The following is a 57,671-nucleotide window of genomic DNA, read 5'->3' on the forward strand; positions in this document are numbered from 1 at the left end:
AAACTATATTTTGCCATGAAAAAACCGACCTCCCAATAGTTAGATTTTTGGTCTAACTTTTGGGGGTCGGTTCATTTTAACCTCTTTTGGTGTTATTCTTATCGACATCGTAATCTTTTAAAAGTTCGATGAAATCTATCAACATTTTACGTTGCTCAACGGAAAGTGAAGAAACAAGCGGTAAAAGTTGGTTTGAAAAGAAGTAGTCGTTTCCGGATGCACGATCAGATGAGTTGTCAATAAGCATATCAACAGTGACACCCAACGCTTGAGCGACACTGTAGTATTTATCTAAACTTCCTGCTGATCTGCCGTTTTCAAGAGCGGACAAATGATTGGCACTGATGTCTGCAAGTTCGGCTAATTCTTCTTGTGTTTTGTTGATTGAAAGTCTGTAATGTTTTATTCTGCCGCCAACAGTTTTATAGTCGAAAGTCAAACAAAACACCACCTTTAAAATATTATTATATATTTTATCATATTTTTTTACCTATTTTAACAAAGGATACTTGTGATTTTTACAAGTATAGTGTGAGAAATATACAAGAGATTATACATATAGGAGGAATTTATTATGGGGTATTGGACTATATTAATATTTTGCAGTGTAGTATTGGCAGTGCTGATAACTATAACTTGGTATTCGGTTAAGAAACAAAATGACAGAAGTGAACTTGGTTGTGAGATAGGTGTAATAGTTGCAATTTCTTTTACGGTGTTTGCGTTGGTGCTTGACATACCGAGCGCGATTATGGGCGGTAAGAAAATTTATGTTGATGAATTTCCTCCGACTGTTACTCTGCAATATTTTCAATTTGTTAAAACAGAAAGTGAATATCTTATTTCTTTTAAAAATTTTAACTCTGATAAGTATGAAAAAAATGCGAAATATTGCATTTCATACACAGCACTTACGAAGAATGTGCTTAATATAGAAAAGGTGGACAAATAAAAAGCGTAGCATTTTTCAGCTACGCTTAATTTTTTGTTAGATTTCTTCAATAATAGGCAATATCATAGGACTGCGTTTTGTCTGTTCGTAAATATATTTTGCGACAGACGCTTTCATTGAACTCTTTAGAGTTGACCAATCCATATTACGTTTGCCAAGACAATCCGAAATGCTTTCGCCGGCAACGTGTTTAACGCCCTCGATAAGCGATTCGGCCTCGCGTACATACACGAAACCTCTTGAAATAACATCAGGTTTTGAAACGATTTCTTTACTGTCGTGTGATATTGTAACAACGACGATAATAAGACCGTCCTGTGAAAGATGTTTTCTGTCACGAAGTACGATATTTCCGACATCGCCGACTCCAAGACCGTCGACAAGTATTTTACCTGCCGGAACAGTGCCTGCGATTTTTGCGGTTTTTGAGTCAAGTTCAAGCACCTGACCGTTTGAAAGTACAAAACTGTTCTTTTCCGGTATACCTACTTTTTGCGCAAGTTCCTTGTGAAGAACAAGATGGCGGTGTTCGCCGTGTACAGGAATAAAGAATTTCGGCTTTGTAAGTGCAAGAATAAGTTTTAATTCCTCTTGACAAGCGTGTCCCGAAACGTGTACTTCCGCAAGTGATTTATAAATTACTTCCGCACCTATTTTAAACAATTCGTTTACGACATTTGAAACCGACTTTTCATTACCCGGAATAGGTGTTGCACTGATTATAATAAGGTCGTCCTTTGTGACCTCGACTTTTCTGTGGTCAGAAAAAGCCATTCTTGTCAGGGCACTCATCGGCTCGCCCTGTGAGCCTGTTGTAATAATAACTACTTGGTTCGGTCTGTATTTTTTTATGTTGTCAATATTGATAAGTACGCCTTCTGGTACTTTCATATATCCGAGAAGAATTGATATTTCAACGATATTTTCCATACTTCTTCCCGAAACTGCTACTTTACGTCCGTTTTTAGCGGCAGCGTCGATAATTTGCTGCACTCTGTGCACGTTTGACGCGAAAGTAGCGACTATAATACGTTTATTACAGCCTTTGAAAATCTGTTCAAATTTTTCACCGACACTTCTTTCACTCATTGCATATCCCGGTCGTTCAACATTTGTACTGTCAGAAAGAACGGCAAGAACTCCTTCTTTTCCGAGTTCACCGAGTCTTGCAAGGTCAATCATATCTCCGACGATTGGAGTAGTATCAATTTTAAAGTCACCCATATGAATAACCGTTCCGACAGGTGTTTTGATTGCAAGAGCAGCAGAGTCTGCAATAGAATGGTTGGTGCGGACAAACTCAACAGAGAAGTTTTGTCCCGCATTAATTACGTTTCCGTACTTTGCACGAACAAGCTTTACGCTTGATAAAAGATTGTGTTCCTTTAATTTATGTTCGACAAGACCGATTGTAAGTCTTGTACCGTAAACAGGAACGTTGATAGCCTTTAGGAAATAAGGCAATCCGCCGATATGGTCCTCGTGACCGTGAGTAAGAAAAATTCCCTTGATTTTTGACCAGTTCTTTTCAAGATAGGTAATATCGTTTATTACCATATCTACACCTGGCATATCATCATCAGGGAAAGCCATACCGCAATCTACCATTATAATTTCGTTTCCGTACTCAAGGGCGGTTAAATTTTTTCCGATTTCATCAAGTCCGCCTAATGGTATGATTTTCAGTTTTTTAGCTTTTGCCACAATTTTACCTCCGTTATTTAATTTTTTCCGACCATTATTACAACAATATTATTATACCACATTTGTCTGACGATAGTCAACATAAATATGGCTACTTGATAAATTAAAGTGTTATAATATAATATGAGAGTATAAATACTGAGTATGTCGACAAAATGTCGACAGCTTAAAAAATTACATCTGTGATGTAATTTATGATTTTTAATGTGGTTAGTACCTCAAACTTTCAAGAACAAAACAGATAAAAACATTCATAAACAATCATTAGAATGTACAATATAACTAAAAGTCAGCGAAATATGTGCAACATATACAATTATTTTGTATATAATTTGTGAATGAATTTGATTGACAATGAGCGAACTTGATTGTATAATACAAATAGAAACAGTCAAAAACGTTCAAACGATAAAAGGAGGCGAGAGAATGTTACTTGAAGAAAGACTTGATGAGATAGTAAAGATAGTAAACGAAAGAGGAAGTATATCTAATCAAGAATTGGTCAAGATGTTTGGTGCATCTGAATCGACAATCAGACGAGATATAACAACTCTTGCCAATGATAACAGAGTTATACGAGTACATGGCGGTGCAATGTCGGTTGTATCGGGCGGAGGAATGGAAGATTCGGAAGTCAGTGCAAGACGTATTCAAAACAGTGATGAAAAAATTAAAATCGCAAAATATGCGGCGTCACTGATAAATGAAGGCGACCTTGTATATATTGACGCAGGAACTACCACTGAATATATGATTGAGTATATAACCGCCAAGGACGCAACTTTTGTTACAAACGCTTTATCTCACGCAGTCGGTCTTGCGAGAAAAGGCTTTAAAGTATATATAATCGGCGGACTTATCAAATCGGTGACAGAGGCGATTATAGATTCCGAGGCGATTATATCACTCTCAAAATACAATTTCACAAAAGGCTTTTTCGGAACTAACGGACTGAGCAGTGACAGAGGGTTCACAACTCCCGATGTCAGAGAGGCGGATATTAAAAATTTTGCGATGAGAAGATGTGCAAAGAAATTTGTACTTTGCGATTCGTCAAAATTCAATAAAATATCAAAAGCAACTTTTGCGGCTGGCAGTGACATAACCGTAATAACGGATAAGATAACGGAAAATATTAAAGGATATAATATAAAGGAGGCTGCTCAATTATGATTTATACCATAACATTCAATCCCGCATTGGATTATATAATGGTTGTTCCGTCTTGCAGAAGCGGTGAAGTAAACCGGACGGAATCCGAAAAGATTATGGCAGGCGGAAAAGGTATTAATGTTTCAATTGTGCTGAACAATATGGGTGTCGAAAATACGGCACTTGGCTTTATATCCGGTTTTACGGGCGGTGCGATTGAAAATATACTTGCCGATATGAATTGTAAAACCGATTTTATAAAGCTTGACAACGGTTTTTCGAGGATTAACGTGAAAATAAAATCAGACGCCGAAACAGAAATAAACGGTCAGGGTCCTGATATTTCAGACGGTGCGGTAAAGAAACTTTACGAAAAACTTGACAGTTTGAATGACGGCGATACGTTGGTACTTGCCGGAAGTATTCCGTCATCGCTTTCCGATTCGATTTACTGCGAAATTATGGACTACCTTAAAGATAAAAAATTAAATATAGTCGTTGACGCAACAAAGGACTTGCTTGTGAATGTTCTTAAGTATAAACCGTTTTTGGTAAAACCTAATAATCACGAAATAGGTGAAATATTCGGTGTTGAACTTAAGACGAGAAGTGAAGTTGTTCCGTATGCAAAGAAAATGCAGGAAATGGGTGCGAAGAATGTACTTGTTTCAATGGCAGGCGAGGGTGCGGTGTTCGTTGGTGAAAACGGAGAAGTGTACGAAAGTGAGGCACCTAAAGGTAAATTAGTGAACTCAACGGGAGCAGGCGATTCAATGGTTGCCGGTTTCCTTGCGGGATATATGGAAAAGCAGGATTTTATGTATGCACTTAAAATGGGATTATCGGCAGGCAGTGCAAGTGCATTTTCGGAAAATCTTGCGACCAAAGAAGAAATTTTAAATGTATTTAAAACAATATGAGGAGGTAAAAATTATGCGTATCACAGACTTACTTTCAAAAGAGAGTATCAGACTTGACGGAGTTTCAAGCACAAAAAAAGAAACCATTCGTGCAATGGCAGACCTTATGGAAAAGAGCGGAAAAATATCAGATAAGAATGCTTATGTAGAAGGTTTGATAAAAAGAGAGGAAGAAAGTACGACGGCAGTCGGCGAGGGTATCGCAATTCCTCATTATAAAGGCAGTGCGGTGACAAAACCCGGACTTGCGGCAATGGTAATCAAAAACGGTACTGATTTTGATTCGATAGATGGTGAGCCGGTAAAGCTTATATTTGCAATCGCCGCACCTGATACAAAAGAAAATGTACACCTTGACGTATTGAGTAAACTTTCCGTTTTGCTTATGGACGAAGATTTTTCAAAAAAACTTATTAATGCAAAATCGGTAGAGGAATTTATTTCAATTATAGATGACGCGGAAACTGCAAAAGATAATGCTGAATCAGAACAGGTTACTACATCTGATAAGAAAATACTTGCAGTAACTGGATGTCCGACAGGTATAGCTCATACTTATATGGCTGCTGAGGGACTTCAAAAAGCGGCAGAAAAAGCAGGTTGTGCGATTAAAGTTGAAACAAGAGGTTCGGGCGGTGCAAAGAATGTTCTTACCGAATCTGAAATCGCAGAGGCTGATTGCATAATCGTTGCGGCAGATACAAAAGTTCCTATGGAACGTTTTAACGGTAAAAAGGTAATCGTTACACAGGTAAGTGACGGTATTTCAAAGGCTGATGAACTTATCGCAAAGGCACTTGGCGGAAATGTTCCGATATTTACCTCAAATGAAAGTGATGAGGGTGATTCGGCTAAGTCGGATAATAAAGAGGGCATCGGTCACAGAATTTATAAGCACCTTATGAGCGGTGTTTCGCATATGTTGCCGTTCGTTATAGGCGGCGGTATTCTAATTGCTATCGCATTCTTGCTTGACGACTTTACTATTGATCCGTCAAACTTCGGTATGAATACACCGATTGCGGCATTCTTTAAAACAGTCGGCGGTGTCGCATTCGGTTTGATGTTGCCTGTTCTTGCAGGATTTATCGCATACTCTATTGCGGACAGACCAGGTCTTGCAGTCGGTTTTGTAGGCGGTATGCTTGCCTCAACGGGTAACAGTATATTAGAATTTACAAACAGCTACTCAGGCGGAATTAACGGCTATCTTGCAAACACAGTATTCAATTCATCAGGTACAACTGTTTCGGGATTTTTGGGAGCACTTGTTGCCGGTTTTGTTGCAGGATATATTGTACTGTTGCTGAAAAAGATATTCTCAAAACTTCCTGAAAGTCTTGAGGGAATTAAACCGACATTGTTGTATCCTGTACTTGGCGTATTTATTATGGGTGCATTGATGTTGTTCGTATTCAATCCGATTATCGGTGTTATAAACGACGCACTTGCAAACCTACTAAACAGTATGGGTTCAGTATCAAAAGTTATTCTTGGTATTGTTCTCGGAGGTATGATGGCTATTGATATGGGCGGTCCTATAAATAAGGCGGCATATGTATTCGGTACAATGTCAATCGCAAACGGCAACTATGATATAATGGCGGCTGTTATGGTTGGCGGTATGGTACCACCTATCGGTATTGCACTTGCAACAACATTCTTTAAAAATCGTTTTTCAAAATCGGAACGTCAGTCGGGTATTACAAACTATGTTATGGGCTTGGCATTCATCACAGAGGGTGCAATTCCGTTTGCGGCAGCAGATCCACTGCACGTAATACCGGCAACAGCAGTCGGTGCGGCAGTAGCAGGTGCATTGTCAATGGTATTCGGATGTACATTGATGGCTCCTCACGGCGGTATATTCGTATTCCCTGTTGTAGGTAACTGGCCTATGTACTTGGTAGCATTAGCGGCAGGTTCGGTTATTACAATGTTTATGCTTGCACTTTTAAAGAAACCTGTATACAAAGAAAATTAATATATAAAGGAGATAAGTATTATGAAAGAATTTAACTACACAATCACAGATCCACAAGGTATTCACGCTCGTCCTGCAGGTGTGCTTGTAAAAGAGGCGGCAAAATATCAGTCAACAATCACTCTTGAAAAAGACGGTAAGACAGGTGACGCAAAGAGAATATTTGCTGTAATGGGTTTGGCGGCAAAGTGCGGTAATACACTTAACGTAAAAGTTGAAGGCCCGGACGAGGACGAAGCTGCAAAGGCTTTGGAAGAATTTTTTAAGGCAAATCTATAATATTAAAAATGGTGTTGCGAAAGCAACACCATTTTTTTGTCTATATGTGAAATTTTTTTGATAATGTCAAAACAAGTTCTTTGCCGTCATATAACACAAGAGTTATAAAAGAAATTATGCTCAGTGCAATACATATAACCGACGGAATAAGAATTTTTGTGACACCTGTTATGCACAATATAAACGGTGCAAGTCCGAAAAATATACATATCACAAATGAGAACACATAATCGGGCATTTTAATTTTTAAAATCTTTGTTGCCACGAACAATCCGAGCATTGCCCATGAAAATATTATCGGTATAACGTAATCGACCGACCAGCCGTGCCAACCTGTAAATTTGTCCCATATTACGCACAATATTGATATTATAACAGCCTCTGCGGCAATATTCTGCGATAAGACTTGGCGTTTTTTAATACATATATTTGTCGTAAGCCAGAAGCATATTACACCGAAAAGTACAAACAACGACCAATGACCGCTTTGGGGAAGAAGTATGTTTACGGCAATGCTTATTATCGAAAGTGACGAAGTGACAAGAATTGCAAATTTAAAAATCTTTTCATATTTTTCGTAAAATGATTGTACTTTCGGAAATTCGTAAGGTGTACTTTCGCCTGTCAGCTTGTTTTGGCACAGCGGACAACGCTCAAATTCACCACGCACATCAATTTTACATTTATCACAATGTTTCATTTAATCATTCCTTTCATCGTCGTGTATGTTGGAAGTCAGTTCAACGTTAATACCCCTTGAAGTCAATTCACGAAAAAACCTCATTTCGATATCCGAACTGATGAATTGAGAAGTAAATCCCAAAGTCAGCTTACCGTCAAACGAGCAAGAACATAATTGAAGTTTGTCGGTGCTGATATACACGTTAAAGCATTTTATAAACTTATTCATATTTTCGGGCATTTTAACTATTCCTATATTTGAAAAAGTTGCCGTGACGGATCTGCCCGACATTCTGTATGCTATTCTCAAAAAGAAATCTTTCACGACAAGCGGTACAATTCTTGTTATGACATTGTGTTCAACAGCTGAATATGTGTCGATAGTGCCGAGAAGTTTTTCGGCTTTCAGCTTGCTTTTTAATTGAGTGTTTATAACGTCAACCATTGTTTCAAAATCCTCACCGTGCTTTTTTATGTCATACTGAATATATGTCAGACAGAAAAAGTTTCTTGCCGAAACGGATGGGAAGAAGTTGCGAAGATTTACCGGTATCAGTATTGTAATCGGTTTCTTGCCTTTTGAACGTACAGGCATTTCGTCTATGATTGATTTTATAAGTACCGCAGACAAAAACGCAGTTAAAGTTGCATTGTATTTGTGAGATTCTTCAAGTACTTTCTTTACGTCAACCATACCGTTTATGACTTTTAATTTGTCGTCGGGATATTTTCGTCCTACAATTTTGTATGCAACAGGGTTATTTTCTTGCTTTGAAGAAATTTTGCCGGAATAGTATTTTGAAAAACTGTCATCACTTTTTTGTGTGCTTGATGCGTCATAATCAACTCCGCTGTCTTCAACATTTTCCGCAAGTGTAAGGTAGTTTGATACAAGTGTTTTAAGAAAATTCATCGCACCTGTGCCGTCTGTCAAAACGTGAAAAACTTCGAGATTTATTCTGTTTCTGTAGTAAGTCACTTCAAATAAAAGCTTGTGATTGTTCCTCTGGTATATAAGCGAACATGGGATTTTATATTCTTCGCGTACAATCGGTTTTATATCCGATTCCTCAAGGTAATACCAAAAAAGTCCACGCCTTAATATACTTTTGAAAATATCAAATTCCTCCAATGTATCTTCAGTGGCTTTTTGCAAAAGGCCTTTGTTTACTGTTTTGTATAATTCGCAGGAAAATCTGAATACCTGCGTATCTTTTTTGGACTGCGCCGCCGGAAATATCTTGGCGGCATTGTCAAGTTTATTCCATTCACTTTTCATAAATGTAACCTCATTTCTTATGTCTGTTTTATTATATCACAGTTCAAAAATAATAAAAAGTGTTTTCGACAAAGGTTATCAAAATTTAACAAAGGAAATTTATTACAAATAATAGAAATATAAAAAGATAACATTTATATACAGGAGGAAGAAAATATGGAGTTAATGTTAATGGGCAGGTACAGATTGCTGATTATAAAAATTTTCGGCGAACTTGACCAGCATAAAGCGTCGTCAGTAAGAGAAAATGCGGACAGGGAACTTGGCAGAACGGGGGCGGTTAATGTCGCGTTTAATTTTGAAAATGTGACTTTTATGGACTCGTCTGGTATCGGCGTTATTATGGGACGATACAAGACGGTTACGGCACTCGGCGGAAAGGTTATCATATACGGTGCGTCTGATGCGGTGAACAGACTGATTGAAATGTCGGGTATAAAGAGTATCGTAACGGTAGCCGACAACCTTGAAAACGGTGTAAAGGAGGCGGGCATTGATGTACAGTAACATTATGGAAATAAAATTTCCGAACAAAAGCGATAACGAAAGATTTGCAAGGACGGTTGCGGCGGCATTTGTGCTTGAACTCGATCCGACAGTAGACCAAATTTCAGAAATAAAAACGGCTGTTTCGGAGGCGGTTACAAATGCGATAATTCACGGATATGATGAAAAAGACGGAATTGTAACGATGTCCGGAAGTATAGAGGACGATACGGTGACTTTTTCCGTATCGGATGACGGAGTGGGTATACCGGATATTTCAAGAGCGAGAGAACCGCTTTTCACAGGTAAACCCGAAATGGAACGCAGCGGAATGGGTTTTACGATAATGGAAACGTTTATGGACAGTATTGAAGTCCAAAGTGAAGTCGGAAAAGGCACACGCATTACTATGACAAAAAAGTTAAAGTAGGTGATGTGTTATGCGAGATAATACTGCTTTGATTGAACGCGTGCGAGAGGGGGACAAGCAGGCAGAAAACAGAATGGTGGAAGAAAATATGGGCCTTGTATACAGTATTGCAAGACGATTTTTAAATCGCGGATATGATGCGGAAGATTTGACGCAAATCGGCGCGATAGGACTTATAAAGGCCGTAAAGAAATTCAATCCCGAATTTAACGTACAATTTTCTACATACGCAGTACCGATGATAACAGGTGAAATAAAACGTTTTTTGCGTGATGACGGTGCCGTTAAAATAAGCAGAACGTTAAAGGAAAATGCAATGAAAGGCTGGCGGTGTGAAGAACTGTTAAGACGAAAATTGAACAGACAGCCGACAATAAACGAAATTTCAAAAGAAAGCGGAATTGATGCCGAAAGTCTTATCGAGGCGTTTGAGGCGGCAACACCGCCCGAAAGTATTTATGAAAGTGTTTACGATAACGGCGATAAAGAAATTCGCTTGCTTGATACAATTACCGGTGAAGAAATTGAGGACGGAGTTATAAATAAAGTTATGATTGACGATATTTTGAGCCGTCTTACAGAACGTGAAAAAGAAATAATTCTGCTTAGATATTTCAGAGGCAAAACACAATCTGAGATTGCCAAGATAATTGGAGTGTCGCAGGTGCAGATTTCAAGAATTGAGAAAAAAGCAATAGAACGTATAAGAGGAGAAATGCCATAGAAAAACGCACTCTGTAAAGAGTGCGTTTTTTATATTTTAGCGTCTGTCTGCCGGTGTTGTTGCAGTCGGTGTGTCTGTTGAAACAGGTGCGACAGTTGCAATGGGTGTATCGGTTGTGGTCGGTGTATCAGTTGAGGTTGGTGTACCTGTAACTGTAGGAACATCTGTCGGTGTCGGTGACGCAACCGGTTTTGTCAAAACGATTTGAGATACAAGTGAAATCGGTTGACTTCCTATGTTCCATACGAATGCTTTCAGCATTTGTGAATCATCGTGTGCGCTTACAGAAACAGGTTCTGTGTACGGAACAGCTTTTAAGCCTATAAGAATGTTATTTTCGTCAAATTCGGCTACATACAAAATAGGTGTATCTGTTGTTTCAAGTTTTTTGTCAACAGATATAGTATAAGTTCCGTCATCTTTAGGTGTGATTTTCGATTCGTATGCTATAACAGGTTTCGGTACTTCCGTAACGTTAGGTGTTTCTGTAGGAACAGGTGATGCTGTAACGTTAGGTGTTTCTGTAGGAACAGGTGATGCTGTGACGGTCGGTGTTTCTGTAACAATCGGTGTTTCGGTTGGTTTAGGTGCAGTTATAATTGTTATAAATGACTCAACTCCATTCATTAAATTTGTAGTATACTCGGCACACAAATTACCGTCTTTGACTGTGAGACCGAACAAATACGTTTTTGAAATGTCGGGAATTTCCGTATATTCATATATTTCTTTTGCTATATTTGTTTTTGTGTCAAATTCAAAAACTTTATTCGGTGAGTTAAAATACAATTTTCCGCTAAAAGCAACAGTAACATTAAAATGTGATGAATATGCAGATTTATTATCACCGTATACGCACCAATAATATTTTGAAGTATCTTTATAAACTGGTGTAAAAGTATTTGTCGATAAATCTAAAGCGGAAAGCTCATTTTTATCATTGAAACAATAGATTTTTTCATCTATAAAACTTACAGGTCCTGATACGTTATGAATAATTGAATCTTTATAAGTGTCGTCTTCTGCTGTTATAACCGGTTCACCATACCAAGTGTTTACGTTCCAAGTGCGGTGAATATCTTGTTCTTCAACATATAATCCGCCGTTTGAATTTGATACCGAAGAGGCTGAAACAGCTTTCAATTCTTCATCGCTCAAAAGAAAATATGTGTGATTTGCAAGTGATGATAAATTCGGTGTAGGGTCATCTGAAGTTAAATCTAAGTTATACCATTTACCGTCTACTTTTACTTTGTTCCACATATGATTGCACGCATCACTCGGAACTGTTGTACATTCTATTTCAAAATATTTATTCATAATATACATAAATAAATATGAATATCCTTGGCAAACGCATTTTTTATCTCTTACTGTTGTGTAAAGATTGCGGTTTTGATAAGACATATCATATTCATAATGAGATGTGATATAATCATGAACAAAAAGCACTTTTTCAAGCTCTGTTGCGTCTTTCGGAACAGATGATACAATTTCGTTGCATTCATCATCAATCAATTTTTAAGCTACCTTTATTTCGTCTTTTTCCATAGTGAAAGGGTCTTTGATTATTATTTCCGAAATTGTCTGACCGTCTGCTGATTTATAAGAAAATTGACGTAAATTGACATAAAATAATTCAGGATGCTCATATTGTATTGCTTTAGGTAAAGAATCAATAAGTTCTTGAATGTTACCCAAAGGAATGTTGTATTTTTGAATATCAGATTCCGTTTTTAGGTTATTTAAGTCTGAAATAATATCTTCAACCGCCGATTTTTCATTTTCGGAAATTTTAACCGAAGTATCGGCGAACATTGTAATTTCATCATTATTAAAATATCCGCTGTAAGTGTCCTCCGCTATTGCGATTGACGGCGTTATAAGTACTGTCATTATAAGCAAGCATATAAATTTTTTTATGTTTTTCATGATACCATCTCCTAAAAATAACTTTTTATATAATATATTATATAACTGATTATACAAAAAGTCAATAAAAACACAAAGCAAGTACAAGTATTATGTAGAAATTGCACAAATAAATGAATATAATTTAGCATTTTGCACATTGTTCTGTGCGTAGAATTAAATTAAAATTAGTCTTGACAAACTTTTTTAGGTGTGTTACAATATTTACAACGAGCAAAGGTGTTTCGTCCTCATAGGATAGAAGCACCTTTTTTGCATATTAGGACGATTTATATATTATATAGTATTGAAATTAGAAAGGAAAGTTCGTTATGTTGACAAAACAAGATATTTTCGATTTGGTTGAAGAAGAGGACGTAAGATTTATTCGTCTGCAATTTACGGATATGCTTGGAACAATGCGTAATCTTGCGATTACAACTTCAAGACTTGAGGACGCACTTGATAATCTTTGTATGTTTGACGGTTCGTCAATTATGGGATTTGTCGGTGTTGAGGAAAGTGATTTATATTTACATCCCGACTTTGACACATTTGAAATTTTCCCTTGGCGACCGCATCAAGGAAAGGTCGCAAGACTTATATGCGATGTTTATAAGCCTGACGGTACACGTCTTGAAAGTGACCCGAGATATATTCTGCAAACGGTTATTAAAGAAGCGGAAGAAATGGGTTACAAATTTAATGTGGGACCTGAATGTGAATTCTTCCTATTTAATACGGACGAACGCGGTAATCCAACGACAGAGCCGCATGACAATGCGGGTTATTTTGACTTGGCACCGCTTGATAACGGCGAAAACTGCCGCCGTGAAATATGTCTTACGCTTGAAGATATGGGATATAAAATCGAGGCGTCACATCACGAAATGGCACCGGGTCAGCACGAGATTACATTCAGATATGACGACGCATTAAAAACCGCGGACAGAATTGTTACATTCAGAACTGTTGTAAAAACTATTGCAAAACGTAACGGACTTCACGCAACATTTATGCCGAAACCTATTGCGGGAGTAAGCGGTAGCGGAATGCACCTTACAATGTCGCTTGAAAAGGACGGTAAAAATGTTTTCTATAATGAAAATGATCCGTCAAAGCTTTCCGATACGGCACATAAATTTACGGCAGGATTATTAAAATATACACCGGATATGGCGTGCTTTACAAATCCAACGGTAAATTCATATAAGAGATTTATACCGGGATATGAGGCACCTTGCTATATTTCTTGGTCGGAAAGCAACAGAAGTTTGCTTGTAAGAGTACCGTCATCGAAAAAGCCCGGTGACGCAAGAATTGAACTTCGTTCACCCGATCCGACAGCTAATCCGTATCTTGCACTTGCGGCTTGCCTTAAAGCCGGTTTGAAAGGCATAAAAGATAATGAAACACTTCCGCCGAGTATTGATGTTAATATCTACAATCTTTCGGATAAAGAACGTGAGGCACTCGGAGTCAAGAGCTTGCCGATAAGTCTTAACGAGGCGATTAAAATTGCAAGAAAGTCCGAATTTATCAGCGAATTGCTTGGTGATAAATTTGCGTCAAGCTATTTTGAAGCTAAGGAAGAAGAATACGGAGAATATCGTCGTACCATAAATCAGTGGGAAATTGAAAAATATTTAATTGCTTATTAATTAAAAACAATTTCCTAAAAAGGAGGGACGGCGGTGGACAGAGTAGTATTGGCTTTTTCAAAAGACGAAACAGCCGACAAAATAAAAATGATGCTTGACGGCAGCGGCTATGATGTTTACACTGTCTGTCACTCAAAAGCAGAACTTTTAAGAACTGTATCCGATATGGACGAAGTGCTTATAATTATGGGATATAAACTTCCCGACGGAACTGTCGATGATGTTTATGACGATCTTATGGAAGGTCAGAAACTTATGAGCATAGTCAAAGCCGAAAGGCAGAGCAGTATATATAATCAAGATATTTTTGTTGTAACACTTCCTTTGAACAGACAGCTTTTAATAAATTCCGTAGAAACTTTTGTCGGAATTATCGAAAGAAGAAAGCACAGAGCAAAACGTACACCGGAAGAAGAAAAGATAATTCGTGATGCAAAAGCATATCTTATGGAAACACACAGAATGTCGGAGGAACAGGCACATCGATTTATACAAAAAAGAAGTATGGATACAGGTGCGAAGTTTATTGATACGGCAAGAATGATTTTAAATATTTAATGGAGATGAAGTAAATGCAGACATTTAAGTTTTCAAAAATGCACGGTGCAGGAAACGATTACATATATGTAAATTGTTTTAAGGAGAAAGTCGAGAATATAAACGAAACGGCTAAAGCCGTAAGTGACAGACATTTCGGTATCGGTTCGGACGGACTTGTTTTGATATGCCCGTCTGATGTGGCTGATTTCAGAATGGATATGTACAACAGTGACGGCTCACAAGCTGAAATGTGCGGAAACGCAACGCGTTGTGTCGGTAAGTATGTGTACGACAGAGGTCTTACAGACAAGACACAGATTACTCTTGAAACGTTGGCGGGTATAAAAATTCTTGACCTAAATGTTAAAGACGGCGAAGTGCAGACTGTTCGCGTAAATATGGGCAGTCCGGAACTTGTTCCGAAAAATATTCCGATTGACTCAAATCTTGACAGATTTATAAGTGAAGATGTTGAAGTTGACGGAAAGGTCTATAAAGTTACAGGCGTGTCAATGGGTAATCCTCATGCGGTTACATTTATTGACGATACGGACAGTCTTGAAATAGAAAAAATCGGACCTAAGTTTGAAACGCATAAATTGTTCCCAAAGAAAATCAATACAGAATTTGCACAGATAGTTGACAGAAACACTATAAAAATGCGTGTTTGGGAACGCGGTGCAGGTGAAACACTTGCCTGCGGTACAGGTGCTTGTGCAACAATGGTTGCGGCAAATTTAAACGGTCTTGTTGATGATGAGGCTGACCTTGTACTTTTGGGCGGTACACTTCATATTAAGTGGGATAAAAATGAAAATAAAGTATATATGACAGGTCCGGCAAAGTTTGTATTTGACGGAACAATAACTATATAAGAGCCTGTCGACAAAATGTCGACAGCTCCAAACTGATAAATTTGAACATAGAACAGAAAGGAACAAATAAAAATGGCAAAGGTAAATGACAATTATTTAAAACTACCGGGAAGTTACTTATTCTCAACAGTCGCAAAAAAGGCGGCTGCATATACAGAGGCAAATCCAGACAAAGAAGTTATCAAGATGAGCATAGGCGACGTTACAAAGCCGTTGGCTCCTGCGGTAATTGAGGCAATGCACAAGGCAGTTGACGAAATGGGTACGGCAGAGGGATTTCACGGCTACGGTCCTGAGCAAGGTTATGATTTCTTGAGAAACAAGATTGTTGAAAAGGATTATGCGGCAAGAGGTATTGACGTAAAGGCTGATGAAATATTCGTTTCAGACGGTGCAAAATCAGACTGCGGAAATATCGGAGATATTTTCTCTGTTGACAATAAAGTTGCAGTTTGCGATCCTGTTTATCCTGTATACGTTGATACGAATGCTATGGCAGGCAGAGCAGGTGACTTTACAGACGGTAAATGGAATAATCTTGTATATATGCCTTGCAAGGAAGAAAACGGATTTATGCCGCAACTTCCGGAAGAAAAGGTTGATATAATTTATCTTTGTTTCCCAAATAACCCAATCGGTGTTGCGGCAACAAGGGAACAGCTTAAACCGTGGGTTGAATATGCAAAGAAGAATGATGCGGTTATTCTTTATGACAGTGCGTATGAGGCATTTATTACAGACCCTGACGTACCGCACAGCATTTATGAAATTGAGGGCGCAAAAGAAGTTGCGATTGAATTCAGAAGTTTTTCAAAGACAGCCGGATTTACGGGTACAAGATGTGCATACACTGTTGTACCGCACGAATTAAAGGTTGACGGAGTTGAACTTAACGGATTGTGGAACAGACGTCAATGCACAAAGTTTAACGGTGTACCGTATGTAATTCAACGTGCGGCAGAGGCTGTTTATACAGACGAGGGATATAAACAGACAAGAGAGGCTGTTGCATATTATCTTGAAAATGCGAAAATTATCCGCGAATCGCTTACAGAGGCAGGCTTTACGGTTTACGGCGGTGTGAATGCTCCGTACATCTGGGCAAAGACACCGAACGGTATGAAATCATGGGATTTCTTTGACAAATTACTTGAAGAAACAGGCGTTGTAACAACACCGGGTTCGGGTTTTGGACCGAGCGGTGAGGGATACGTAAGATTTACAGCATTCTCAACTAAGGAAAATACCATAAAAGCAATGGAAAAAATCAAAGCAATTTTGTAAAATATTTAGTAGACAAAACAAAAATAATGTGCTATAATAAGTTTACACAGGATAACAAAATAATTTTTTGACGAAACAAAGGCGTTTCGATCGGTACATATCAATTTATGGATTGGTATGTTCTGATTGAAACGTCTTTTTTGTTCGGCGGAATACAGCGAAAGGATTGAAAAAAATGGAGTATAATGGATTACCCGAAAAACAGGGCCTTTATGACCCGCAATTTGAGCATGATGCCTGCGGAATCGGTTTTATTGCAAATATCAAAGGAAAAACTTCTCACGGCATTATTAATCAGGCAATTCAGATATTGAAAAACCTTGCACACAGAGGCGGTGTCGGCAGTGAGCCTGATACAGGTGACGGTGCCGGTATTTTAATTCAAATGCCTCATGCCTTCATGAAAAAGGTTTGTAAGAATGAAGGGATTAAGCTACCTAAAAAGGGTGATTACGGCGTTGGTATGCTGTTTTTATCGCCGGATAAGGATACAAGAGAAGAAAGTCTTGAAAGACTTACAAAGATTATTGGCGGTGAAAAGCAGAAACTTCTCGGTATAAGAGAAGTGCCTGTTTATGACGTATGTATCGGTAACAGTGCCAGAGAGGCAATGCCGCATATCGTGCAGGTGTTTATCGGCAAAGGTGACGAAAGCCTTGATGCAGATTCATTTGAAAGAAAGCTATATATTATCGGCAAGCTTGCAGAAAAGGAAATCAGAAAGAGCGGTCTTGACAACTATTTCTATTTCGCATCACTATCTGCAAGAACTGTTGTATATAAAGGTATGCTTACACCTGACCAAGTTAATGAATTTTACCTTGACCTTAAAGATGTGGATATGGAAACGGCAATCGCACTTGTGCACTCACGTTTCTCAACCAACACATTCCCGTCTTGGGAAAGAGCGCATCCGAACAGATACATTATCCATAACGGCGAAATTAACACTATCCGCGGTAATGTAAACTGGGTTAAGGCAAGAGAAAGAATGTTCGCAACACCTGAATTTGAGGGTGATATGGATAAGATTTTACCTGTTATCAATGAGGACGGTTCTGACTCCGCAATGCTTGATAACTATTTGCAGTTCCTACATCTTTCGGGATTCTCACTTCCGAGAGCCGTAATGATGACAATTCCTGAACCTTGGGAAAATAATGCGGATATGGACCCTGCAATGAAAGCATTTTATGAGTATCACTCATGTATCACAGAGCCTTGGGACGGCCCTGCGGCTGTTGCATTTACAGACGGACGTTATGTCGGTGCAACGCTTGACAGAAACGGTCTGAGACCTGCTCGTTACTACTTGACCTCTGACGATATGATTATTCTTTCATCGGAAGTCGGTGTAACAGATGTTGACGAGTCTACTATTATAAAGAAAGAACGTCTGCATCCGGGTAAAATGCTCCTTATCGATACAGAAAAGGGCAAGATTATTTCAGACGAAGAAATCAAAAAGGAAGAGGCACTTCACAAGCCATATGCAGAGTGGGTAAAGAAAACCCTTGTTGAGCTTGACAATCTTCCTCTTAATACAGGTAAAAAGGGCGATACATGGCACGATTTGGTGCATAAATTAAAGGACAACGCAAAAGGCAATGTCAACGAACATTTGCTTTTGAAGAACTTTATCGTTCTTGAAAATATGTTTGTAAATCGCGAAAACAGTGTGGACAAACTTTCATTGCTTACACGTCAAAAGGCATTCGGCTATACTTGGGAGGACGTTAACACAACAATTAAATCAATCGTTGAAAAGGCTGACGATCCAATCGGTGCAATGGGTGCGGATATTCCGCTTGCGGTATTGTCGGAAAAACCGCAGCTTTTGTATAACTACTTCAAACAACTGTTTGCACAGGTAACAAACCCTCCTATTGACGCAATTCGTGAGCAGATTGTTACTTCAACATACACACTTTTTGGTTGTGAACAAAACCTTTTGACATCATCTGAATTGAACTGTCGTAAGGTCAGAGCATTAAGCCCTATTTTAACAAACAAAGAACTTGAAAAATTAAGAAACATTGACCTTGAAGGATTTAAGTCAATAACAATTCCGTCATTGTTTAACGTAAAACAGGAAAACGATATGGAAACCGCCATGGATACAATATTCGAGGCGGCTGATATAGCAATCGAAAACGGATACAACATAATCATACTTTCGGATAAGGGAGTAGATAAGGATAAAGCACCTATTCCTGCACTTCTTGTTGCATCCGGACTTCATCATCACCTTATCAGAAAAGGTACAAGAATGAAAGTATCTATCGTTCTTGAATCGGGTGAGCCGAGAGAAGTACACCATTTTGCATGTCTTGTAGGTTACGGCGTGAACGGTATCAATCCGTATATGGCATATGAGGCTATTAAGGAGCTTTCGGACGAAAAACTTCTTGAATATTCATATGAGGACGGCGTAAAGAGATTTAACAAGGCTTGTACAAAGGGTATTGTTAAGATTATGTCTAAAATGGGTATCTCAACAATTCAGTCATATCAAGGCGCACAGATATTTGAAGCACTTGGTATATCGGAAAGCGTTGTAAACAAATACTTTACAGGTACAACAACAAGAATAGGCGGAATGGGTATTGAGCATATCCAAAAGGAAGTGCTTTTAAGACACGCAGAGGCTTTTGATAAAGTAAACGGTAAAAAGGCACTTAAAACAGGCGGTGACTATAAGTGGAGAGCAAAGGGCGAATACCATATGTTCAACCCTGAGTCAATCTACAAATTACAAATGGCTTGCCGTACAGGTAACTACAAGCTTTATAAAGAATATGCAAAGGAAATGGACGAACATCAGCAACATCAATGCACAATTCGCGGTATGCTTGATATTAAGACGATTGATAAGCCAATCGCAATAGATCAGGTTGAAAGCGTGGAAAGCATTGTTAAGCGTTTCAAGACCGGTGCTATGTCATACGGTTCGATTTCACAGGAAGCACACGAATGTCTTGCAATTGCCATGAACAGACTTGGCGGTAAGTCAAACAGCGGTGAGGGCGGTGAAAACCCTGAAAGATATATTCCTGATGAAAACGGTGACAGCCGCAGCAGTGCTATTAAGCAAGTTGCATCGGGACGTTTCGGTGTTCATATTCACTACTTGCAGAATGCAAAAGAAATTCAGATTAAAATGGCACAAGGTGCTAAACCGGGTGAGGGCGGACATCTTCCGGGCGGTAAAGTATATCCTTGGATTGCAAAGGCAAGACATTCAACTCCGGGTGTTGGCTTGATTTCGCCACCTCCGCATCACGATATATATTCAATCGAAGATTTGGCACAGCTAATTCATGACCTTAAAAATGCAAACCGTGACGCAAGAGTAACAGTTAAACTTGTTTCTGAAGCAGGTGTCGGTACTATTGCAGTCGGTGTTGCAAAGGGCAGAGCAGATGTTATTTTGGTATCGGGCTATGACGGCGGTACAGGTGCCGCACCAAAGACAAGTGTACGTCACGCAGGTTTGCCTTGGGAACTTGGCGTTGCCGAAACACATCAGGCACTTTTGATGAACAATCTAAGAAACAGAGTTGTAATCGAAACAGACGGTAAACTTTTGACAGGTCGTGACGTTGCGGTAGCGGCACTTTTGGGAGCAGAGGAATTTGGTTTTGCGACAGGTCCGCTAATCTCAATCGGTTGTGTAATGATGAGAGTATGTAACCTTGATACTTGTCCTGTCGGTGTTGCCACACAAAATCCTAAATTGAGAAAGCGTTTCTGCGGTAAGCCTGAATTTGTTGAAAACTTTATGCGTTTTATCGCACAGGATTTGAGAGAGTGGATGGCTAAAATCGGTGTTAAGACTGTTGACGAAATGATTGGTCACGTTGAAAGACTCAGCCAAAAGACTGTTTCGGGTAACTGGAAAGCAAAAGAAGTAGATTTGTCATCACTATTGTATCAACCGAAAATCTGTTCAAACGATTATGAGAGATACCATAATGAAATGCAGGATCACGAGCTTTACAAAACTCTTGATATGAACACATTATTGAAACTTTGCGAACCGGCGATTAAAGACGGTAAGAAGATTGAGGCAAAACTTGAAATCACAAATATCAATCGTGTAACAGGTACAATTCTTTCATCTGAAATCGCAAGAGCACACGGAGAGGAAGGACTTCCTGAAGACAGCATTAAATTGAACTTTGTCGGAAGTGCAGGTCAGAGTTTCGGTGCATTCTTGGCACCGGGCGTTACAATGAAACTTGAGGGTGACAGTAACGACTATATCGGTAAAGGTCTTTCCGGCGGTAAGATAATTGTTGTACCGCGTAAAGAGGCTAAATTTGTTCCGAGTGAAAACGTTATTATCGGTAATGTTGCATTCTACGGTGCTATTAAAGGTGAGGCATATATCAGAGGTACGGCAGGCGAACGTTTCTGCGTAAGAAATTCGGGTATGACTGCGGTTGTCGAGGGTATCGGCGACCATGGCTGTGAATATATGACAGGCGGTTGCGTTGCCGTAATCGGTAAGACAGGCAGAAACTTTGCGGCAGGTATGTCCGGCGGTATTGCATATGTATATAACAAGGACGGTTCACTTGACAAAAACTGTAACAAGGAACTTGTGGGACTTGAAACATTGTCAGACAAGGATATTGCAAAGCTAAAGGAAATGCTTGAAAATCACGTTAAATATACGGGCAGTGACGTTGCGGAAAATATGCTTAATAACTGGTCGGAAGAAGTAAAGAATTTTGTTAAGGTAATTCCGAACGACTATAAGAAAGTTATAACTGTTCTTGATGAAGAACTTGAAAAGGGAACAGACAGAGATGAGGCAATGCTTATTGCATTTGAAAATGTAACGGGCAAAAAAGTAGAAATAGCGTAATAAGTTTGATATATCGTTCGGGCTTATACAGTCCGAACGGTAACTCTTACAGAAAGGATTTAAAATCATGGGAAAACCAACAGGATTTTTAGAATATCAAAGACAACTTCCTAAGGACAGACCTCCAAAGGAAAGAATGAAAGATTGGGACGAATTCCATACACATTTTGACCTTGCTCAGTTGCAGCTTCAAGGTGCAAGATGTATGGACTGCGGTGTACCGTTTTGTCACACAGGTAAGCAAATCGGAAGAACGTCAATCGGCTGTCCTTTAAATAACCTTATACCGGAATGGAACGACCTTGTATACAGAGGTGATATGGACGAGGCATACAGACGTCTTTCGCTTACAAACAACTTCCCTGAATTTACAGGCAGAGTATGTCCGGCACTTTGCGAGGGCTCTTGTACACTCGGTATGCACGACCCTGCCGTTACGATTAGAAATATTGAGTGCCATATTATAGATACAATGTTTGCGGAGAATAAAGTAAAGCCGAGATTACCTGAAAAGTCAACTGAAAAACGTGTTGCGGTAGTCGGCAGCGGCCCGTCGGGATTGGCTTGTGCAGATCAGCTTAATCAAATGGGTCACAGAGTTACTGTATTTGAAAGAGCCGACAGAGCGGGCGGACTTTTGATGTACGGTATTCCGAATATGAAACTTGACAAGAAAGTCGTAAACCGCAGAGTTGAACTTATGGAAAAAGAGGGCGTTGTATTTAAACTTGACACTGAAATCGGTAAAAATTATCCGGCTGTTAAACTTGTAAATGAATTTGACGCGGTTGTACTTTGCACAGGTTCGACAAAACCGAGAATGCTTACTTGCGAAGGTGCGGACTTAAAGGGTGTACATTATGCGGTTGATTTCCTAAAGGCTAATACAAAGAGTTTGCTTGACTCAAATCTTGAAGACAGAATGTTCATAAGTGCCGAAGGCAAAAACGTAATTGTTGTCGGCGGCGGTGATACGGGTACAGACTGCGTGGGTACATCAATCAGACATGGCTGCAAAAGCGTTACACAGCTTGAAATTATGCCTGAACTTTCAGAGGAAAGAATGCCGAATAATCCGTGGCCGGAGTGGCCGAGAATCAAAAAGACCGATTACGGTCAGGAGGAGGCTATCGAGCTTTACGGCAAAGACCCAAGAGAGTATCTTACAACGGTTACAAAAATCGAGGGTGACGATATGGGCAATGTAAAGGCTGTTCATACCGTTGAGGTTGATTGGTCAACAGGTGCTCCTGTTCCTGTTAAGGGTACTGAACAGGTAAGACCTTGCGAACTTGTTCTTATTGCAATGGGATTTTTAGGACCTGAACAGGAACTTTTAAAACAGCTTACTCTTGATGTTGACGGAAGAAGCAACATTCTTGCCAAGGAAGAGGACCACAAGACAAGTCTTAGAGGCGTGTTTGCGGCAGGTGACTGTCGCAGAGGTCAGAGTCTTGTTGTATGGGCAATCAGAGAGGGCAGACAGGCGGCTGACGCAGTGGATAAATTCTTGATGAAATAAGTAATATGCGACAACAGACAAAATTCTTGCGATTTTGTCTGTTTTTTAATGCGTTTTTTAAAATACACAGGTTTTTCACTTGAAATTCCCTATAGAAAATGGTAAAATAAAATTAATACATATATAGAGAGAATGTCGACATAATGTCGACAGCTCCCAAAATCATATCGTATGATGTAATTTTTGAGTGTTTAAAGTAGACAAAACCGAAACGGTTTTATCTAATATGATAGAATGGAATGAAAGCTATGAATAAGCTAAGAAAATTCAACAGTAAATATATGTTTCTGATTCTTGTGTTTATTATTTGTTTTATTGGTTTGTTTGTGTATCTAAAAGGAGATATGTACAAATGCGAAATACTTTCGGAAGATGAATTTGCAACTTTGAAGACGTGGACCGTTGAAAAAGATAATTCAAAAGTGATTTTACCTTATGGGTTTAAATATACGGGAGAACCGATTGTATTGACGAAGAAGATTGACAAAGCAAATGTGTTTGATGATTCGCAGTATTTAATGGTTATGTCGAGGTATTTTGATTATACCGTTTACGTGGATGACACAAAGCTTTTTGATTTGACCACTCCTCAAAACGGTTTTTCAAAAACTATGGGTACACAGATTAGAATTGTCAGAATCGGAAAAGATTTAAATGAAAAAACGATAAAATTGGAAATACGACCTCTTTTGGGAGATCATATACAGTATTCCGTTGCGCCTATGATGATAGGCAACAGGTCGGATATAGTATGGCATATATTAAAATCCGAGCAGTCGGAAGTTATTACAGCTGTATTAATTATAATATTCGGTTTTGTACTATTGCTGTTGGCAATAATAATACGGTGCAGTGAGTATGAGGATGACGAGAGCAGTAAAATGTTTTACCTTGGTATGATTTCCGTGATATGCGGAATATATCTTGCCTGTCAGTTTAAAGTGTCGCATATTATTGCACCTAACGGGTATCTGCCGTATTATTTTGAATTTACGTCATTAATGCTTATCAGTGTAGCTGTATCGTTATTTATACAAACTAACGTGGATGGCGTTATTAAAAAATTGTATACCTCAATGTCATGCATATTTGTTTTGAATGTGCTCGTACAGACGTTTTTGAATTTTGTATTAAAAATCGATTATAAGATGATGTTGTTTGTAACGCATATTCTTATCGGCTTATTCGGGATATTGATTTTATCAACAATGATTATTTTTCACAAAAAGAAGAGTATACAATATATGTTGATATCAATTATGTTCCCGATTGTAGGAAGTATTATTGATATAGTGAGATTGTATCGGATCAGCGATGACAAAACGATATATTTCTTCTCAATGGGTTTGTATATATTTGTATTAATGCAGGTAACACGGACGATACGACAGTATCTGGCAAAAAGCAGAAGTCACCTTAAAGCGGAGGTTTACGAACATCTTGCATTTACGGACGGACTTACCGAGCTTAACAACAGACTGTCTTTTGAAAACGATATAAACGAATGTATCGGCAACAACAGACCGGCTTGTATATCTATTGATTTAAACAATCTTAAACGTGCTAACGATACAATGGGACACAGTGCCGGAGATGTTCTTATAAGAGGTATTGCGACAGTACTTCGTGAGGCAGTCGGAAATGAAGGTAAGATATACAGAATCGGCGGCGATGAATTTGTAGTGTTGATTCACGACATTACCGATGACGGCATAGAAAAAGTGCTTAAACGCATTGAGAAGTGCAGAGTAAAATACAATGAAGAAAATAATGTGAATTTGGATTTTGCAAGGGGTGTATCGTTGTATACGGAGGGTGATACGACTTTTGAAAATCTTGTCGCAAGAGCCGATGCGGAAATGTACAGAGATAAACGTCTTACAAAGAAAGGACGCAGGGATGATTATGAGTGATAAAAGACTTAAAGTCTGTTTAAGAGGAGCGGCAGTGTTTTTGGCGGTGTCGATAGTTTTTTGTATAGCTGTAATATGCGGAGTGAATATACAAAAAAGTAATATGGAAAAGCAACGCCTTGATACCGAAACCAAACTTGCGGAAATGCAAATGCCTACGTTTGCACCGCAGTCGACAGAAGAAGTTAAAAATGACGGTGACGGTGCAACAGGTGAAAGTAATGCAGTAAAGACGGCGGCTGATGCGTTGGGGATAGATGATGTTACAGTGGGTCAAAGTCAATCCGGAGCAGGTAAAAAGGTAATCGTACTTGACGCAGGACACGGTAAGTCATCATCTGAAATGACATCTGACGAAAAAACAGCCGAAGGTTATGAATATAACGAGTCAAAGGGAAATTGGGGCGAATGGCGACACTATAAAAACGGCACATTTGGCGAAAATTGTCATGGTAGCGGTTGTACAGGCTTGTCGCCCGAAAACGCGTCGTGTTGGTATTCAATGGGTAATGCCGACAGAGATACAGAACCGCAAATCAATCTTGACAATGCCTTGGCGGCACAAAAGTATCTTGAGCAAATGGGTTATGAAGTCCGTATGACGAGAACGTCAAACGAACAAAATCCGTCAATGGACAAGCGTGTATCGTATTGTTTCCCTAATAATGATACAACGTCAGCTCCCGACGCGGCGGCATATGTTTGTATCCACTCAAATGCAGGAGGCGGTCGGGGAACTTCATACATAGCTTTGGGTGCGGATTACGAACAGAAATTTATAGGCAGTGACTTTGTCGAAAAGTCCAATGAAATGGGTAATATCATAAATCAAAAAGTTGCGGCGGCAACTGGACTTTCGCAAAATTCACCTATAAATACACCTTATTTGATATTGTTCAATAAATGTCCTGTTCCGATTGCTTATATGGAAATCGGTTTTTATGACAGCTCCGATTTGTCGATATTACAGTCGTCAGGTGATGAAATTGGTAAGGCTATCGCTGAGGGCATAGATGAATTTTTGAAAAATAATTAAGCAAAAAATGTACTGTTTAGGCAGTACATTTTTGATTTGGAGCAATATTGTTGTTGTTTAAGTAGAAAATCAGTGGTATAATTAAGTCATAAAATTAAAGCGGAGGACAGAAAAATGAAATACGGTAACAATAAATACGAAGATATAAAAATCGCTTATATCGGTGGCGGCTCACGCGGTTGGGCGTGGGGATTTATGAGCGACCTTGCGGTGTGTGAGGATATGTGCGGTACGGTTTATCTTTACGATATAGATTTAGAGGCTGCAAAGAAAAACGAAAAGATAGGCAACGGCATAAAGGATATAGAAGGCTGTAAGTCACAGTGGAAGTACAAAGCCGTTGAAACTGAAAAAGAGGCTCTTGAGGGTGCGGATTTTGTTATTATATCAATTTTACCGGGTACATTCGATGAAATGGAAAGCGATGTACATACACCGGAAAAATACAATATATATCAATCAGTCGGCGATACGGCAGGTCCGGGCGGGATTTTGAGAGCGTTAAGAACAATTCCGATGTTTGAAGAAATCGCAGAGAATATAAAAAAGTGTTGCCCTGACGCATGGGTAATCAACTACACAAACCCTATGACAATGTGCGTAAAGACTTTGTATAAGGTGTTCCCTGAAATTAAGGCGTTCGGTTGTTGTCACGAAGTGTTCGGTACACAAAAACTGCTTGTAAATGCACTTGAAGATATTAAAGGTATAAAAGACGTAAAACGTGAGGATATTAAAGTTAATGTTGTCGGAGTAAATCACTTTACTTGGCTTACAAAGGCACAGTACAAGGATATAGATATTTTCCCTGTATACCGTGAATTTGCGGAGAAATACAAAGATAACGGCTTTGTGAAGAAGTCAGATGAAAACTGGATGAATAAGTATTTCTCATGCAGTGAGAAAGTTAAGATTGACTTGTTTTTAAGATATGGAAGTATCGCCGCGGCAGGGGACAGACATTTGGCTGAATTTTGTCCGGGTGATTGGTATTTGAAAGACAAAGAAACCGTTGAAAAGTGGGGATTTGCATTAACTCCTGTTTCGTGGAGAAAAGGCGACCTTGAGAAACGTCTTGAAAGAAGTGAAAAACTTTACAGCGGTGAAGAAAAATTTGAACTAAAGGAAACGGGCGAAGAGGGTGTACAGCAGATAAGAGCATTGCTTGGACTTGGCGACCTTGTTACGAATGTTAATATACCGAATTACGGTCAAATTCCTAACTTGCCTATCGGTGCGGTTGTAGAAACGAACGCTTGTTTCAGAGCAAATTCGTTAAATCCTGTATTTGCCGGAAATATTCCGCAGGCAATTTATCCGCTTATAAGCCGTGTGTGCGGTGAACAGGAACAAGTTGTCGATTGTGCTTTAAATCGTGACCTTGACGGTGTATTTAACGCATTTGCGGCTGACCCTAATATGTGTATTTCGGTTAGTGATGCAAGAAAATTGTTTGACGAAATGGTCGACAATACAAAAGAATATTTGAAAATGTATTTCTAAATCGGAGGAGAAATAATGGCTGAATTGAAGTTTGAAATAAAAGAACATATCGGAACGGTATCCGAGAGCAGTAAAGGTTGGACAAAGGAGCTTAATATAGTTTCGTGGAACGGTGCAAACCCTAAATTTGATTTGCGTGATTGGGCACCGGAACATGAAAAAATGGGTAAAGGTCTTACTTTTACAAACGAAGAATTGAAAAATTTAAGAGATATTTTAATTGATATGAATTTATAAATAAATGCACCGCTTTTTAGCGGTGTATTTATTTGTATTGATTGTAAACTAAAGTATATTTATATAGTTGACAATATAAATAAGAAGTGATATAATTCCTACATAAACAATAGGAGAGGTTTTGAGAAAAATGATTGAAGAATTAAAGAACAAAATATTTTCGGGAGAAATGATAACAAAAGATGAGGCAATGAGCCTTATAGACGCACCGATTGATGAGCTTTGTAAAGCGGCTGATGAAATTCGTGAAAAGTTTTGTGACAATGTATTTGACATATGTACAATAATAAATGCAAAAAGCGGAAGATGCAGTGAGGACTGCAAGTATTGTGCACAATCGGCGTTTCACTGCACCAATGTTGAGGAATATCCGTTGCTTGACAAGGAAACGGTAGTAAATGCGGCTAAAAAGAGTGCGGACAAGGGTATTAAGCGTTTTTCACTTGTCGCATCGGGAAAAAGACTGTCTGACAGTGAAGTTGACAAAGTCTGTGAAATTATCAAAGAAATAAGAAAAATAAGCGATATATCAGTCTGTGCATCACTCGGACTTTTGAACGAAGAACAGTTTAAGCGACTAAAAGACGCAGGCTTAACGCGTGTACACAACAATCTTGAAAGTTCAAGAAATTATTTTCCAAACGTCTGTACAACGCATACATATGACGATAAAATAAATGCAATCAAAGCCGCTAAAAAAGCCGGACTTTCTGTGTGCAGCGGCGGTATTGCCGGACTTGGCGAAAGTATGGAGGACAGAATTGATATGGCATTTGAGGTTAGAAATCTCGGTGTAAGTTCAATGCCCGTAAATATGTTAAATCCGATAAAAGGAACACCATACGAAAACAATAAAAAACTTACAAAGGACGATATGCGCCGTATATGTGCGATATTCAGATTTATAAATCCGTCAGCCGCAATCAGACTTGCAGGCGGAAGAATACTTCTTGACGACGGCGGAAAATCTTGCTTTGAATCCGGTGCAAATGCCGCTATATCGGGCGATATGCTTACAACAACAGGCGAAACGGTAATGTCGGATATGCAGCTTATAAAATCGCTTGGTTTTACTGCCGGATTGTTAGACGAAGTTAAGTAATTTATACGAAAATGGGTAAAAATATACTAAAACGATATTTAAAAGTTATGTAATTATGAAAAAGTTGTAAAGAATTAAAAAAAAGATTGAAATATAAGAAAATAAGTGATATAATATACGCTATGTTAATATGTCTGTAATAGGACACAGAAGGAGGATATTATCACTATGGCAGTGAAAAATGAACAAATCGAAAAAAACCTTGTAAAACTTACATTTGAAGTAAGTGCAGAGGATTTTGACAAGGCAATTAATCAGGTGTACAAAAAGAATGTAAAGAAGTTTAACGTACCTGGTTACAGAAAAGGCAAAGCTCCAAGAAAGATTATCGAAAAGTATTATACAGAGGCTGTATTCTATGATGAAGCTATTAACAGCGTACTTCCGCAGGCTTATGACGAAGCTCTAAAGGAATCAGGTGTTGAATCAGTTGCAAGACCTGAAATTGACGTTGAAGAAATCAAAAAGGGTGAGCCTGTAGTATTTACAGCACTTGTTACAACTAAGCCGGAAGTTAAGCTTGGCGATTACAAAGGTATAGAAGTGGAAAAAATTGACCATACTGTAACAGATGAAGATGTAGATAAGGATATCGAGGCTACACAAAAGAAGAATGCAAGACTTATCACAGTTGACGACAGAGCAATCGAAAACGGCGATATCGCAGTTATCGACTTTGAAGGCTTTGTAGACGATGTTGCATTTGAAGGCGGCAAGGGCGAAGACTACGAACTTGAAATCGGTTCAGGTACATTCATTCCTGGATTTGAAGAACAGCTTGTAGGTGCTGAAACTGACGCTGATGTTGACGTTAAGGTTACTTTCCCTGAAGAATATCATGCAGAAAACCTTGCAGGTAAGGACGCAGTATTTAAAGTAAAGGTTAAGGAAATCAAGAAACGTGAACTTCCTGAGCTTGATGACGATTTCGCAAGTGAAGTAAGCGAATTTGATACAATGGACGAATTCAGAGCAGACGTTCGCAAAAAGCTTGAAGAGGCTGCTGAAAACAAAGCTAAGGTTGAAACCGAAAATGCAGTTATCGACAAGGTTATTGAAAATGCCGAGTTCGATCTTCCTGACGCTATGGTTGAAACTCAAATCGACAACAGTGTAAGAGATTTTGCTCAAAGACTTTCATACCAAGGTATGAACCTTGATATGTATATGCAATATACAGGTATGACAATGGACGCTCTAAGAGCTCAATTCGCTGAACAGGCTAAGAAACAGCTAAGCGGTTCGCTTGTTCTTGAGGCAATTCAAAAGGCTGAAGGAATCGAAGCAGGTCCTGAAGAAGTTGAACTTGAACTTGTAGATATGTCAAAGAAGTACAATATGGAACTTGACAAGCTTAAGGAACTTCTTGGTGACGCTGAAAAGGAAAGCATTAAGAAAGACCTTGAAATTCAAAAGACAATCACTATGATTGTAAACAATGCACAGGTAAAATAATTTCATAATTTCGGAAAGGGATGAATAGTATGGCATTAGTACCAATGGTCGTTGAACAGACCAACAGAGGCGAACGTTCATACGATATTTATTCAAGACTGCTTGAGGACAGAATTATATTCTTGGCAGATCAGGTAACTGACGCAACGGCAAGTCTTGTTGTGGCACAGCTTTTATATCTTGAAGCAAAGGATCCTGATAAAGATATTCAGCTTTATATTGACAGCCCGGGCGGCTCGATTACTGCAGGTATGGCAATTTACGACACAATGCAGTATATAAAGTGTGACGTATCTACAATTTGTATCGGTATGGCGGCAAGTATGGGTGCATTCTTGCTTGCGGCCGGTGAAAAAGGCAAGAGATTTGCTTTGCCGAACAGTGAGGTTATGATACATCAACCTCTTATTGCCGGCGGCGGACTTAGCGGTCAGACAACTGATATTAAAATATACACAGATCATCTTGTTAATACAAAGAAGAAGATGAATGAAATTCTTGCAGAGCGTACGGGACAAACTTACGAAAAGCTTTGTGAGGATACAGAGCGTGATAACTTTATGACTGCTCAAGAGGCTAAGGAATACGGCCTTATTGACGAGGTTATTGTAAAAGCCTCTAAATAAAGGAGTATAAATATATGGACGAAAATAAACATTTCAGATGTTCATTCTGCGGAAAAACTGAACAAGAAGTAGATAAGCTTTTGTCGGGACCGGGGGTATATATCTGTAACGAATGTATAGATATGTGCAACAGTATACTTGACGGTGAATTTGAGCATAAGGGCGGATTTACGGCTACTGAACTGCCTAAGCCGAAGGAAATAAAGGCTTTTCTTGATGAATATGTTGTCGGACAGGAGGACGCAAAGAAAATTCTGTCGGTAGCGGTATATAATCATTACAAGAGAATAGAACATTCTGATATGGCTGACGATGTGGAACTTCAAAAGAGTAATATACTTATGATAGGTCCGACAGGCAGCGGTAAGACGTTCCTTGTACAAAATCTTGCAAAGATACTTAATGTACCTTTTGCCATAGCTGACGCTACTTCTCTTACTGAGGCGGGCTATGTCGGCGAGGACGTTGAAAATATATTGTTAAAACTTATTCAAGCGGCTGATTACGATATTGACGCTGCAGAACGCGGAATTATATATATTGACGAAATTGATAAAATTGCACGAAAATCCGAAAATCCGTCAATTACGCGTGACGTTAGCGGTGAAGGTGTTCAACAGGCACTTTTGAAAGTGCTTGAAGGCACTGTTGCGTCAGTTCCTCCGCAGGGCGGAAGAAAACATCCGCACCAAGAACTTATTCAGATTGATACAACGAATATTTTGTTTATATGCGGCGGTGCTTTTGACGGTATCGAAAAGATTATCGGCTCAAGAACAGGTAAGCAAGGTTTGGGATTTGGTGCACAGATTTCAAGCAAGAAAGAGTCTAACATCAATGAATTGCTGGGTAAACTTATACCGCAGGATTTGCTTAAATTCGGATTGATTCCTGAATTTATAGGCAGACTTCCTGTTTTTGCAAGACTTGATAAACTTGACAGAAAAACGCTTATTACAATTCTTACAGAACCGAAAAATGCACTTATAAAGCAGTATAAAGCCTTGTTTGCATTTGACGGTGTAAAGCTTGAATTTGAAGATGACGCGATAGAGGCAATCGCTGATAAAGCGATTGAAAGAAATACAGGTGCGAGAGGACTTCGTTCAATTATCGAGGAGGCAATGTCTGACATTATGTTTGAAGTGCCGTCCGATGACAGTATAAAAACCGTTATCATAACAAAGAAGTGTATAACAGATTTAAAAGAACCTAAGATTATACACGAAACTAAGGAAACGAAGAAACTCAAAGAAAATTTAGAGCCTGACGGAACTCAGGGTTAAGAAACTTTAGGAAGGTGTGAGAAAGAATGTTTGTATCAGAAGATTTGACAGTAAACGAGAAAAATCATCTTGTTATTGGTAAAAATGATACTGTTGAACTTGCAAAGGAGTTTGGAACTCCGCTATATGTATTAGATGAGGATTTAATAAGAAAAAATTGTCGTGTTTATAAAAACTCGATGGATAAATATTACGGAGGAAACGGACTTGTCCTTTATGCAAACAAGGCTTTCTGCTCACTTTTCACTTGCAGACTTGTTAAAGAAGAAGGTTTGGGTATTGACGTTGTATCGGGCGGCGAGCTTTATACGGCGATAAAGGCAGATTTTCCTATGGATAAAGTCTATTTTCACGGCAATAATAAAACTGCTGATGAAATTGAGCTTGCAGTTAAAAATAAAGTTGGTAATATCATAGTTGATAATATTTACGAACTTGAAGCACTTAACGAAACTGCTAAGAAATACGGTGTTGTTCAGAACATAATGTTCAGAATCAAACCGGGTGTTGACGCTCATACTCACAGCTTTATTCAAACAGGTCAAATTGATTCAAAGTTCGGTGTTGCACTTGAAAACGGCGAAGCGTTTGAAATTATTGAAAAAGCAAGTAAAATGTCTAACGTAAAAGTAAACGGTGTTCACTGCCACATCGGTTCACAAATTTTTGATATTGAACCGTTCTGTAAAGCGGCTGAAATAATGATGAACTTTGTAGGCGACTTAAAGGACAAGCTTGGTCTTGAAATTGATAATCTTAACCTTGGTGGCGGATACGGTATTATGTATACCGAAAATGACGATCCTGTACCGTATGATGAATATATTCAGCACGTTTCAGAGGTTGTTAAGGCTACTGCAGAAAAAAGAGGAGTCAAACTACCGTTCATTCTTATGGAGCCTGGCCGTTCAATTATTGCACCGGCAGGTATTACGCTTTATACAGTAGGCGGAATTAAGGATATTAAGAATGTGAGAAAGTATGTGTCGGTAGACGGCGGTATGGGTGATAACCCAAGATATATACTTTACGAATCAGAGTACGAGGCGGTTGTTGCGAACAACGCAAATGCCGAACGTACCGAAAAGGTTACAGTAGCAGGTAAGTGCTGTGAATCCGGAGATATTTTGCTTAAAGATGCGATGATGCCGGAAATCAAAGTCGGAGATACTTTGGCAGTTCTTGCAACAGGTGCTTATAACTATTCAATGGCAAGCAATTATAACAGAATTCCGAGAGCGGCAGTTGTTGCTGTTTCGGACGGTAAAGCTAAGGTAGTTGTAAAGCGTGAATCATATGAGGACCTTATAAAGAACGACGTTCTTTAATATATTGGTTTAATTAAACTGACACAAAAAGGAGCTGAAATCAGCTCCTTTTTGTTATTTTTGTTCTGTCATAGAACAGTTAGGACAAATGTTGTTTGCCTTTAAATAATTATTTCCCCAATCGCAAATGCTTGATAATATAGGAATAAAACTTGTTCCGAGCGGCGTAAGTGAATATTCCACTTTCGGCGGAACTACGGGATAAACTTTTCGTGCAATCAGTCCGTCATTTTCAAGTTCGCGGAGCTGTTTTGTAAGCATTTTCGGCGTTGCGGATGAAAGCAATTTTTGTAATTGCCCAAAACGTAATGTTTTACCCGATAAGTGCCATAATATAAGTGGCTTGTATTTTCCGCCCACTATTTCAAGTGTTGCCTCAACAGGGCATATATAATCGTGGTTCATATGTATTACCTCCAATCCATACTATCATAAATGATAGTATCTATCAAAAAAGTGCATACTTGAAAAATAAATAATTTACGATATAATAATATCATAAACAATAAATAAATTCAATCAAAATATTCGGGACGGTGATAATGTGACTGAAAAATTTAATGTAACGGGAATGACGTGCAGTGCGTGCAGCGCACACGTTGAAAAAAGCGTCAAAAAACTTAACGGTGTGAAATCTGTAAACGTAAATTTGTTGCAGAATAATATGCACGTTGATTTTGATGAAACGGATGTAAGTGTTGACGATATTATAAACGCGGTTGTTTCGGGCGGATACGGTGCGTCTGTTGCGGGAAAAAAACAAGAAAAGAAAGACAACAAAATCGACAATGAAATTTCAAATATGAAGTTCAGACTTATTGTGTCGCTTGTTTGCCTTGTGCCGCTAATGTACATTTCAATGGGACATATGTGGGGTTGGCCGTTTTTGAGCGTGTTTCATGGTGCAGAAAACGGAATAACATTTGCACTTACGCAAATGCTGTTGACGTTGCCGATAATGTATGTCAACAGAAAATACTATATAACAGGTTTTAAGACGTTGTTTCACGGTGCACCGAATATGGATTCGCTGATAGCGATAGGTTCGGGCGCGGCATTCACGTATGGAATCATTGCAATATATTGCATAGGATACGGACTTGGACACGGTGACAAGGAATTTGCACATTCATATATGATGAATTTGTATTTTGAGTCGGCGGCAATGATACTTGCACTCATAACCCTCGGAAAATTTCTTGAATCGAGGGCAAAAGGGAAAACATCACAGGCGATAGAAAAACTTATTGATTTATCGCCGAAAACGGCAGTTGTAATTCGTGACGGAAAAGAAGTTACAGTCGGTGTAGATGACGTGCGAATCGGTGAAATTGTCGTTGTAAAAGCAGGACAATCAGTTCCGCTGGACGGTGTTATCGTTGAGGGTAACGGTGCGATAGATGAGTCGGCTATTACAGGCGAGAGTATCGCGGTTGAAAAAAATGTCGGTGATAAGGTTATCGGAGCTACTATAAATAAATCGGGATATTTTAAATTTAAGGTTGAAAAAATCGGCGAAGATACCGCATTGTCACAGATTATACATCTTGTGGAAGAAGCTTCGGCATCAAAAGCACCGATTGCAAAGCTTGCCGATAAGGTCAGCGGTATATTTGTACCGGTTGTAATATCAATCGCAGTGATTACGATTATAGTGTGGTTGCTTTTGGGTAAAGGCGTTAGTTTTGCACTTTCAATGGGAATATCGGTACTTGTAATTTCTTGCCCGTGTGCGTTGGGATTGGCAACGCCGACTGCAATAATGGTCGGTACAGGCAAGGGCGCGCAGTACGGAATACTTACAAAGTCAGCAGAAAGTCTTGAAACAGCACATCAGGTTGATACGGTCGTACTTGATAAAACAGGCACAATAACAGAGGGTAAGCCTTCTGTAACGGATATAGCACCTGTCGGAATTTCCGATAAGGAACTTTTACAGATTGCAGCGTCAATAGAATATTTGTCGGAACACCCTCTTGCAAAGGCTATTGTTGAAAAAGCCGACGGCTTGGGATTTAGTGATGTTGCAGATTTTGAACAGATTGTCGGACAAGGTGTAAAAGGCAATGTTGACGGAAAGAAAGTTTTAGCCGGAAATTATAAGATGATGCGTGAAAACAATATTGAAGTATCGGAAGATGAAATATTCGCGAATGACGGAAAAACATCATTGTATTTTGCGGTGGATAATAAGTTTGTCGGAATAATCGCAGTTGCCGATACCATAAAGGAAACAAGCAGGCAAGCGATAGAAGATATGCGTAATATGGGACTTGACGTAATAATGCTTACGGGTGACAATGCCGTTACGGCAAATGCAATTAAAAACAAGCTGCCGTTAAGCAGTGCCGTTGCGGAGGTGTTGCCGTCAGACAAGGAAGAAGTAGTAAGAAAACTTCAGCAGAGCGGTCACAAGGTTGCAATGGTCGGTGACGGAATTAATGACGCACCTGCTTTGACTCGTGCAGACGTTGGTATTGCTATCGGTGCGGGAACGGATATAGCTATTGAATCGGCTGATATTGTATTGATGAAAAGCGATTTGCAGGACGTTGTTACATCAATAGAGCTAAGCCACTCGGTAATCAAAAATATAAAAGAAAATCTGTTCTGGGCATTTTTCTATAATGCACTCGGAATACCGATTGCGGCAGGTGTTTTGTACGGTATAGCAGGATTGAAATTAAATCCTATGATTGCCGCACTTGCTATGAGTTTCAGTTCGGTATTCGTTGTGTCAAATGCGTTGAGATTGAGATTTTTCAAACCGAAATGCAATAATATTAAAACTGTAAAAAATGAAAAGGAGAATAAAACTATGACAAAGACGATTAAAATTAACGGAATGATGTGTTCACACTGTACAGGCAGAGTGGGAGAGGTGCTAAACGCAATAGACGGAGTAAGTGCGGAAGTTTCACTTGATAACGGCGGTCAGGCTGTTGTAACACTTGCAAAAGACGTGTCGGACGATGTGCTTAAAAAAGCCGTTGTTGACGCAGGATATGAAGTTGTAGGTATAGAATAAGAATTAAGCAAAATTTGGATTGTAGACAAAACCGATATGGTTTTGTCTACTTTATTTTTTGATGTCGATAGCCTTAATTATATAATATTTAATTGCATATATTCCATTATTTAAGTTTTACATAAATCCGATTTTGTGATATACTATAAAATGTATTGTTTTTTATATGGAGGAATGTTTTGTGAGGAAGAAAATTTTATTTTTTGCAATGACGCTTTTGTTGCTTACGGGAATAACTGCAAGTGCAGATGTTTTGGGTGAGCAAAACGGCGGTTGGAGTACGTATATGGGAGCATTTACATACTTTCATAATGTACAGTTCAATTCGGACAGCGTCGGTAAGCAAAATGAATATTATGTTGAATATACACCTAATGAGGACGCCGTACCGATTGTTGTGAACGGTGCGAGCATATGGGGAACGAGAAATATTAAACAGGCAGAGCAATATATGCAGGAGAACGGTTTAAGACCGCTTGCCGGAATTAATGCCGATTATTTTTCATTCAAGACAGGTATTCCGATGGGTTATACAATAGCCGACGGCGAAATTATATCAAAGGAATACGGCGGACAGGACGCGGTCGGTTTCAGAAGTGACGGAACGGGTTTTATAAAGTGGCTTGACATTCAGACAACAGTGACAGACGGCGAAAAATCGATTGACGTTATGTATATAAATAAGTGGTGTCAGGCGGGATTTGATCCTGTTTATCTTTTGACGGACAAATTCGGAAAAACGACAAAAACTCAATCGGAATGTATTTTTGTTATTTGCACACCTAACGAGGGCAGACTGCACGTGGACGAAACAATGTCGCTTACTGTTGATGATGTGTTCATATATAACGGCGAGATAGAAATTCCTGAGGGTAAGGTTGTTTTGCTTATGGATACAAGCGGTGTAAGTGAATATTATGACTTTTTGAGCAGACTTCACGCAGGTCAGACTTTAACGGTCGCAAATCAGGCGGTCGGAGATGACGGTACTTGGAAAACAGCTGAAAACGCGGTAAGCAGTGTCGGCGGCAGACTTGTAACAAACGGAGTTGCAAATTCTGATTTTGAGGCGGGTGCGGCACCGAGAACGGCTGTCGGAATAAAAGCAGACGGCAATATTATTTTCTATACGCTTGACGGCAGACAGTCGGGTTACAGCTATGGCGCTCAACTTAAAACGCTTGCAAAACGTATGGTTGAGCTTGGGTGTGTTGACGCGTTAAATCTTGACGGCGGCGGTTCGACAACCATTTCTGCGTGGTTTCCGGGAAAAGACAATACAATGGTTGTAAATTCACCGTCGGACGGTTATTTGAGAAGTGTTGCAAATTATATTTTCTTAAAGGACAATCGCGAGAGAACGAATATTCCGTGGATAATCAATATTACAGGCGGAACTAATAATAACTATCTTTCGGGAATGACCGCGAATATTAATATAGAAAGCGTATACGATACCGCAAATTATAAAATGGAAGAACCGTATAATATAAAATATCGTGCGGACACCGATACGGACAGTACGGTAGACGAAAACGGAGCAGTATCGCTTAACGGTACAGGCGATGTTAAAGTTGTTATGTACGGCGATAACGGTGACGTGGCGGACGTGACATACGGCGTTTATGAAACACCTGAAGAAATAAAGGTATATAATCAAGCGGACTGGAAAGAAATCAGCGAAATCTATACAGAGGCAAACGAAGAATTACAGCTTAATCTTTCGGCGGCGTCATACAAAAACGGAATCGAATTGCTTTCAACAAACAGATTGTATAAATGGGAAGTTGAGGGTGATATAGGTACGATAACAGAGGACGGCATTTTCACACTTGCCGATACGGTCAACAAAGACGGTAAAATAAAGGTGACGGCAGGGGCTTTAACGAAAGAAATACCGGTGCATATTTCGGATTATCCGAGTACACCTAATCCGTTTTACGATACAGAAAATCACTGGGCAAAGGACATAATTGCCGATATGGCGGCAACAGGGATTATCAGCGGTTTTGAAGAAAACGGAAAAATGATTTTTAAACCTGACAACAATATGACAAGAGCGGAATTTGCGTCGATGATAGCAAATTACAAAAAACTTGATTTTTCAAAATATGATGATGTAAAGCTTGATTTTACGGATAATGATATAATACCGCAGTGGGCAGTTCCGGCTGTAAAAGCTGTGTATAAAGAGGGTATAATTTTAGGCCGCGTCAATGACGACGGAACAAGCACATTTGCACCGTATGACAATATAACGCGTGCAGAGGCAATGACGATTTTGGGAAGAATACTTCCGAATAATGATGATTTGCCGAATCTTCCGTTTGCGGATAAAAACGATATACCGCAGTGGGCGGAAGAAGGTGTGAGCAAGTTGTATTCGACAGGTATTGTGAGCGGTTATGAGGATAACACGATACTTCCGAATAATAATATGAAACGTGCCGAAGCGGCAACGATGTTGTATAAAATTGAAAATAAATAAAACAATAGGCTGTCGGTTTTTTGCCGACAGCCTATTATTTTGCCCAAACGAGGTTAAGGTATTCCTCTACGGTCATATTCGCATACTTTTTAAATTCACTGTAAAATTCTTCGGGAGATTTAAAACCGCATTGATTATAATACCTTTCGTAATGAGTATTTCCTACCTTGAAAACCGCGTACTTCGCAAATTCCATACGGTAAAAGTAAATCAGCTCATTAATATTTTTGCCGTAACGGCTTATAAAAATATCGTTAAGCTCCGTTATTGAAATTTTGTGTAATTTCAGATATGGTGAAAAGTCTATATTTATTGAAGATATGTTTTGTTTTATGAAATCAAAACCACTCTCGGCAATAAAATCTTCGGGTGTCAAAAGAGCGGGGTTTGATGAAACATAACTTTCACCGCATACACCGATAAGATTGTACATATTAACAGAATTTTGTATATCGTCTTTATCGTGCATATAGCCGTCATACGCAATATTAAATGCGTTAAAAACTTCGTTGCTTTTCGGAACAAAAACAACGGCTGGGTTAAAATCAAAGTATTGGAGATAATTTGTAACGAAATTACCGTTAAACGCAATACGCTTTATAGAAAAATTTTCTTGCTGTCTGAGCGAAAACAGAATTGAAGAATTTATAAATACAATATCGCCTTTGCTTACGGTTTGTTCAATGTTGTTTTCGGTGCATATTTTACCTGTTCCGCTTGTACACAAAATGAATTGATGGTGCGGAAAGTTGTTCATAAACATAACCTTTGAAAGATTGTTTATTTCCTGTATATCACATATGTATGTCGGTAAAATTTTTTCGTAATTCTTTTTCATAGCTTATATTTCTCCGAATGTGTTGATACTTCTGTACTCCGTAGGTGTAATGCCTATATATTTCTTGAATGTGTTGCAAAAATAACTTTCACTGTTAAAACCCGAATTAATTGCAACATCCGAAAGTGACATATTTTTGTTGCTGACTAAAAGTTGTTTGGAATTTTCTATGCGTATATTGGTAAGAAATTTTTGCGGTGTTATATTGTAAACTTTTTTAAAAATAATTCCGAGATAAGTAGGAGTTACTTTAATCATTTCAGCCAAAGCGGATATTGAAATATCGTGCATATAGTTAGATTTTATATAATCAATACACGGCTTGATTAAATTCGCTTTGTCATTGTTGGGATTGCCTTCAATGCAAGATGCAATATCGAACAATACGGTATACAAAAGTCTGCTGCAAATCGAATGAGCATTTTCGGTATTGGAGTTGTTTAGTTCAATAATTGTTTTAAAATTTTGATATACTTTTTCTTTAATATTTTCGGTAAGGTGAATTACACCGCTTTTTGAATATCCCAAAAACCTCATAAGCTCAATCAGAGCATATCCGCCCATAACGATGTAGTCTGTTTTCCATGGAACAGAGGTGGGTTTATATGAATTTGATGTTGCGGAAGTAAAGTACATAATATCTCCGCTTTGAACTTTGTGCGAAACATTGTTGTGGTCTGTAAAAACGCCTTCTCCGCTGTAACAAACGGAAATTTGAGAATGTAGCATAAAACCTTTGCCGCGACTTATTTGTGCTTGATGTTCAAGCGATTCCGAGCCGTAGACATACACCGGTAAAAGTCGTTCTTCTTTTGCTGATACAGGTTTGAACATATTATCCGCCTCCAATATATCTGTTGAGTCTGTCGGCAAAGTGTTGACAGACGCGTCTTTAATCTAATATCTATTATAAAATATCTAAGTACAAAAGTAAAGCAAAACAGTTAGAAAATTTACAACTATTTTAGAAATCTTATAATTGTAATGCCCTATGTGGGAGTGCTATAGTATAATTAACGGATAATGTAATCTTAAGGAGGAGAAAAAACCAATGAATAAGAAAAAGATTATAAGCACAATCTTGGCATGTGCTATGCTTCCTTTTGGCGGCTTAATCAGTGCATCTGCTCAAGATACAAAACCGACATATGTACAGCTTAATCCGGCTGACGCGTCACCTTTTAACAACGGTGAGTTCCAAGGCTGGGGTACTGCACTTTGCTGGTGGGCGAACAGATTAGGTTACAGTGAAAAACTTACCAATGCGGCGGCAGAGGCATTTTTTTCAGACGAGGGATTGGGACTTGACATCGCACGTTACAACTTAGGCGGCGGTGACGATCCGACCCATAATCACATCAACCGTTCTGACTCAAAAGTACCCGGCGTGTACAGTGATTACAAATTGTCAAGTGACAGCAAAGATGTAAAGAGCATTACATATGACATTACGAAAGACCAAAACCAATTAAATATCGCAAAAGCGGCACTAAAAGCAAATCCTGATTTGTATTTTGAAGGATTTTCAAATTCCGCACCGTATTTTATGACTAAAACAGGCTGTACAAGCGGCGGCGGTACTGTAAACAGTGACGGAACGGTTACGTCAAACGGAAAATTGAATAACTTAAATGACGATATGTATGATGATTTTGCCAAGTTTATTGCAGACGCAACAAAGTTGTTCAAAGATAACGGCATAGAATTTAAGAGCTATTCGCCTATGAATGAGCCTGATACGGATTATTGGGGTTACGGCTCACCAAAACAAGAGGGCTGTCACTTTGATCCGGGTACAAGTCAGTCAAAGATGATTACGGAAACAAGAAAAGCACTTGACAATGCAGGATTTACGGACGTGCTTGTGGCAGGTATGGACGAAACAAGTTTGAAGAAAACAGCAAACAATCTCGGAAGTCTTACAGACGAGGCAAAGATTGCACTCGGCAGAGTTGATACTCACACATATTCAGACCGTGGCTATCACGCACAGGTTAAGGCAAAGGCACTTGAACTCGGCAAAAACCTATGGCAGAGTGAAGTTGACAAGGGCGGTAACGGTGCAACTCTTGCAAGTATGATTATCGAAGATATGAACGGTATGCAACCGTCCGCATGGGTAATGTGGGATATAGTGGACTTCCATAAGGACTCAAAATTCATAGATCCGACGAGCGGAAACAAGACGGAGGAGAATAATGACCAATATATTAAATACGATTGTAATATATATGATCCTCAAAAAAACATATGGACAAAATCGCTTTGGGGCGTAGGTATGGCAGACCACGACAAAGAAAAATTGGTACTTACAAATAAGTATTACACATACGGTCAATTTACAAAGTACATAAATCCCGGTGATACAATTATAGCCTCATCGGCAAACACACTTGCCGCATACAACAAAAATACAGGCGATATTAAAATCGTAGCAAACAACGGTGCAAATTCGTCTGATGTTGATTATGTATTTGACCTTTCGGGATTTAATACGGTAGGTATAAATGTAAGAGAAATCAGAACAGATATGGCAGGTAACGAAAAGTGGGCAGAAATCAAGGATGGTGCTGTACTTGACGGAAAAACTCTTACAACAACTTTAAAAGCAAATACAGTAACAACATATTTGATTGAAACAGGTGCAAAGGTTACAAGTTTTGAACCTACAAGCACAGGTTTAAAATACAGCTATACACCGAGTGAAACATTGAACGGTTATAACCAATATTTTGCAGTGTACGATAAAAACGGTTTGCTAAAAGCTGTTACGGTAAACCAACCGACAGGAGAACTAACAGGTGACTTTACAGACTGTACATTCAAATTTATGGCGTGGGACGGAGTTACTCCGAAAGCGACTGTAACAAACACTACTTCACAGCTTGGAACAGATTATGCGGTTATTACAGGCAGTGACGTTGAAATTAAACGCGGTGACGAGGTACAACTTGCCCTTGGCACAAATTTAAAAGGTGATGTTACTTGGTCTGTTGACAGTGATGCAACTGAAAACGGTATTGCCGAAATTTCTCAGACAGGTCTTTTGAAGGCTAAGAAACCGGGCAAGGTAACTGTTACGGTTAAGGTAGGCGACTACACAACTTCAAAAACTTATGACATCACTGTTTATGCAACAATTTCAGGTGCGGCAACTGTAGGTGTCGGCAAAACATCACAATATACTCTTGATACAAATGCAGAGGGTACACCTGTTTGGAGCGTAAGTGATGAAAAAGTTGCAACTGTTTCACAAGACGGTACAGTAACAGGCGTGTCAGCAGGAACAGTTACAATAACGGCGACAATCGGTGACGTTAAGGCTACAAAAGATATTAAGGTAACAATGTATACTCTAAGCGGAACGGCTTCATGGGGAAATGCCTCAACAGCACCGAGTGACGCTAACGATTATCGCAAAGCGGCAGACGGCGACCTTAATACATATTTTGACGGCGTACAAAACGGCTATGTAATGTACGACTTCGTCAAGACTGTTAAAGTAAACAACGTAAAACTTGCCGCAAGAAGCGGAAAAGGTATGCCGGAAAGAACTGTAGGCGGTAAGATTCAAGCGTCAAATGACGGTATAACATGGACAGATTTATATACAATCACTTCAGCAATTCCGTCAAGTCAATATACAATAATCGAAAGTAAAGACCTGAATAATCAAAACGCATATCGTTACTTCAAATATACTAATGATACAAATATGACAAATATCGCAGAATTTTTGGTTGATGCAACTCCGTCAGAGGAAACGGCAGTCGGAGCACCGAGCGTTACGGATATTGATGAAATGAGCGATGATTTTGAAGATTCAACAAATATCTTTAATGCAAGTGCAGGAGATTTGTCGGCAGACGGAAATCAAGTATATGCAACAGGTCTTGAAAGATTCGGTAATGTATTTGTTCCTGTTAAAGCAACTGCAAAAGCAGAACTTACAGAGGCACAAACTCTTACAAGCAAAGATAAGTTCAGACTTACATTCGATATGTTCTCAGGTTGGGAGCAGAACGGTAAGGAAAATACATTCTCTGTTAAAGATGCAGACGGTAACGAGATTGTAGGATTTACAATCACAGGCGGCGGATATAATCTTAATCAAATGCGTATCGGAGGTACAGACGTACTTGCCGATTCGGAAAAACCGATAATCCAGTGTAAATCAACTGATGTCAAAAACGGTGCATTGCGTGGTGCAAACGGTTGGCAGACTTCATCACAGAAGTACGCAAATAATATGGGACTTAATAAAAAGGTAGAAATTATAATAGACGGAACAGGCTCGGCAAGCGTAAGCTTTACAGGCGGTGAGACTGATGTAAGTTACACAGGAACAATAAGCACACCTATAAGCGTTAAATCGCTTGAATTAACAGGTTCATACAACGGTGCAAGAGGAAGAGTTGTTTCATATGATAACTTTGACGCAGATGTAATATCTTACAGCAGTGAGTTGGTGGCACCGACGCCGACTCCTGAACCAACCGCAGCACCGACGGTTCCTGAAAGCGGCGAACTTATCAATATGAATTTTGATAACGGTGACTTAACAAGTACATCATCATACGGCAAGGCAACAGGTACACCGAAATTTGTTACGGTTGACAATAAGAAGTGTATTCAGTTTGACGGAACAAGCGGAACGGTTGTTACGCTTACAGACGCAAACGGCAATTCACTTTTGACAGGTCAGAAAAATATCACAATTTCATTTAAGGTTAAGCCGACAACCACAACAACATCATGGTGGTTCTTTGCCTCACCAAACAGCAGTGCACAGACATATCAAAAGGAACAGTATCTTGGTGCAATGACAAACAACAGCACACTTACATCTGAAAGATATAATAATTCCGGTACAAGAAGTGAGGCGGCAAAAGGTGCGTATAACACAAATGAATGGAACGATGTAATCATTTCGATTGCCGACGGCGTAACGGATGTTTATGTAAACGGAACAAGAACAAGCAGTGTTAATTCAACAGTTAATATTTCGGATATGCTCGGCAAAAATTCAGTTGCATATATCGGTAAGGCTAACTGGGGTTCTGGCGAGTATGCAACAGGTTATATAGATGATTTTGTAATCTATAACTATGCTTACGAAAATCCTTTAAATTCACTTGATTTGGGTGATTTGACAGCTGTTACATCTGACATTACAATCCCTACGCAAGAGGGTGTTACTTGGTCAACTTCAGACGCTGCTGTGGTTACAACGGCAGGTAAGATTACAAGAAGTGACGAAACAAAAACAGCTACTTTGACTGCAAAAATGACAAAAGACGGTGTTGAATTTACAAGAAACTTCGACGTAACTGTATTGGGATATACAGCGGTTATTGACAGTTTCAAAGCATATGCCGACGGAAATAAAATCGTTTATGCAAGTGACTGTGATTCGACGAAAGATAAGTATGCCGTAAAGGTTTCATTGGCTGATTCAGACGGTACGGCAGTCGGAACAGAGCAGACAAATGCGGCAGGCAGTTTTGATAATCTTGAAGTAGGTAAGTATAAAATAACAGCAACATTATCAGACGGAACAACAGAAAAGAAAAAGGTGGAAAAGACAATTAATATTAAGAACCTTGATGATATGAGTGCGTACTTGTTTGTTCACTTCGTTGATACACAAGAGGACGCAACTCGTGAACAAATCTATTTCTCAGTATCAAAAGACGGTAAGACATGGACAACGCTTAATAATAAACAACCGTATTTGACAAGTAATGTCGGTACACAGGGCGTTCGTGACCCGTATATTCTTCGCGGTGAGGACGGTAAGTTCTTTATTATCGCAACAGACTTAAGCGTCTATAACTTAAAGAATAACTGGACAGCCGCCGCACAGCAAGGCTCAAAGAGCATTGTTGTATGGGAAAGCAGTGACCTTGTTAATTGGAGCGAGGCAAGCCTTGTAAAGATTAATAATGACAATGCCGGTTGTACATGGGCGCCGGAGGCTTGCTATGACCCTGAAAAGGATGAATATATGGTATTCTGGGCATCGGTTGTAAGCGATGACAGCTATCAAAAGTACAGAATTTACAGAAGTTATACAAAGGACTTCAAGACATTCTCTGCTCCTGAATTGTATATAGAAGAGCCTAACGCGGTTATTGATACAACTATTATCGACCATGAGGGTACATATTACAGATTTACAAAGAATGAGGCAAAATCAAGTATCACAATGCAGGAGTGTACATCTCTAAGCGGTGATTGGAAAGATGTTGCAAACTATAATTTGGGTAGTATGACAGGCTATGAAGGTCCTACAATTTATAAATTAAACGGTAAAAATGAATGGTGCTTACTTCTTGACTACTTCTCAAAGAGTAAGGGCTATAAGCCTTTTGTAACAACCGATATTACAAAGGGTGAATTTACGGCAGATTCAGACTTCTCGTTTGACGGTACATATCGTCACGGTACTGTAATGCCGATTACACAGGCTGAATATGAAAGATTAACAGCTGAATAATGTGAAAAACTGCGGGTAACAATACTCGCAGTTTTTTTATTTGACAAGTGTGATATAATTAGAATAAAAACGTAAGGTGATTAATATGAACAAAAGAGAAGAACTTGCCAGACAGGCATTTAAAGAGGGATACAACTGCTCACAGGCAATGGTGGCGGCGTTTAGCGACTTGATGGAAATGGATAAAAAGACGGCACTGAGACTTGCGTCATCATTCGGCGGCGGAATGGGCAGAATGAGAGAAGTTTGCGGTGCCGTAACGGGAATGTTTATGGTTGTCGGAATTTTGTACGGATATGACGACGCGAAAGATTATGAGGGTAAAAAAGATACCTACGCACTTGTGCAGGAACTCGCAAATCAATTTAAAGCGGAAACAGGCTCTATTATATGCCGAGAACTTTTAGGACTTGACGGAAAAGATAACAGTCCCGTTCCGTCAAAGAGAACAGAAGAATATTATAAGAAACGCACTTGCGAAGATAAAGTCGGTCTTGCGGCAAAAATACTTGACGAATATATCCAATCGCATTGCCCTAACGGAACTTGCAATTTTTAACTGACAAAGTCTTTACAGTTTGAAAAATATATGTTATAATGTAAATATATTAATAACAACTGATAAAATTAGACAGTAAAATCAATCAGTTAAAGGCTGAATTAAATAAAACAGTATAGGACATAAGGATTTATTAAAAGGTGTAAAGTCTTTGACAACAAATAAGACTTTGCACCCTTTTTTGTATTTTGGGGAGGATAAAAGAATGAAAAAGTTTATGATAGGATTATTATTTATTGTTTTATTATCAACAACATTAAGTGCGAATGCAGAAACAGTAGTTTTAAAAAGTAATGATTACGATAAGCCTCTAGATTCTTGTTATAAATATCGTGATATAGTTGTGAAAACTAACAACGGAATTCAATTCTGGTGGACAGGTACTGAATTTATACAATGCCCTTTTTTAGATACTAAATTTACAAAATCCGATGATTTGGTAGAGTGGCGTGATATGGATCTTAGCGATGAGGTGCGTATGAAAATTAGTGGATTGCATCGTGCGAAAATTAAGCATTACGGGGATAAATATATTGTATATAATGAAATATATTTCAACCCTTCTCTAGTAATAGATAAAATGATAAGAAAACGTGGTTCGGCAATTATGCCAATATATATATTGGATGAAAATTTTAATTTGTTATGCGAAGTTCAGTTGGATAATCCGTTAACCGATTTTGAATATGTAGACGGTGTTTATTATGCTGAAACACAAGAATACACAAAATTAGGACCACAAGAATATGAAAGTAAAAATACTATTTACTATTCTTATGATGCGATTGATTGGCAAATTGATAATGAAAGGAGTAGTATGCCGCAAAGCAATGGCAGAAATACGCTTGTATTTCAAGGAAAGTTGACAAATTACGTAAACTTAAGTAATTATAGGTTTGAAGTGAAAGATATGTTCATAGAAAAAAATAAGTCGGATTTAATTAAAGTGGTGCAAGAAAGACCTATAACATGTTACTATAAAGCAAAGGGTAATATCTATGTTGAAACACAATATGATAATGTTGATACATTCAGAATATCTCGTGACGGTGTATATTCTGTTGATGTAGCAATCCCTGCAGACAGTGATGATGAACATATTATTATATGTGATTTGTGGAAAGATAAGCTTGTTTTATGGACCAGAAACAGATTAATAGAATATGATATGGCAGATATTGAAGATGTATTAAATGAAAAATGCCCGTCGGATACGCCCTATATTGAGTTTAACGGTAATATTCTCGGCTTTGACGTACCGCCGATTATCGAAGACGGCAGTACGCTTGTGCCTATGAGATTTTTGTTCGAGCAAATGGGAGCAGATGTTGAATGGGATAGTGAAACTCAGACAGCAACAGCAACGATTGAGAATAAGGCAGTAACATTTTCAATAGATAACGTCAACGCAAGAATAAATAATAAACCCGCTAAAATGGATGTGCCTGCAAGACTCGTAAACGGCAAAACAATGGTACCGCTACGCTTCCTTTCGGAAAATATGGGATATGACGTAGATTGGGATGCCGATAGCAGAACGGCGATAGTACGCTAATATCATTTTATTAATTTACAAGTTTTAAACCTGTAATAATAAAAAGGAAAAAAAACTAATAAATACTTGATTTTTTAGACAAAATATATTAAAATATAATTATTAATATTAAATTACAAAAGATTCAGGAGGATTAATTTATGATTACAGCTGGTGAATTTAGAAATGGCAGAACCTTTGAACACGAAGGTAATGTATTTCAAATCGTAGAATTTCAGCACGTTAAGCCTGGTAAGGGTGCTGCTTTCGTAAGAACAAAGCTTAAGAACATAATCAGCGGCGGTGTCGTTGAAAAGACATTCAGACCTACAGAAAAGTTTGAAGAAGCTCATATCGACAGAAAGGATATGGCTTATTCATACGGTGATGATGATTTCTATCATTTTATGGACAACGAAACATTCGATATGCTTGACATTGCTAAGTCAGAAATCGAAGAACAAATGAAGTTCGTTAAGGAAAATGACGTATGTAAGGTTATGTCTTACAAGGGTAACGTATTCGGTGTTGAACCGCCTACATTCGTTGAACTTGAAGTCGTTGATACAGAACCGGGTTTCGCAGGTAACACATCTACAAACGCTACAAAGCCTGCTACTCTTGAAACAGGTGCTACAATTCAAGTACCTCTATTCGTTGATATGAACGAAGTTATCAGAGTAGACACAAGAACAGGCGAATACATGGAAAGAGTAAAATAAGTCTGAATAAAATCGCACACGGCACTTATTTTGTGTTGTGAACAATTTTCTTTCAGCCTTTTGAATGAAAGGAGATTAATTATGGAAGATTTAATTAAAAAAGTTTCATATCTAAAGGGTTATGCAGACGGTCTTGACCTTAGCCCAAAGAGTGACGAAGGTAAGCTTATTATCAAATTGCTTGACGTTATGTCTGAAATGGCTGATACTATTGAAGAATTAAACTCAAGAGTTGATGATGTTGAAGATGTTGTTGACGAGCTTGATGATTGCGTACTTGAAATTGCCGACGATTTGTACGGTGACGATGAGTATGACGATTATGATGACGATGACGACGATGATTATATCGACGATTATGATGACGATGATTACGACAGTGACGGAAATGATTATTTTGAAATTCAATGTCCTAACTGTGGTGAAGACGTTATGATTGATTTTGATATGATTGACGATGATAACGCTATCGTATGTCCGAACTGTCACGAAGAAATCGAACTTGAGTTTGATTGCGATTGTGACGATGATGACTGCGACTGCGGACACGAACATTAATATTGAATTGAATAAAAAAGGACTGTTAAGTCCTTTTTTTATTGAGGTGACTTATGAAAGGACTTTATATTCACATACCGTTTTGCAAACAAAAATGCAAGTATTGTGATTTTGTATCATTTCCGTGTATGGAGGATACGGCGGACAAATACGTTGACGCGCTAAAGCGTGAGGCGGAACAATACAGGGGAGAAAAAATAGATACAATATTTATCGGCGGCGGTACACCGTCAATTTTAACACCGAAACAAATCGAAGAAGTTACGAAAATGTGCTTTGATGTATTTGACGTTGCGAGTGACTGCGAATTTACGACAGAGGCAAATCCGGGAACAATGGATGATGACAAAATTAAAGCAATGTTAAACGGCGGTATAAATCGTATAAGCGTAGGTGTACAGTCGTTCAATGATGATGAACTGAAAAAAATCGGAAGAATACACGACGCAAAGACGGCATATAATACAATTTGTCATTTAGATAAAATGGGTTTTCAAAATATAAATCTTGACCTTATGACCGCACTGCCGTCACAGACGTTTGAGAGTCTAAAAAATACTTTAAACACAGCCGTCAGCTTGCCTGTAAAGCATATATCGGCATACAGTCTTATAATTGAGGACGGAACACCTATTGAAAAGGAATATTCAAAAGGATTGCTTGATATTCCGAATGAAGATACTGACAGAGAAATGTATATGCATACAGTTGATTTTCTCGGTAAGAACGGCTTTAAACAATATGAAATATCGAATTTCGCAAAGGACGGATACGAGTGCAGGCATAACGTAAAGTATTGGACAGGTGAGGAGTATATCGGCTTAGGTACGGCGGCACATTCATATATCGGAAACTGCCGTTTTTACAACACGTCCGACATAAACGAATATATCGGCGGTGCGGAAAAGGAAGTAATCGAATTGAGCGAAAATGATAAGATAGCAGAATTTATGATTACCGGACTTCGTATGAACAGGGGAGTAAGCGAAACTGATTTTAAGTCGCGTTTCGGCAAGGGTATAAATGATGTATTCGGCAGTGAATTTGATAAATTTATAAAGCTCGGACTTATGCAATATATTGACGGAAGATACAGTCTTACGTTGGACGGGATTAACGTGTCAAACTCGATTTTGTGCGAGTTTGTATAAGAAATTTGGCAATATGGGATAATTTATGAACATTTTATGAAAAGTTATATTAATCACTTGACAATCGGGTATAATAGTGGTATCTTATAATTGTTAGCACTCAAGGTGTATGAGTGCTAACAAGAAAATGCTTATATGACATCTTGTTTAAAGATAGAAAGGAATGTTTGTATATGGATTTGAACGACAGAAAAAGAAAAATCCTGCAAGCAATCATTGATGAATATATAGGCACTGCTGAACCTGTCGGTTCAAGGTCGATTTCCAAAAAGGAAAACTTGGGTTTGTCCAGCGCGACAATCCGTAATGAAATGGCAGACCTTGAAGAAATGGGTTATCTGATACAACCGCATACTTCTGCGGGACGTATTCCGTCAGATGAGGGATACAGATTTTACGTTAATTCGCTTATGCGGAAGTATAAAATAGGTATGGAAGCAGTTGCACAGCTGCAAAGCGTACTTGAAACGCGTGTCAGTCAGCTTGAAAAGCTGATTAGATATGCCGGTGCAATAGCGTCAAATCTTACCGAATATACAACGGTTGTTACAGCGCCTAAGGAGCAGGAATTTGAAATTAACAAGATTGACCTTGTGCCGATTGCCACGCAAACGGTAATGCTTATTGTTGTAACAAGAACTGTAAGAAACAAGGTGATGAATATCGACATTGACAGTGCAACGTGTATGTCACTTGCAAATATATTAAACGAACATCTTGCCGGACTTAAAGCCGGAGAGATAACGTTTGATAAGATACAGGATATTCAAAAAGATATTGAAAACAGACTTTCACTTCATCCGAAAGTTTTGATTGATATAATGCACTTTGTGTATGAAACGATAACGGACAGCGGTGAAACAGAAATATATGTCAACAATGCAAAGTCAATATTGAAATATCCCGAATACAACGATGTTGAAAAAGCGGAAAAGATATTTACTTTCCTTGATGACAAAGAAAATTTGAAAAAGCTTGTTGCCTCAAGCGACGCTGACGGAATTGAGGCTAAAATCGGTAAAGAAAACGATTTTGAAATATTGCAGGATTGCTCATTGGTAACTATCAATTATTCACTCGGCAATAAAAAAGCCGGGAAAATCGGAGTTATCGGACCTAAACGGATGAATTATTCAAAGGTTTTTGCAAGCCTTGACCTTATTTCAAATGAAATAGATAAAATACTCAACGAATATATAAGTGATGAGTAGAGAAAGGGGTAATCAGATGGCTAAGAAGAATGAGGAAGTCAATGAGGAGACATTAGATAAAGAAACAGAAAAAACGGCTGAACCTAAAGAGGCAGAAAAGTCAAACGAGGAAGTCCTTGAAGAAAAGCTGAAAGAACAGACTGATAAATATATGCGTCTGTATGCCGAATATGACAACTACCAAAAGCGTTCGCAGCGTGAAAAAGATATGCGTTACGGTGACGCGGTAATTGATACGGTCGGTGCAATTCTTTCGATAGGCGACAACCTTGAAAGAGCACTTGCGACTGAAGTTCAGTCGGAGGACGGTCAAAAAATGAAAGACGGTATTGAAATGGTTTTAAAACAGTTCAATGAAACGCTTTCAAAGTTGGGCGTTACGCCGATTAAGGCAGAGGGTGAACAGTTTGACCCTAATCTTCATAATGCGGTTATGCACATTGAAGATGAAACAATAGACGACAACACAGTTGTCGAGGATTTAATGAAAGGCTACATATATAAGGACGGCCGAGTAGTCAGACACAGTATGGTAAAAGTAGCAAATTAATTATAAATTAGGAGGAATTAAAAATGGGAAAGATTATAGGTATAGACTTAGGTACAACAAACAGTTGTGTGGCTGTTATGGAAGGCGGTAACCCTAATGTTATCACTAACAGCGAAGGTGCAAGAACAACTCCTTCAGTTGTTGCATTCCAAAAAGACGGTGAAAGAATTGTAGGTCAGGTTGCAAAGCGTCAAGCCGTAACAAATGCTGACAGAACAATTATGTCAATTAAGAGAAAAATGGGTACAAGCGAAAAAGTTACAATCGACGGTAAAGCTTATACACCACAAGAAATCTCGGCAATGATTCTTACAAAGTTAAAGCAAGATGCAGAAAGCTATCTTGGTGAAACTGTAACACAGGCTGTTATCACAGTTCCTGCTTACTTCAACGACTCACAGCGTCAGGCTACAAAGGACGCAGGTAAGATTGCAGGTCTTGAAGTTTTGAGAATTATCAACGAGCCTACTGCCGCAGCTCTTGCATACGGTGTAAGCGACACAGGTAAGAAAGTAATGGTATACGACCTTGGCGGCGGTACATTTGATGTATCTATCCTTGACATTGATGACGGTGTATTTGAAGTTCTTTCAACAAATGGTGATACTCACCTTGGCGGTGACGATTTCGACCAGGCAATTATCAACTACTTGCTTGACGAATTTAAGAAAACAGAGGGCGTAGACCTTTCAACAGATAAGATGGCTATGCAAAGATTAAAAGAGGCTGCTGAAAAGTCAAAGATTGAACTTTCGACAACAACAACTTCAAACATTAATCTTCCATTCATCACAGCTGACGCAACAGGTCCAAAGCATATGGATATTACACTTACAAAAGCTAAGTTTGATGAACTTACAGCTGACCTTGTAGCAAGAACACTTACATGTATCAGAAACGCTATGAATGACGCAGGTCTTAACGCATCACAAATCGATGAAGTCCTTCTTGTCGGCGGTTCTTCAAGAATTCCTGCTGTACAAGAGGCTGTTAAGAAAGAAATGGGCAAAGAGCCTAATAAGGGTATCAACCCTGACGAATGTGTTGCAGTAGGTGCTGCAAGACAGGCAGGTGTACTTGGCGGTGAAGAAACAGGCGTTCTTCTACTTGATGTTACACCGCTTTCACTTGGTATCGAAACAATGGGTGGTGTATTTACAAAGCTTATCGAAAGAAATACAACAATCCCTACAAACAAATCACAAATATTCTCAACTGCCGCAGACGGTCAAACTTCTGTTGAAGTACACGTTCTTCAAGGTGAAAGAGAAATGGCTCAGTACAACAAGACTTTGGGACGTTTCAATCTAACAGGAATTGCTCCTGCTCCGAGAGGTGTGCCACAGATTGAAGTTACATTCGATATTGACGCAAACGGTATCGTAAACGTAAGTGCTAAAGACCTTGGCACAGGCAACGAACAGAAGATTACTATTACAGCATCTTCTAACCTAAGTGACGAAGATATTGACAGAGCTGTTAAAGAAGCTGAAAAGTACGCTGAAGAAGATAAAAAGCGTAAAGAAGAAGTTGAAATCAGAAACAACGCAGAATCACTTGTATATCAATGTGAAAAGGCTGTTAAAGATGCAGGTGATAAGATTGACGATAATACAAAGTCAATGGTTGAAACTGAAGTAAACAAGGTTAAAGAGGCTCTAAAGGGTACAGACTCGGCAGCTATTAAGGCGGCTACAGACGAACTTCAAGAAAAGTTCTACGCAGTTGCACAGCAAATGTATCAGCAAGCTAATCCGCAGGGTGATCCTAATGCACAACAGGGTGCACCAAATGATGACGGTGTTTATGAGGCTGATTACAGAGAAGTTGACAACGACGATAACAATCAACAATAATAATGAAAACGCTAAAAGGACGGACAAATGTCCGTCCTTTTAAGGCTTTTAACAGAGCCTTTGTATTAACACTTTACAAAACTAAAATATTGTAGTATAATATCATAGGTAGGTGAAAAAATTGGCTGAAAAAAGAGATTATTATGAGGTGCTCGGAGTTTCAAAGGGTGCTTCTGATGATGAAATAAAAAAGGCATTCAGAAAGATGAGTAAGAAATACCATCCTGACCTTAATCCGAACAATAAAGAGGCGGAGAAAAAGTTTAAGGAGGTAAACGAGGCTTATCAAGTGCTTTCTGACCCTGAAAAGAAAAGTAAATACGACCAATTCGGACACGCAGGTGTTGACCCGAACTTCGGAGCGGGCGGCGGTGGCTTTAACGGCGGCGGTTTTGACTTTGGCGATATATTCGGCGATTTCTTCGGAGGCGGTTTCGGAGGATTCGGCGGCGGTCAAAGAAGAAACGGACCAAAACGCGGTGCTGATATTCGTAAGATTATTGATCTAACTTTTGAAGAAGCGGCATTCGGCTGTCACAGAGAAATGAGTATACAGGCACAGGAAAAATGTGAAACTTGCGGTGGCAGTGGTGCTAAAAAGGGTACTACCGCACAAACTTGTCAGCATTGTCACGGAACAGGTCAAATCCGTACACAACAAAGAACTGTACTGGGTTATATGACTAACGTTACGACTTGTCCGCACTGTCACGGTGAAGGTAAGATTGTAAAAGATCCTTGTCCTGACTGTCGCGGTACAGGTAAGGTAAGAAAGTCGAAGAAGATAGAAGTTGATATTCCGGCGGGTATTGATGACGGTCAGACAATTCAACTTTCAGGTAAAGGCGAGGCCGGCGATAAAGGCGGTCCTAACGGCGACTTACTTCTTACAATAAGAGTACATCCGCATCAGATGTTTAAACGTGAGGGAACGAATGTATTTATAGATATGCCTATATCATTTGTACAGGCTGCTTTGGGTGCAACCGTACAAGTACCTACACTTGACGGCCCTGTTGAGCTGAAAATCCCTGAGGGAACTCAGACAGGTTCAAAATTCAGAATGAAGGGCAGAGGTATTCCGTCAATCAGAAGTAAGGTAAGAGGCGACCAATACGTTACTGTAAACGTAGAAGTGCCGAGAAACCTTAATTCAAAGCAAAAAGAACTTTTGCGTGAATTTGAAGAAGATAAAAATTATAAACAAAAGAAATCTTTTGCAGAAAAGATGAAAGATTTCTTGAACAAATAAACTTAGGAGGAAGACAATGAACCCGAATATTTATGAACTTTCAAAAATGACAAAAGAGCAGTATGATTTCATAATGAAACGTGCAGAGCTTGATATTACAGAACAAATGAAAGTTGCCAAAGAAGTTTCTGACGATGTCAAGGCACGTGGTGACGAGGCAGTATTGGAATATACTGCAAAGTTTGACCGTGTACAGCTTACTGCTGATAAAATGAAAGTAACACCTGAAGAGATAGAGGCTGGCTACAATAACCTTGATAAGGAAACAAGAGAGGCTATTGAATATGCTTATAAGAATATATACGATTTCCATGAAAAGCAACTTCCGGAGGAAATGTGGTTTACTATGGTCGATGACGGACTTATGGTAGGCGAAAAGACCACTCCGATAGTTGACGTATGTCTGTATGTTCCTCACGGTAAGGGTTCATTCCCATCAGTTTTGTGTATGCTTGGTATACCGGCAGTTGTTGCGAAAGTTCCTAAGATTGTTGTTGTAACACCTCCGAATGAAAAAGGTGAAGTTGACGACGCTATTTTGGCTGCGGCAAAGATAATCGGTATCACTGAAATATATAAAGTCGGCGGTATTCAAGCCGTTGCAGCCGTTGCATACGGTACTGAAACAATTCCTAAGTGTCATAAGATAATTGGACCGGGTAACAGTTATGCAACTGCCGCAAAGAGAGTTCTTGCAAACCATATTGACGCAGGTTTGCCGGCAGGCCCGAGTGAAATTATTGTTCTTGCAGATGAAAAGGCTGACCCTGAAAAGGTTGCTCTTGACTGGATGATTGAGGCTGAACACGGCCCTGACAGTGCCGCACTTCTTGTTACTCACTCAAAGGAACTTGTTGAAAAGGTTGTTCCGATTGTAAACAGACAGCTTGAAAAGATTTCTCCGAAGAGAAAAGAATTTATAGAAACAAACCTTACAACATACGGCGGTGTAATTCTTACAAATTCTCTTGACGAATCAATCGATTTTGTAAACGAATACGCACCTGAACATATGGAAGTTATGACAGAAAAGCCTTTTGATACACTTCCTAAGATTAAGAATGCAGGTGAAATTCTTCTTGGCGATTACACACCTGTAACACTTTGTAATTTCGTTTTAGGTCCTAACGCAATCTTGCCGACAGGCGGTTTTGCAAAGACTTATTCATCAGTAAGTGTTCAAGACTTCTTAAAGCGTTCATCAGTAGGCTATGCGTCAAAAGACGGTTTTGAAAAGGTAAGAGATTACGCTTACAGATTTGCAAAGGTCGAAGGATTTGACACGCACGGTTTAGCCGTCAAAGAAAGAAAATAATTCCAAAATTGACGCCTATGAAACTCCCGTCAGCTTGAAGTATCAGCATACGTCGTCGCTGACCTGTCGTCCCATATGCGAACAATTTTGAAATTATTCAAAATCAAAATTGACGCCTATGAAACTCCCGTCAGCTTGAAGTATCAGCATACGTCGTCGCTGACCTGTCGTCCCATATACGAACAATTTTGAAATTATTCAAAATCAAAATTGATACCTATGAAAACAATTTTGAATTTATTATTATAAGAGGATACCACTATGGAAAAGATAAAAGTTACCCGAAAAACAACCGAATCCGAAATGAACGTTGTGCTTGATTTTGCACCGCTTAAAAAGGATTACAGAAAGTACATAAAGACACCTA

General features: G+C 38.9%; 46 protein-coding genes (1 of these 46 running past the window's edge). 37 read left to right on the forward strand and 9 right to left on the reverse strand.

The genetic code is table 11. The features are described from left to right. Positions 1 to 76 precede the first annotated feature (76 nt). The gene (locus LKE05_RS05390) at positions 77 to 439 is read right to left on the reverse strand and encodes a helix-turn-helix domain-containing protein (protein ID WP_308456181.1); all 363 of its coding nucleotides are present in this window, start codon (positions 437 to 439) and stop codon (positions 77 to 79) included. A 135-nt stretch (positions 440 to 574) separates the two neighbouring features. Between LKE05_RS05390 and LKE05_RS05395 the strand changes: the two genes are divergently transcribed. After that, a complete protein-coding gene (locus tag LKE05_RS05395; protein ID WP_308456182.1) occupies positions 575 to 952 on the forward strand; it encodes a hypothetical protein in 378 nt (125 codons plus the stop codon). A 36-nt stretch (positions 953 to 988) separates the two neighbouring features. Here the strand turns inward: LKE05_RS05395 and LKE05_RS05400 are convergent, their stop codons facing one another. Then, the gene (locus LKE05_RS05400; protein ID WP_022230167.1) at positions 989 to 2,656 is read right to left on the reverse strand and encodes a ribonuclease J; all 1,668 of its coding nucleotides are present in this window, start codon (positions 2,654 to 2,656) and stop codon (positions 989 to 991) included. Positions 2,657 to 3,082: 426 nt separating this feature from the next. Here LKE05_RS05400 and LKE05_RS05405 point away from each other — a divergent pair, with 426 nt between their 5' ends. From LKE05_RS05405 to LKE05_RS05420, 4 genes are read left to right on the forward strand one after another with little or no spacing between them, the layout of a single operon-like run. After that, on the forward strand, positions 3,083 to 3,829 hold the full coding sequence (locus tag LKE05_RS05405) for a DeoR/GlpR family DNA-binding transcription regulator (protein WP_022230168.1): 747 nt from the start codon (positions 3,083 to 3,085) through the stop codon (positions 3,827 to 3,829). Further along, positions 3,826 to 4,728, forward strand: coding sequence for a 1-phosphofructokinase (pfkB, locus tag LKE05_RS05410; RefSeq protein ID WP_022230169.1), 903 nt, complete (start codon positions 3,826 to 3,828; stop codon positions 4,726 to 4,728). Before LKE05_RS05405 ends, pfkB begins: the two co-directional genes overlap by 4 nt. 13 nt (positions 4,729 to 4,741) lie before the next feature. Further along, the gene (locus tag LKE05_RS05415) at positions 4,742 to 6,712 is read left to right on the forward strand and encodes a PTS fructose transporter subunit IIABC (RefSeq protein WP_308456183.1); all 1,971 of its coding nucleotides are present in this window, start codon (positions 4,742 to 4,744) and stop codon (positions 6,710 to 6,712) included. Between the two features lie 21 nt (positions 6,713 to 6,733). Beyond that, positions 6,734 to 6,991: an HPr family phosphocarrier protein gene (locus LKE05_RS05420; protein WP_117964928.1), complete on the forward strand. Its 258-nt coding sequence runs from the start codon at positions 6,734 to 6,736 to the stop codon at positions 6,989 to 6,991. 40 nt (positions 6,992 to 7,031) lie between these two features. Here LKE05_RS05420 and LKE05_RS05425 read toward each other — a convergent pair whose 3' ends face one another. Together LKE05_RS05425 and LKE05_RS05430 are read right to left on the reverse strand one after the other, a co-directional pair. Further along, complete coding sequence (locus tag LKE05_RS05425; RefSeq protein WP_308456184.1) at positions 7,032 to 7,691, reverse strand: DUF6320 domain-containing protein; 660 nt, start codon at positions 7,689 to 7,691, stop codon at positions 7,032 to 7,034. Beyond that, a complete protein-coding gene (locus LKE05_RS05430; protein ID WP_308456185.1) occupies positions 7,692 to 8,951 on the reverse strand; it encodes a hypothetical protein in 1,260 nt (419 codons plus the stop codon). A 156-nt stretch (positions 8,952 to 9,107) separates the two neighbouring features. On the opposite strand from LKE05_RS05430, the gene LKE05_RS05435 reads away from it, so the two are divergent. From LKE05_RS05435 to LKE05_RS05445, 3 genes are read left to right on the forward strand one after another with little or no spacing between them, the layout of a single operon-like run. Beyond that, positions 9,108 to 9,458: an STAS domain-containing protein gene (locus LKE05_RS05435; protein ID WP_022230174.1), complete on the forward strand. Its 351-nt coding sequence runs from the start codon at positions 9,108 to 9,110 to the stop codon at positions 9,456 to 9,458. Continuing rightward, complete coding sequence (spoIIAB, locus tag LKE05_RS05440; RefSeq protein WP_022230175.1) at positions 9,448 to 9,867, forward strand: anti-sigma F factor; 420 nt, start codon at positions 9,448 to 9,450, stop codon at positions 9,865 to 9,867. Before LKE05_RS05435 ends, spoIIAB begins: the two co-directional genes overlap by 11 nt. Positions 9,868 to 9,877: 10 nt before the next feature. After that, a complete protein-coding gene (locus LKE05_RS05445; protein ID WP_022230176.1) occupies positions 9,878 to 10,591 on the forward strand; it encodes a SigB/SigF/SigG family RNA polymerase sigma factor in 714 nt (237 codons plus the stop codon). 36 nt (positions 10,592 to 10,627) lie between these two features. Here LKE05_RS05445 and LKE05_RS05450 read toward each other — a convergent pair whose 3' ends face one another. Continuing rightward, the gene (locus LKE05_RS05450; protein ID WP_308456186.1) at positions 10,628 to 12,109 is read right to left on the reverse strand and encodes a transglutaminase domain-containing protein; all 1,482 of its coding nucleotides are present in this window, start codon (positions 12,107 to 12,109) and stop codon (positions 10,628 to 10,630) included. A gap of 3 nt (positions 12,110 to 12,112) precedes the next feature. Beyond that, the gene (locus LKE05_RS05455; RefSeq protein WP_147513604.1) at positions 12,113 to 12,523 is read right to left on the reverse strand and encodes a hypothetical protein; all 411 of its coding nucleotides are present in this window, start codon (positions 12,521 to 12,523) and stop codon (positions 12,113 to 12,115) included. Positions 12,524 to 12,834: 311 nt separating this feature from the next. On the opposite strand from LKE05_RS05455, the gene glnA reads away from it, so the two are divergent. The 15 genes from glnA to lysA all read left to right on the forward strand — a co-directional run bounded on the left by glnA (position 12,835) and on the right by lysA (position 33,743). Continuing rightward, positions 12,835 to 14,163, forward strand: a complete 1,329-nt coding sequence (gene glnA, locus LKE05_RS05460; RefSeq protein ID WP_147513605.1) for a type I glutamate--ammonia ligase — start codon at positions 12,835 to 12,837, stop codon at positions 14,161 to 14,163. 33 nt (positions 14,164 to 14,196) lie between these two features. Then, a complete protein-coding gene (locus tag LKE05_RS05465; protein ID WP_147513606.1) occupies positions 14,197 to 14,721 on the forward strand; it encodes an ANTAR domain-containing response regulator in 525 nt (174 codons plus the stop codon). Positions 14,722 to 14,735: 14 nt separating this feature from the next. Next, a complete protein-coding gene (gene dapF, locus LKE05_RS05470; RefSeq protein ID WP_022230180.1) occupies positions 14,736 to 15,578 on the forward strand; it encodes a diaminopimelate epimerase in 843 nt (280 codons plus the stop codon). A gap of 72 nt (positions 15,579 to 15,650) precedes the next feature. Beyond that, on the forward strand, positions 15,651 to 16,862 hold the full coding sequence (locus LKE05_RS05475) for an LL-diaminopimelate aminotransferase (RefSeq protein ID WP_117964912.1): 1,212 nt from the start codon (positions 15,651 to 15,653) through the stop codon (positions 16,860 to 16,862). 175 nt (positions 16,863 to 17,037) lie between these two features. Continuing rightward, positions 17,038 to 21,735, forward strand: a complete 4,698-nt coding sequence (gene gltB, locus LKE05_RS05480) for a glutamate synthase large subunit (protein WP_308456187.1) — start codon at positions 17,038 to 17,040, stop codon at positions 21,733 to 21,735. 67 nt (positions 21,736 to 21,802) lie between these two features. Continuing rightward, on the forward strand, positions 21,803 to 23,257 hold the full coding sequence (locus LKE05_RS05485) for a glutamate synthase subunit beta (protein ID WP_117964906.1): 1,455 nt from the start codon (positions 21,803 to 21,805) through the stop codon (positions 23,255 to 23,257). Positions 23,258 to 23,496: 239 nt separating this feature from the next. Then, positions 23,497 to 25,170 carry a sensor domain-containing diguanylate cyclase gene (locus LKE05_RS05490; protein WP_308456188.1) on the forward strand — a complete coding sequence of 558 codons (1,674 nt, stop codon included), beginning with the start codon at positions 23,497 to 23,499 and terminating at the stop codon, positions 25,168 to 25,170. Next, positions 25,163 to 26,206 (forward strand): N-acetylmuramoyl-L-alanine amidase, encoded by a 1,044-nt coding sequence (locus LKE05_RS05495; protein WP_308456189.1) that lies wholly within the window; start codon positions 25,163 to 25,165, stop codon positions 26,204 to 26,206. The genes LKE05_RS05490 and LKE05_RS05495 overlap by 8 nt, the downstream gene beginning before the upstream one ends. 114 nt (positions 26,207 to 26,320) lie before the next feature. Further along, the gene (locus LKE05_RS05500; protein WP_308456190.1) at positions 26,321 to 27,709 is read left to right on the forward strand and encodes a family 4 glycosyl hydrolase; all 1,389 of its coding nucleotides are present in this window, start codon (positions 26,321 to 26,323) and stop codon (positions 27,707 to 27,709) included. Between the two features lie 15 nt (positions 27,710 to 27,724). Beyond that, the gene (locus LKE05_RS05505) at positions 27,725 to 27,946 is read left to right on the forward strand and encodes a YdbC family protein (protein WP_022230188.1); all 222 of its coding nucleotides are present in this window, start codon (positions 27,725 to 27,727) and stop codon (positions 27,944 to 27,946) included. Between the two features lie 130 nt (positions 27,947 to 28,076). Next, positions 28,077 to 29,048 carry a biotin synthase BioB gene (gene bioB, locus LKE05_RS05510; RefSeq protein ID WP_117964896.1) on the forward strand — a complete coding sequence of 324 codons (972 nt, stop codon included), beginning with the start codon at positions 28,077 to 28,079 and terminating at the stop codon, positions 29,046 to 29,048. Positions 29,049 to 29,216: 168 nt separating this feature from the next. Beyond that, on the forward strand, positions 29,217 to 30,503 hold the full coding sequence (gene tig / locus LKE05_RS05515) for a trigger factor (protein ID WP_118446042.1): 1,287 nt from the start codon (positions 29,217 to 29,219) through the stop codon (positions 30,501 to 30,503). A 29-nt stretch (positions 30,504 to 30,532) separates the two neighbouring features. Beyond that, positions 30,533 to 31,129, forward strand: a complete 597-nt coding sequence (clpP, locus tag LKE05_RS05520; protein ID WP_117964894.1) for an ATP-dependent Clp endopeptidase proteolytic subunit ClpP — start codon at positions 30,533 to 30,535, stop codon at positions 31,127 to 31,129. A 14-nt stretch (positions 31,130 to 31,143) separates the two neighbouring features. After that, positions 31,144 to 32,415: an ATP-dependent Clp protease ATP-binding subunit ClpX gene (gene clpX, locus LKE05_RS05525; protein WP_022230192.1), complete on the forward strand. Its 1,272-nt coding sequence runs from the start codon at positions 31,144 to 31,146 to the stop codon at positions 32,413 to 32,415. A gap of 26 nt (positions 32,416 to 32,441) precedes the next feature. Continuing rightward, on the forward strand, positions 32,442 to 33,743 hold the full coding sequence (gene lysA / locus LKE05_RS05530; RefSeq protein ID WP_308456191.1) for a diaminopimelate decarboxylase: 1,302 nt from the start codon (positions 32,442 to 32,444) through the stop codon (positions 33,741 to 33,743). 54 nt (positions 33,744 to 33,797) lie between these two features. Here lysA and LKE05_RS05535 read toward each other — a convergent pair whose 3' ends face one another. Further along, positions 33,798 to 34,148, reverse strand: a complete 351-nt coding sequence (locus LKE05_RS05535; protein WP_308456192.1) for a winged helix-turn-helix transcriptional regulator — start codon at positions 34,146 to 34,148, stop codon at positions 33,798 to 33,800. A gap of 139 nt (positions 34,149 to 34,287) precedes the next feature. Here LKE05_RS05535 and LKE05_RS05540 point away from each other — a divergent pair, with 139 nt between their 5' ends. Together LKE05_RS05540 and LKE05_RS05545 are read left to right on the forward strand one after the other, a co-directional pair. Then, positions 34,288 to 36,771 (forward strand): heavy metal translocating P-type ATPase, encoded by a 2,484-nt coding sequence (locus tag LKE05_RS05540; protein WP_308456193.1) that lies wholly within the window; start codon positions 34,288 to 34,290, stop codon positions 36,769 to 36,771. Positions 36,772 to 36,952: 181 nt separating this feature from the next. After that, the gene (locus LKE05_RS05545; RefSeq protein ID WP_308456194.1) at positions 36,953 to 39,259 is read left to right on the forward strand and encodes a phosphodiester glycosidase family protein; all 2,307 of its coding nucleotides are present in this window, start codon (positions 36,953 to 36,955) and stop codon (positions 39,257 to 39,259) included. 34 nt (positions 39,260 to 39,293) lie between these two features. On the opposite strand, the gene LKE05_RS05550 is transcribed toward LKE05_RS05545, so the two are convergent. After that, entirely contained in the window at positions 39,294 to 40,097 is an 804-nt protein-coding gene (locus tag LKE05_RS05550) for an AraC family ligand binding domain-containing protein (RefSeq protein ID WP_308456195.1), read from the reverse strand. A 3-nt stretch (positions 40,098 to 40,100) separates the two neighbouring features. After that, on the reverse strand, positions 40,101 to 40,931 hold the full coding sequence (locus LKE05_RS05555) for a helix-turn-helix transcriptional regulator (RefSeq protein WP_308456196.1): 831 nt from the start codon (positions 40,929 to 40,931) through the stop codon (positions 40,101 to 40,103). Positions 40,932 to 41,148: 217 nt separating this feature from the next. Here LKE05_RS05555 and LKE05_RS05560 point away from each other — a divergent pair, with 217 nt between their 5' ends. The 12 genes from LKE05_RS05560 to LKE05_RS05615 all read left to right on the forward strand — a co-directional run. Then, entirely contained in the window at positions 41,149 to 46,596 is a 5,448-nt protein-coding gene (locus tag LKE05_RS05560) for a LamG-like jellyroll fold domain-containing protein (RefSeq protein WP_308456197.1), read from the forward strand. Positions 46,597 to 46,681: 85 nt separating this feature from the next. Next, positions 46,682 to 47,155, forward strand: coding sequence for a C-GCAxxG-C-C family protein (locus LKE05_RS05565; RefSeq protein WP_308456198.1), 474 nt, complete (start codon positions 46,682 to 46,684; stop codon positions 47,153 to 47,155). A gap of 205 nt (positions 47,156 to 47,360) precedes the next feature. Further along, positions 47,361 to 48,710, forward strand: coding sequence for a copper amine oxidase N-terminal domain-containing protein (locus LKE05_RS05570; RefSeq protein WP_308456199.1), 1,350 nt, complete (start codon positions 47,361 to 47,363; stop codon positions 48,708 to 48,710). A 140-nt stretch (positions 48,711 to 48,850) separates the two neighbouring features. After that, positions 48,851 to 49,411 (forward strand): elongation factor P, encoded by a 561-nt coding sequence (gene efp / locus LKE05_RS05575; protein ID WP_022229870.1) that lies wholly within the window; start codon positions 48,851 to 48,853, stop codon positions 49,409 to 49,411. An 81-nt stretch (positions 49,412 to 49,492) separates the two neighbouring features. Beyond that, a complete protein-coding gene (locus LKE05_RS05580) occupies positions 49,493 to 49,969 on the forward strand; it encodes a CD1247 N-terminal domain-containing protein (protein WP_117964874.1) in 477 nt (158 codons plus the stop codon). Between the two features lie 53 nt (positions 49,970 to 50,022). Continuing rightward, entirely contained in the window at positions 50,023 to 51,120 is a 1,098-nt protein-coding gene (gene hemW, locus LKE05_RS05585; RefSeq protein ID WP_308456200.1) for a radical SAM family heme chaperone HemW, read from the forward strand. A 173-nt stretch (positions 51,121 to 51,293) separates the two neighbouring features. Next, complete coding sequence (gene hrcA / locus LKE05_RS05590; protein ID WP_147513624.1) at positions 51,294 to 52,331, forward strand: heat-inducible transcriptional repressor HrcA; 1,038 nt, start codon at positions 51,294 to 51,296, stop codon at positions 52,329 to 52,331. Positions 52,332 to 52,347: 16 nt separating this feature from the next. Next, positions 52,348 to 52,881, forward strand: a complete 534-nt coding sequence (gene grpE / locus LKE05_RS05595) for a nucleotide exchange factor GrpE (protein ID WP_308456201.1) — start codon at positions 52,348 to 52,350, stop codon at positions 52,879 to 52,881. A 23-nt stretch (positions 52,882 to 52,904) separates the two neighbouring features. Further along, positions 52,905 to 54,737 carry a molecular chaperone DnaK gene (dnaK, locus tag LKE05_RS05600; RefSeq protein ID WP_022229875.1) on the forward strand — a complete coding sequence of 611 codons (1,833 nt, stop codon included), beginning with the start codon at positions 52,905 to 52,907 and terminating at the stop codon, positions 54,735 to 54,737. 121 nt (positions 54,738 to 54,858) lie between these two features. Then, positions 54,859 to 55,989: a molecular chaperone DnaJ gene (dnaJ, locus tag LKE05_RS05605; protein ID WP_022229876.1), complete on the forward strand. Its 1,131-nt coding sequence runs from the start codon at positions 54,859 to 54,861 to the stop codon at positions 55,987 to 55,989. A gap of 16 nt (positions 55,990 to 56,005) precedes the next feature. Then, complete coding sequence (hisD, locus tag LKE05_RS05610) at positions 56,006 to 57,304, forward strand: histidinol dehydrogenase (protein WP_308456202.1); 1,299 nt, start codon at positions 56,006 to 56,008, stop codon at positions 57,302 to 57,304. A 261-nt stretch (positions 57,305 to 57,565) separates the two neighbouring features. Then, positions 57,566 to 57,671 carry the 5' end (the start) of an imidazoleglycerol-phosphate dehydratase gene (locus tag LKE05_RS05615; protein WP_022229878.1) on the forward strand. 512 nt of this gene lie beyond the right edge of the window, so the window shows 106 of its 618 coding nt (coding positions 1-106); it begins with the start codon at positions 57,566 to 57,568; the stop codon falls past the right edge of the window.

The organism is Hominilimicola fabiformis (assembly GCF_020687385.1).
Taxonomy (GTDB): domain Bacteria; phylum Bacillota; class Clostridia; order UBA1381; family UBA1381; genus Hominilimicola; species Hominilimicola fabiformis.

Bases quoted from the DNA above. Each gene is read 5' to 3' on its own strand.
- LKE05_RS05395 (WP_308456182.1), top strand. From the start codon at position 575: ATGGGGTATTGGACTATATTAATATTTTGCAGTGTAGTATTGGCAGTG.
- LKE05_RS05405 (WP_022230168.1), top strand. From the start codon at position 3,083: ATGTTACTTGAAGAAAGACTTGATGAGATAGTAAAGATAGTAAACGAA.
- pfkB (WP_022230169.1), top strand. From the start codon at position 3,826: ATGATTTATACCATAACATTCAATCCCGCATTGGATTATATAATGGTT.
- LKE05_RS05415 (WP_308456183.1), top strand. From the start codon at position 4,742: ATGCGTATCACAGACTTACTTTCAAAAGAGAGTATCAGACTTGACGGA.
- LKE05_RS05420 (WP_117964928.1), top strand. From the start codon at position 6,734: ATGAAAGAATTTAACTACACAATCACAGATCCACAAGGTATTCACGCT.
- LKE05_RS05425 (WP_308456184.1), bottom strand. From the start codon at position 7,691: ATGAAACATTGTGATAAATGTAAAATTGATGTGCGTGGTGAATTTGAG.
- LKE05_RS05430 (WP_308456185.1), bottom strand. From the start codon at position 8,951: ATGAAAAGTGAATGGAATAAACTTGACAATGCCGCCAAGATATTTCCG.
- LKE05_RS05435 (WP_022230174.1), top strand. From the start codon at position 9,108: ATGGAGTTAATGTTAATGGGCAGGTACAGATTGCTGATTATAAAAATT.
- spoIIAB (WP_022230175.1), top strand. From the start codon at position 9,448: ATGTACAGTAACATTATGGAAATAAAATTTCCGAACAAAAGCGATAAC.
- LKE05_RS05445 (WP_022230176.1), top strand. From the start codon at position 9,878: ATGCGAGATAATACTGCTTTGATTGAACGCGTGCGAGAGGGGGACAAG.
- LKE05_RS05455 (WP_147513604.1), bottom strand. From the start codon at position 12,523: ATGAAAAACATAAAAAAATTTATATGCTTGCTTATAATGACAGTACTT.
- glnA (WP_147513605.1), top strand. From the start codon at position 12,835: ATGTTGACAAAACAAGATATTTTCGATTTGGTTGAAGAAGAGGACGTA.
- dapF (WP_022230180.1), top strand. From the start codon at position 14,736: ATGCAGACATTTAAGTTTTCAAAAATGCACGGTGCAGGAAACGATTAC.
- LKE05_RS05475 (WP_117964912.1), top strand. From the start codon at position 15,651: ATGGCAAAGGTAAATGACAATTATTTAAAACTACCGGGAAGTTACTTA.
- gltB (WP_308456187.1), top strand. From the start codon at position 17,038: ATGGAGTATAATGGATTACCCGAAAAACAGGGCCTTTATGACCCGCAA.
- LKE05_RS05485 (WP_117964906.1), top strand. From the start codon at position 21,803: ATGGGAAAACCAACAGGATTTTTAGAATATCAAAGACAACTTCCTAAG.
- LKE05_RS05490 (WP_308456188.1), top strand. From the start codon at position 23,497: ATGAAAGCTATGAATAAGCTAAGAAAATTCAACAGTAAATATATGTTT.
- LKE05_RS05495 (WP_308456189.1), top strand. From the start codon at position 25,163: ATGAGTGATAAAAGACTTAAAGTCTGTTTAAGAGGAGCGGCAGTGTTT.
- LKE05_RS05500 (WP_308456190.1), top strand. From the start codon at position 26,321: ATGAAATACGGTAACAATAAATACGAAGATATAAAAATCGCTTATATC.
- LKE05_RS05505 (WP_022230188.1), top strand. From the start codon at position 27,725: ATGGCTGAATTGAAGTTTGAAATAAAAGAACATATCGGAACGGTATCC.
- bioB (WP_117964896.1), top strand. From the start codon at position 28,077: ATGATTGAAGAATTAAAGAACAAAATATTTTCGGGAGAAATGATAACA.
- tig (WP_118446042.1), top strand. From the start codon at position 29,217: ATGGCAGTGAAAAATGAACAAATCGAAAAAAACCTTGTAAAACTTACA.
- clpP (WP_117964894.1), top strand. From the start codon at position 30,533: ATGGCATTAGTACCAATGGTCGTTGAACAGACCAACAGAGGCGAACGT.
- clpX (WP_022230192.1), top strand. From the start codon at position 31,144: ATGGACGAAAATAAACATTTCAGATGTTCATTCTGCGGAAAAACTGAA.
- lysA (WP_308456191.1), top strand. From the start codon at position 32,442: ATGTTTGTATCAGAAGATTTGACAGTAAACGAGAAAAATCATCTTGTT.
- LKE05_RS05535 (WP_308456192.1), bottom strand. From the start codon at position 34,148: ATGAACCACGATTATATATGCCCTGTTGAGGCAACACTTGAAATAGTG.
- LKE05_RS05550 (WP_308456195.1), bottom strand. From the start codon at position 40,097: ATGAAAAAGAATTACGAAAAAATTTTACCGACATACATATGTGATATA.
- LKE05_RS05555 (WP_308456196.1), bottom strand. From the start codon at position 40,931: ATGTTCAAACCTGTATCAGCAAAAGAAGAACGACTTTTACCGGTGTAT.
- LKE05_RS05560 (WP_308456197.1), top strand. From the start codon at position 41,149: ATGAATAAGAAAAAGATTATAAGCACAATCTTGGCATGTGCTATGCTT.
- LKE05_RS05565 (WP_308456198.1), top strand. From the start codon at position 46,682: ATGAACAAAAGAGAAGAACTTGCCAGACAGGCATTTAAAGAGGGATAC.
- LKE05_RS05570 (WP_308456199.1), top strand. From the start codon at position 47,361: ATGAAAAAGTTTATGATAGGATTATTATTTATTGTTTTATTATCAACA.
- efp (WP_022229870.1), top strand. From the start codon at position 48,851: ATGATTACAGCTGGTGAATTTAGAAATGGCAGAACCTTTGAACACGAA.
- LKE05_RS05580 (WP_117964874.1), top strand. From the start codon at position 49,493: ATGGAAGATTTAATTAAAAAAGTTTCATATCTAAAGGGTTATGCAGAC.
- hemW (WP_308456200.1), top strand. From the start codon at position 50,023: ATGAAAGGACTTTATATTCACATACCGTTTTGCAAACAAAAATGCAAG.
- hrcA (WP_147513624.1), top strand. From the start codon at position 51,294: ATGGATTTGAACGACAGAAAAAGAAAAATCCTGCAAGCAATCATTGAT.
- grpE (WP_308456201.1), top strand. From the start codon at position 52,348: ATGGCTAAGAAGAATGAGGAAGTCAATGAGGAGACATTAGATAAAGAA.
- dnaK (WP_022229875.1), top strand. From the start codon at position 52,905: ATGGGAAAGATTATAGGTATAGACTTAGGTACAACAAACAGTTGTGTG.
- hisD (WP_308456202.1), top strand. From the start codon at position 56,006: ATGAACCCGAATATTTATGAACTTTCAAAAATGACAAAAGAGCAGTAT.